50 protein-coding genes, 1 tRNA gene and 2 pseudogenes are annotated in these 49,297 nt (G+C 35.2%); 6 read left to right on the top strand and 47 right to left on the bottom strand.

Annotated elements, in window-relative coordinates; all coding sequences use genetic code 11:
• Positions 1 to 7: 7 nt before the first annotated feature.
• Positions 8 to 166 carry a transposase gene (locus tag T513_RS11975; RefSeq protein ID WP_080703116.1) on the top strand — a complete coding sequence of 53 codons (159 nt, stop codon included), beginning with the start codon at positions 8 to 10 and terminating at the stop codon, positions 164 to 166.
• A 196-nt stretch (positions 167 to 362) separates the two neighbouring features.
• Here the strand turns inward: T513_RS11975 and T513_RS0105265 are convergent, their stop codons facing one another.
• From T513_RS0105265 to T513_RS0105225, 9 genes are all read right to left on the bottom strand, one after another.
• Positions 363 to 1,091, bottom strand: a complete 729-nt coding sequence (locus T513_RS0105265; protein ID WP_031589279.1) for a MurR/RpiR family transcriptional regulator — start codon at positions 1,089 to 1,091, stop codon at positions 363 to 365.
• A 46-nt stretch (positions 1,092 to 1,137) separates the two neighbouring features.
• Positions 1,138 to 1,716, bottom strand: coding sequence for an RDD family protein (locus T513_RS0105260; protein WP_031589278.1), 579 nt, complete (start codon positions 1,714 to 1,716; stop codon positions 1,138 to 1,140).
• A 28-nt stretch (positions 1,717 to 1,744) separates the two neighbouring features.
• Positions 1,745 to 3,160 (bottom strand): 6-phospho-beta-glucosidase, encoded by a 1,416-nt coding sequence (locus T513_RS0105255; protein ID WP_031589275.1) that lies wholly within the window; start codon positions 3,158 to 3,160, stop codon positions 1,745 to 1,747.
• Positions 3,161 to 3,162: 2 nt separating this feature from the next.
• Positions 3,163 to 4,503, bottom strand: coding sequence for a PTS sugar transporter subunit IIC (locus T513_RS0105250; RefSeq protein ID WP_031589274.1), 1,341 nt, complete (start codon positions 4,501 to 4,503; stop codon positions 3,163 to 3,165).
• A 132-nt stretch (positions 4,504 to 4,635) separates the two neighbouring features.
• Positions 4,636 to 5,355 (bottom strand): MurR/RpiR family transcriptional regulator, encoded by a 720-nt coding sequence (locus T513_RS0105245; RefSeq protein WP_031589272.1) that lies wholly within the window; start codon positions 5,353 to 5,355, stop codon positions 4,636 to 4,638.
• A 136-nt stretch (positions 5,356 to 5,491) separates the two neighbouring features.
• Positions 5,492 to 5,755: a metal-sensing transcriptional repressor gene (locus tag T513_RS0105240; RefSeq protein WP_031589271.1), complete on the bottom strand. Its 264-nt coding sequence runs from the start codon at positions 5,753 to 5,755 to the stop codon at positions 5,492 to 5,494.
• A gap of 8 nt (positions 5,756 to 5,763) precedes the next feature.
• Positions 5,764 to 8,553 (bottom strand): heavy metal translocating P-type ATPase, encoded by a 2,790-nt coding sequence (locus tag T513_RS0105235; protein ID WP_035876717.1) that lies wholly within the window; start codon positions 8,551 to 8,553, stop codon positions 5,764 to 5,766.
• A 71-nt stretch (positions 8,554 to 8,624) separates the two neighbouring features.
• Entirely contained in the window at positions 8,625 to 9,176 is a 552-nt protein-coding gene (locus T513_RS0105230) for an NUDIX hydrolase (protein ID WP_031589268.1), read from the bottom strand.
• Positions 9,176 to 9,580: a C-GCAxxG-C-C family protein gene (locus tag T513_RS0105225; protein ID WP_031589267.1), complete on the bottom strand. Its 405-nt coding sequence runs from the start codon at positions 9,578 to 9,580 to the stop codon at positions 9,176 to 9,178. The genes T513_RS0105230 and T513_RS0105225 overlap by 1 nt, the downstream gene beginning before the upstream one ends.
• A 139-nt stretch (positions 9,581 to 9,719) precedes the next feature.
• Here T513_RS0105225 and T513_RS0105220 point away from each other — a divergent pair, with 139 nt between their 5' ends.
• Positions 9,720 to 9,935, top strand: coding sequence for a DUF6465 family protein (locus tag T513_RS0105220; RefSeq protein ID WP_029071220.1), 216 nt, complete (start codon positions 9,720 to 9,722; stop codon positions 9,933 to 9,935).
• Between the two features lie 110 nt (positions 9,936 to 10,045).
• On the opposite strand, the gene T513_RS12170 is transcribed toward T513_RS0105220, so the two are convergent.
• Entirely contained in the window at positions 10,046 to 10,555 is a 510-nt protein-coding gene (locus T513_RS12170) for a hypothetical protein (protein WP_029071219.1), read from the bottom strand.
• A 68-nt stretch (positions 10,556 to 10,623) separates the two neighbouring features.
• Positions 10,624 to 12,387 (bottom strand): 1,4-alpha-glucan branching protein GlgB, encoded by a 1,764-nt coding sequence (glgB, locus tag T513_RS0105210; protein ID WP_031589266.1) that lies wholly within the window; start codon positions 12,385 to 12,387, stop codon positions 10,624 to 10,626.
• 128 nt (positions 12,388 to 12,515) lie between these two features.
• Here glgB and T513_RS0105205 point away from each other — a divergent pair, with 128 nt between their 5' ends.
• Positions 12,516 to 13,025, top strand: a complete 510-nt coding sequence (locus T513_RS0105205) for a TetR/AcrR family transcriptional regulator (RefSeq protein WP_051551186.1) — start codon at positions 12,516 to 12,518, stop codon at positions 13,023 to 13,025.
• A 309-nt stretch (positions 13,026 to 13,334) separates the two neighbouring features.
• Here T513_RS0105205 and T513_RS12655 read toward each other — a convergent pair whose 3' ends face one another.
• The 14 genes from T513_RS12655 to T513_RS0105135 all read right to left on the bottom strand — a co-directional run bounded on the left by T513_RS12655 (position 13,335) and on the right by T513_RS0105135 (position 26,674).
• Positions 13,335 to 13,469, bottom strand: coding sequence for a DUF4256 domain-containing protein (locus tag T513_RS12655; RefSeq protein ID WP_201783592.1), 135 nt, complete (start codon positions 13,467 to 13,469; stop codon positions 13,335 to 13,337).
• Complete coding sequence (locus tag T513_RS12420; RefSeq protein ID WP_029073206.1) at positions 13,466 to 13,666, bottom strand: DUF4256 domain-containing protein; 201 nt, start codon at positions 13,664 to 13,666, stop codon at positions 13,466 to 13,468. The genes T513_RS12655 and T513_RS12420 overlap by 4 nt, the downstream gene beginning before the upstream one ends.
• Positions 13,667 to 13,989: 323 nt before the next feature.
• Positions 13,990 to 14,811: a Cof-type HAD-IIB family hydrolase gene (locus T513_RS0105190; protein ID WP_029070560.1), complete on the bottom strand. Its 822-nt coding sequence runs from the start codon at positions 14,809 to 14,811 to the stop codon at positions 13,990 to 13,992.
• On the bottom strand, positions 14,801 to 15,589 hold the full coding sequence (locus T513_RS0105185) for a Cof-type HAD-IIB family hydrolase (RefSeq protein WP_035876714.1): 789 nt from the start codon (positions 15,587 to 15,589) through the stop codon (positions 14,801 to 14,803). The genes T513_RS0105190 and T513_RS0105185 overlap by 11 nt, the downstream gene beginning before the upstream one ends.
• A 71-nt stretch (positions 15,590 to 15,660) precedes the next feature.
• Positions 15,661 to 16,968, bottom strand: coding sequence for a replication-associated recombination protein A (locus T513_RS0105180; protein WP_173438712.1), 1,308 nt, complete (start codon positions 16,966 to 16,968; stop codon positions 15,661 to 15,663).
• 39 nt (positions 16,969 to 17,007) lie between these two features.
• A complete protein-coding gene (gene trpA / locus T513_RS0105175) occupies positions 17,008 to 17,757 on the bottom strand; it encodes a tryptophan synthase subunit alpha (protein WP_031589261.1) in 750 nt (249 codons plus the stop codon).
• A complete protein-coding gene (trpB, locus tag T513_RS0105170) occupies positions 17,750 to 18,934 on the bottom strand; it encodes a tryptophan synthase subunit beta (protein ID WP_029070556.1) in 1,185 nt (394 codons plus the stop codon). Before trpB ends, trpA begins: the two co-directional genes overlap by 8 nt.
• The gene (locus T513_RS0105165) at positions 18,925 to 19,497 is read right to left on the bottom strand and encodes a phosphoribosylanthranilate isomerase (RefSeq protein ID WP_029070555.1); all 573 of its coding nucleotides are present in this window, start codon (positions 19,495 to 19,497) and stop codon (positions 18,925 to 18,927) included. The genes trpB and T513_RS0105165 overlap by 10 nt, the downstream gene beginning before the upstream one ends.
• The gene (gene trpC / locus T513_RS0105160) at positions 19,487 to 20,266 is read right to left on the bottom strand and encodes an indole-3-glycerol phosphate synthase TrpC (protein WP_031589260.1); all 780 of its coding nucleotides are present in this window, start codon (positions 20,264 to 20,266) and stop codon (positions 19,487 to 19,489) included. The genes T513_RS0105165 and trpC overlap by 11 nt, the downstream gene beginning before the upstream one ends.
• Entirely contained in the window at positions 20,263 to 21,297 is a 1,035-nt protein-coding gene (trpD, locus tag T513_RS0105155) for an anthranilate phosphoribosyltransferase (protein ID WP_029073216.1), read from the bottom strand. The genes trpC and trpD overlap by 4 nt, the downstream gene beginning before the upstream one ends.
• Positions 21,294 to 21,860 (bottom strand): anthranilate synthase component II, encoded by a 567-nt coding sequence (locus T513_RS0105150; RefSeq protein ID WP_031589259.1) that lies wholly within the window; start codon positions 21,858 to 21,860, stop codon positions 21,294 to 21,296. The genes trpD and T513_RS0105150 overlap by 4 nt, the downstream gene beginning before the upstream one ends.
• Positions 21,860 to 23,320, bottom strand: a complete 1,461-nt coding sequence (locus T513_RS0105145; RefSeq protein ID WP_029073217.1) for an anthranilate synthase component I family protein — start codon at positions 23,318 to 23,320, stop codon at positions 21,860 to 21,862. The genes T513_RS0105150 and T513_RS0105145 overlap by 1 nt, the downstream gene beginning before the upstream one ends.
• A 415-nt stretch (positions 23,321 to 23,735) precedes the next feature.
• A complete protein-coding gene (locus T513_RS0105140; protein WP_031589257.1) occupies positions 23,736 to 25,157 on the bottom strand; it encodes a GH25 family lysozyme in 1,422 nt (473 codons plus the stop codon).
• Positions 25,158 to 25,330: 173 nt separating this feature from the next.
• Positions 25,331 to 26,674: a GH25 family lysozyme gene (locus T513_RS0105135; protein WP_031589255.1), complete on the bottom strand. Its 1,344-nt coding sequence runs from the start codon at positions 26,672 to 26,674 to the stop codon at positions 25,331 to 25,333.
• 137 nt (positions 26,675 to 26,811) lie between these two features.
• Between T513_RS0105135 and T513_RS0105130 the strand changes: the two genes are divergently transcribed.
• On the top strand, positions 26,812 to 27,744 hold the full coding sequence (locus tag T513_RS0105130; protein ID WP_031589253.1) for a hypothetical protein: 933 nt from the start codon (positions 26,812 to 26,814) through the stop codon (positions 27,742 to 27,744).
• 8 nt (positions 27,745 to 27,752) lie between these two features.
• On the opposite strand, the gene T513_RS0105125 is transcribed toward T513_RS0105130, so the two are convergent.
• The 3 genes from T513_RS0105125 to T513_RS11715 all read right to left on the bottom strand — a co-directional run bounded on the left by T513_RS0105125 (position 27,753) and on the right by T513_RS11715 (position 30,652).
• Positions 27,753 to 28,952, bottom strand: coding sequence for a sensor histidine kinase (locus T513_RS0105125; RefSeq protein WP_031589252.1), 1,200 nt, complete (start codon positions 28,950 to 28,952; stop codon positions 27,753 to 27,755).
• Positions 28,945 to 29,622: a response regulator transcription factor gene (locus tag T513_RS0105120; protein ID WP_029070546.1), complete on the bottom strand. Its 678-nt coding sequence runs from the start codon at positions 29,620 to 29,622 to the stop codon at positions 28,945 to 28,947. Before T513_RS0105120 ends, T513_RS0105125 begins: the two co-directional genes overlap by 8 nt.
• Positions 29,623 to 29,698: 76 nt before the next feature.
• Positions 29,699 to 30,652: a L,D-transpeptidase gene (locus tag T513_RS11715; protein WP_051654401.1), complete on the bottom strand. Its 954-nt coding sequence runs from the start codon at positions 30,650 to 30,652 to the stop codon at positions 29,699 to 29,701.
• Positions 30,653 to 30,865: 213 nt separating this feature from the next.
• Between T513_RS11715 and T513_RS0105110 the strand changes: the two genes are divergently transcribed.
• Positions 30,866 to 30,943 (top strand) — tRNA-Asp (locus T513_RS0105110).
• Positions 30,944 to 30,992: 49 nt separating this feature from the next.
• Here the strand turns inward: T513_RS0105110 and T513_RS12485 are convergent.
• From T513_RS12485 to pyrF, 13 genes and pseudogenes are all read right to left on the bottom strand, one after another.
• Positions 30,993 to 31,157, bottom strand: a pseudogene (locus tag T513_RS12485) (IS30-like element ISEnfa364 family transposase); the annotation flags it as partial.
• Positions 31,158 to 31,166: 9 nt separating this feature from the next.
• A pseudogene (locus T513_RS12560) lies at positions 31,167 to 31,280 on the bottom strand (helix-turn-helix domain-containing protein); the annotation flags it as partial.
• Between the two features lie 129 nt (positions 31,281 to 31,409).
• Complete coding sequence (locus T513_RS0105100) at positions 31,410 to 32,159, bottom strand: CPBP family intramembrane glutamic endopeptidase (protein ID WP_051654400.1); 750 nt, start codon at positions 32,157 to 32,159, stop codon at positions 31,410 to 31,412.
• A 66-nt stretch (positions 32,160 to 32,225) separates the two neighbouring features.
• Positions 32,226 to 33,353 carry a CDP-glycerol glycerophosphotransferase family protein gene (locus tag T513_RS0105095; protein ID WP_031589249.1) on the bottom strand — a complete coding sequence of 376 codons (1,128 nt, stop codon included), beginning with the start codon at positions 33,351 to 33,353 and terminating at the stop codon, positions 32,226 to 32,228.
• Entirely contained in the window at positions 33,350 to 34,462 is a 1,113-nt protein-coding gene (locus T513_RS0105090) for a CDP-glycerol glycerophosphotransferase family protein (protein WP_051550763.1), read from the bottom strand. The genes T513_RS0105095 and T513_RS0105090 overlap by 4 nt, the downstream gene beginning before the upstream one ends.
• An 85-nt stretch (positions 34,463 to 34,547) precedes the next feature.
• On the bottom strand, positions 34,548 to 35,564 hold the full coding sequence (locus T513_RS0105085; protein WP_029070542.1) for a zinc-binding dehydrogenase: 1,017 nt from the start codon (positions 35,562 to 35,564) through the stop codon (positions 34,548 to 34,550).
• Positions 35,565 to 36,275 carry an IspD/TarI family cytidylyltransferase gene (locus tag T513_RS0105080; RefSeq protein ID WP_029073224.1) on the bottom strand — a complete coding sequence of 237 codons (711 nt, stop codon included), beginning with the start codon at positions 36,273 to 36,275 and terminating at the stop codon, positions 35,565 to 35,567.
• Positions 36,276 to 36,332: 57 nt separating this feature from the next.
• The gene (locus T513_RS0105075) at positions 36,333 to 37,322 is read right to left on the bottom strand and encodes a glycerophosphodiester phosphodiesterase (RefSeq protein WP_031589247.1); all 990 of its coding nucleotides are present in this window, start codon (positions 37,320 to 37,322) and stop codon (positions 36,333 to 36,335) included.
• Between the two features lie 49 nt (positions 37,323 to 37,371).
• Complete coding sequence (locus T513_RS0105070; RefSeq protein ID WP_031589245.1) at positions 37,372 to 38,994, bottom strand: CDP-glycerol glycerophosphotransferase family protein; 1,623 nt, start codon at positions 38,992 to 38,994, stop codon at positions 37,372 to 37,374.
• A gap of 12 nt (positions 38,995 to 39,006) precedes the next feature.
• A complete protein-coding gene (locus T513_RS0105065; RefSeq protein WP_029070539.1) occupies positions 39,007 to 39,828 on the bottom strand; it encodes an ABC transporter ATP-binding protein in 822 nt (273 codons plus the stop codon).
• A gap of 10 nt (positions 39,829 to 39,838) precedes the next feature.
• Positions 39,839 to 40,642 (bottom strand): ABC transporter permease, encoded by an 804-nt coding sequence (locus T513_RS0105060; RefSeq protein WP_029070538.1) that lies wholly within the window; start codon positions 40,640 to 40,642, stop codon positions 39,839 to 39,841.
• Between the two features lie 42 nt (positions 40,643 to 40,684).
• Positions 40,685 to 41,323, bottom strand: coding sequence for an orotate phosphoribosyltransferase (gene pyrE, locus T513_RS0105055; RefSeq protein WP_029073226.1), 639 nt, complete (start codon positions 41,321 to 41,323; stop codon positions 40,685 to 40,687).
• Position 41,324: 1 nt separating this feature from the next.
• Positions 41,325 to 42,038: an orotidine-5'-phosphate decarboxylase gene (pyrF, locus tag T513_RS0105050; protein ID WP_031589243.1), complete on the bottom strand. Its 714-nt coding sequence runs from the start codon at positions 42,036 to 42,038 to the stop codon at positions 41,325 to 41,327.
• A 199-nt stretch (positions 42,039 to 42,237) separates the two neighbouring features.
• On the opposite strand from pyrF, the gene T513_RS0105045 reads away from it, so the two are divergent.
• Complete coding sequence (locus T513_RS0105045; protein WP_031589242.1) at positions 42,238 to 43,869, top strand: putative polysaccharide biosynthesis protein; 1,632 nt, start codon at positions 42,238 to 42,240, stop codon at positions 43,867 to 43,869.
• A 435-nt stretch (positions 43,870 to 44,304) separates the two neighbouring features.
• On the opposite strand, the gene T513_RS12165 is transcribed toward T513_RS0105045, so the two are convergent.
• The 6 genes from T513_RS12165 to proS form a co-directional block, all read right to left on the bottom strand.
• Positions 44,305 to 44,475 (bottom strand): hypothetical protein, encoded by a 171-nt coding sequence (locus tag T513_RS12165; protein ID WP_155266072.1) that lies wholly within the window; start codon positions 44,473 to 44,475, stop codon positions 44,305 to 44,307.
• 105 nt (positions 44,476 to 44,580) lie between these two features.
• Positions 44,581 to 46,194 carry a hydroxylamine reductase gene (gene hcp / locus T513_RS0105035; RefSeq protein WP_031589241.1) on the bottom strand — a complete coding sequence of 538 codons (1,614 nt, stop codon included), beginning with the start codon at positions 46,192 to 46,194 and terminating at the stop codon, positions 44,581 to 44,583.
• Between the two features lie 90 nt (positions 46,195 to 46,284).
• Entirely contained in the window at positions 46,285 to 46,509 is a 225-nt protein-coding gene (locus T513_RS0105030) for an acyl carrier protein (RefSeq protein ID WP_029070531.1), read from the bottom strand.
• A 46-nt stretch (positions 46,510 to 46,555) separates the two neighbouring features.
• Positions 46,556 to 46,891 (bottom strand): hypothetical protein, encoded by a 336-nt coding sequence (locus T513_RS0105025; RefSeq protein ID WP_029070530.1) that lies wholly within the window; start codon positions 46,889 to 46,891, stop codon positions 46,556 to 46,558.
• A 46-nt stretch (positions 46,892 to 46,937) separates the two neighbouring features.
• Positions 46,938 to 47,672 carry a tyrosine-protein phosphatase gene (locus T513_RS0105020; RefSeq protein ID WP_029070529.1) on the bottom strand — a complete coding sequence of 245 codons (735 nt, stop codon included), beginning with the start codon at positions 47,670 to 47,672 and terminating at the stop codon, positions 46,938 to 46,940.
• A 77-nt stretch (positions 47,673 to 47,749) separates the two neighbouring features.
• Positions 47,750 to 49,189 carry a proline--tRNA ligase gene (gene proS, locus T513_RS0105015; RefSeq protein WP_029070528.1) on the bottom strand — a complete coding sequence of 480 codons (1,440 nt, stop codon included), beginning with the start codon at positions 49,187 to 49,189 and terminating at the stop codon, positions 47,750 to 47,752.
• Positions 49,190 to 49,297: the final 108 nt, after the last annotated feature.

Genomic DNA, 49,297 nt, shown 5'->3' with positions numbered 1-49,297 from the left:
ATTCGGAATCATCAAGCAGGACTACGGATATGACAGATTACGACGAAGAGGCAATTCCAATGTATCTTTTGAGATATTCATGGTCGCAATCGGATTCAATATCAGGAAATATCACAATATGATTCGTAAAAGAAAGCCGAGCGAAGAAAGCATGAAGTGCTGCTAGAACAGTTATTCACATACTGAAAAACGTTATTCACAGCTATATAGGGATATTGCGCCCAAAAATGGGTGTTTTTTTATGTCTGAATGCCCGTAAACAGATTTTATCTGGCTGTAGGGAGTCAAAGAAAGAAAAAAAGAGCTGGTCCAGCTCAGTGATTATCCATAAATCACTTTACTGGGTCAGCCCCTTTTGACAATCAGATAACGCCAAAGTTTTTTAATTCATTGGCAATTGATTCAATAATATAAGTAACAGGAACTTGAGTAGCCGTAGAAACATGGTCATCTCGACGATAATTGGGAATATAATAACAGATAGAAATATCCGCAAGCTTGGCAACTAAAGAAGTATTGACATTCGTGATGGCGATGATCTTTACCCCCTGTTGCTTTAAGAATGTCATCACCTGAATGGTTTCGGGCGTTTCTCCTGAAACAGATAAAATCACCCCAACTTCTTTTCCAGTATAAATGCCATCCGAGCGATTAGAAAATTCTGTAATACAATAAGCTTTCTTGCCACAGCGATTTAAGACAAGCGCACCCATATTAGCAATTGCACCTGAAATACCTAAACCATAAAAGACAGCTTCACTTGATTGAGCAATCATTTTTGCGGCTGAACGGATCATATCATCATATTCGCTTGAATCTATACGATTAAAGAAATCGAAAATGTAGGTTAAGCTAGTTTCATTAGGTTTGACATAGACGCCTTCATCTGTCTTTAGAACAACTTTCCATTCCGCAAATCCATCATAGCCTAGTTTCTTGGCCACACGGGTAATCATGGCTGGAGAGACATGAATGGCTTCTGAAATATCTTTAAGTTTCATGCTGATGACCTGTGATCGGTGAGCAATTATATATTGGTATATTTCTAATTCTAAATCACTAAGATATTTCATTTTTTCTAAAGTCTTCATAAATCTCTAATTGGAAATCACTTTAATGATTTCATAGTTCCTTTCTTTACTCTTGAGATGCAGATACAACCATTGTATGAGCAACGAGATCATGCAATGCCTGATGCGAATTTGTGATAATAAGAAGAATAATTGTAACAATGCTAATACATAATCCAAATCTGCTGATTATTGAAACATATTTAATATTAATTATAGAGGAAAGCATCTGATGAATTGTTGTTGTGGATGTAAAGAGCGACCCTTCTACTAATGTCATCATAATAATCTGTCTGACAAATAGCTGTACAGGTGTAACTTCACTGCCATCATAGTCTACAACCTTAATACGTGTTATCTTTTTTCCTAATGTCTGAGTGTGCCAAAATAAAGGAAGCAGGTAGTAATAACCAAAGGCTACAGCAAGACAGAGAATTCCTACTATAATATTTGTTGGGAAAGAAAATAACGATAGCTGATTAGGAATCTTTTTAGCCTGTGGATGTAGCATCAAATAAATAATCATCAACGGTAATGATGAAATGACACTTCCAAGATACCAGTCAATTGCATAGGCGATAAATCGTCGTATCAGGCTTGTTTTATTGGGCTTACGATTACGTAAACTTAAAAGTAATTTGTTCATCTTAAACTCTCCTCATTATGAATAATTTCTACAGATCTTCACCATTAGAAGAAATAACTTGTTTATACCAGTAAAAAGAATCTTTCTTAAATCGTCTTAGTGAACCTGTTCCATCATTGTTCTTATCAACATATATGAGTCCATAACGCTTCTTCATTTCCCCTGTTGAAAATGAAACACAATCAATACATCCCCAGATTGTATAGCCAATCACATTGACTCCATCTATTTCAATAGCATCTTTCATAGATTGAATATGCATTCTAAGATAATCAATACGTGATTGATCATGGACTGTTCCATTTTCTAGAAGATCCACTGTCCCAAATCCATTTTCAACAATGAAAATAGGAAGATGATAAAGATCCTCAATTCTATTCAAGGCGTAACGCAATCCATCAGGATCAATGGGCCACCCCCATTTTGTAGAAGAAAGATAAGGATTATCACATAGATCATTGGATTCATCATAATCAAGATTAACATCAGAATCGCCTTTCAAAACGAATGACATATAATAACTAATGCCGATATAATCAACACAGCCATTCTTAATGATTTCTAAATCCTCATCTGTTATATCTAAATGAAAATCTTTTCTTTTAAAGAATGTTTTCATATATGCAGGATAAACTCCACGTGTCTGAACATCCATATACCAAAAGCGCTTATGCGCTGCTCCTAATGATTTAAGCATATCAGAAGGAGCACAGGAATAAGGATAAATGGGTGTCATAGCAATCATGCAGCCAATTTTAAGACTTGGATCTATTTGATGGGCAATGGCAACTGCTTTGGCACTAGCGACAAGCTCATAGTGACTTGCCTGATAAACAATGCGTTCACGATCTTCACCTTCTTCAAAAATAATACCGCTGTTTGTAAAAACTGCACCATCAGAATTATAGTTTGTCTGATTGTTGATTTCATTAAAAGTCATCCAGTACTTTACTTTTTCATGATAGCGTTCTAAACATGTACGAACAAAATTTTCAAAGAAAGTGATCAATTTTCGATTGCGCCATCCGCCATATTTTTCACATAAGGCAAAAGGCATTTCAAAATGGGATAATGTTACAATAGGCTGTATTCCATTTTTTAATAGTTCATCAAAGAGATTATCATAGAAGATAAGCCCTTCTTCATTGGGTGTCTTTTCATCCCCTTTGGGAAAGATACGTGCCCATGAAATTGATGTTCTAAAACATTTAAATCCTATTTCATGAAATAAAGCGATATCTTCTTTATAATGATGATAAAAATCAATGGCCTCATGGTTAGGATAATAACAATGTGCATCAATTTTTCGTGTAATAATTCGTGGTGAATTAACACTACCAGCACTCATCATATCTGCGAGATTAAGTCCCTTGCCACCTTCCCTATAGGCACCTTCTACCTGATGGGCGGCAACAGCTCCTCCCCATAAGAAATCCTGATTCATTTTTAGCTCTCGCTTTCCTTAGCACCTTTCATTAAGGCTGCCTTGTTGCTGGCCATGACGAATGGCAAATAAATAAGTACTGACACACCAAGACAGAGCACGCCAACAACTAGGGACATAAAGTTATTGGCTCCTGAACCTAAGAATGGCGTAAGCACTTCAGGTGTTGTCCAGGCTACTGAATAAGCAATCGGCGGAATAATCTTTACAATCGCGACAGCAAAGTATCCGATCATATCACAAGCAATTGGAGTCAAGATAAATGGAATCAGATACATTGGATTCATGACAATAGGAAGACCAAAAATAATTGGTTCATTAATATTAAAAATCCCTGGAAGAAGTGACATTTTAGCAATAGAATATTGTGTCTTATTTCTACGTCCTACAATAAAGATTGCAATAATCAATCCTAAAGTTGCACCAGATCCACCACCATTGCCAAAGGCATCATTGATAGATGTGAAGTTTACAGGATAAGGACAACCCCAAGCTGAACCATGATGAGCAACATAGACTAAGTTGGCATTTCCTTGTTCTGCCCAAATAACTGAACGTAAAGCACTTAATGTATTTGGACCATGAATACCTAATACCCATAAGAACTGCTGAACCACAACAAACACAAGAATTGTACCCATTGAGTTACCTAACGAAGTCATTGGTGACTGGATAGCGTTATAAATAATAACTTGAATACCATCAGTAGTAACATGTGAGAATACAAAGTTAACAACTCCAGATAAAGCCATAACAATCATGATAGGAATCAATAAATTAAATGACTGCGCTACTGCAGGTGGTACCATATCCGGCATCTTAATTCTTAATTTTTCACAGCGTCCTAATCGACATAAAATTTCAGCAGTGATTAATCCAAAGATCAATGCTACGAATAATCCCTGAGCACCAAAATATGTAGTAGATAGACCTGAACCAGATTTATCTGCAAAATCCTTTGCACCAGGATATAAGATGAAATATACAGCAAGTGAAGTAATACCACATAACACTGAATCACCCTTCATTTCCTGTGCTAGCTGATAAGCAACAAGGAAAGCAATAATCAATGCGATAATATTTGTTGTACCATTAATAACCGAAGATAAAATAGACTGATAACTTGCTAAATTGGGAATCAGTTTATCTAGATGTAATAATGAAGCAACAAATCCGCTTGGATCAAGAAAAACGTAATTGATAAGTAAAACAATTGAACCTGCCATTGTAAGTGGGAAGGTTAATGTGAAAGCATCCCTAACTGCTGCAACATGACGTTGACCGTTAATGACAGCAGCTAAAGGAACAAAATATTTTTCCATGAAATTCTGCATTTTATCCATGAATGTGACATCTCCTTTTCCTTTTTGAAAACGTTTTCTTTTTTATCGACATATTTATCATAATAAATAATCCACAAAAAAGAAAGATGTTCAAACCTTCATTAATCAGCATTCATTCTCTTAAATTTGTAACTATTTTATTACATTTTGTGACATCTCATGCAAATGAAAAGCGAGCTTTTCAATAATAGCCATGTTTACAATTTGAGAAGATTTATTAATAAGATCACGAAGATTCATTTTTAAAGGATAAGCAATAGCATAATCACACATATGTACTAATGTCGAATTCATATTAGCTGTAATACATAAAGACACTGAATCAGGATATTCACTCTTGCAGACATTCAGGATATCAACAAGTTCAATTGTTTCTCCGGAAATGGAAATAAACAGATTCACCCGATGACCTTTAAGAGAATGATTATAATAAAATGGATCATTGGTCGCCCAGGCAATCTTGCCCGCATCTATAAAACGACGAGACGCATACTTAGCGACATAGCCACTATAGCCAATGCCATAAATCATAATAAAATCAGCTTCATATAAAATAGAAGCCATCTCATCAAGTTTATCCGCATAGTAATCTTCTTCTAAACCATTTAAACAAGAAATAATCTCATGACTGTCATAGGACATATCAACAATTGTTTTCTGTTTAAGCGAATGTTTAAAAGCCACAAAATTCATATAGCCCAATTTATGCGCCATGCGATTGATCGTAGCTGTTGATACATGACTTTGATGAGCAAGTTCTCGCATACTCATATAAAGCACTTCTTTTTTATGTTTTAAAATATAATCAAGGGCATCTCTCTCTTTATCACTTAATAAACTATAATCCTCCATCTCTTCCTCCTATTAATATTTTAATAGCATACCTTTTCTAAATATTCAATTATCTTCCCATTATTGAAAACGAGGTCTATATATAACAAATTATTATCTATATATTCCAAAAAAGAGACTGCATTTTTTGCAGTCTCTATTTAACAAGTTTATCAATGACTTTAATCATCTCTTCAATTTTCTCTTCACGCACATCTTCCTGTGTTGCTTCATTCACACAATGACGCATATGTTCAGACAGTATTTCCTTATTGGCTCTATTCAATAATCCCTGTGTCGCCATAAGCTGTGTAGAAATATCAATACAATAGCGATCATCTTCAATCATTTTCATGATGCCATCAATCTGTCCTCTTGCGGTCTTTAGATAACGCAATACTTTCTTTGCATCTGCCTGCATACAATCACCTATGCTTTCTCAATTGATAAGACTTTATAGTCTTCATCTTCAATAGCTTTCTTTAATACTTCATCATCAACTACACTTTGAAGCTTAACATAAGCCTTGCCTTCAAACAATGAAACATCTGCTTCTACACCGTCAAGTTTATTCAAGGCTTTATTGACATGCTTTTCACACATCTTGCACATCATACCTTCAATTATAATGACTTTATCATAATCACTCTGATCATATTTGTGATTGATGCAAATACCCTTAAATTCATATCCTGCTTCTTCAATCGCATTCTTGATCATTTCATCAGTTACAGTATGATTAAAGACTTGAAGATATGCTTCATTGTTTTCTAGTGAAACATGTGCTTCTACATGTTCAATAGCATTCAATGCATTAGATACATGCTTAACACATTTTTCACACATCATACCTTCGATCTTAACGATCTTATCACAGTTTTCTTTATTCATTGTCTTATCCTTCTTTCCTAGAGATTTCTTATCAATTACAGAAACATCTGTATTTATAACATGTTCATTTCTTTTTACACTTTCCTTTTTCACCTTGAACCATCTTAGTCTTAATGCATTCGACACCACAAAAACTGAAGAGAAACTCATAGCTAGTGCTCCAAGCATTGGTGAAAGTTTCCATCCCCATAAAGGATAGAACACACCGCATGCGACAGGTATACAGATTGCATTATAAAATAAAGCCCAGAAAAGGTTCTCTTTAATATTCGTCATTGTCGCATGTGAAAGATCAAGGGCATTAACTAAATCAATCATATCATTTTTCATGAGTACAAGATCTGCAGATTCGATTGCAATATCTAATCCACTAGTGAAAGATACACCAACATGTGCTTTCATCAAGGCTGGCGCATCATTGATGCCATCACCGACCATTGCGACAATGTGGCCTTCATCTTGAAGAGAAGAAATGACTTTCTCTTTATCAGCAGGCAATACTTCTGCCTTGTAATCAATATTAAGCTTAGAAGCTAAAGCTTTAGCTGTTCGATCATTATCCCCTGTTAACATCAAGGATTGAATATGTCTATTCTTAAGTTCAACGATCACATCGCTGACTTCTTCTTTTAATTCATCCTGTAAGGCAAATAGTCCAGCATACTTTCCATCAATACCAAAATAAATGACAGTCTTGCCTTCACTAGAATAGTCTTTTTCTTCATGAACAAGTATACCATGGGATTCCATCATTTTCTTATTGCCACCAATGACCATTACATCATTGATTATTCCTGTAATACCCCCACCAGGTACTTCTGCATACTCATTAACATTAAAGAGTTCTTCATCATGGTAATGAACAATAGCTTCTGCCAATGGATGGGATGAATGAGATTCAAGAGAATAAGCATAAGATAAAAAACGTTCATCGTAGATTTCTACATCAGAGACATGAGGTGTTCCTCTTGTCAATGTACCAGTCTTATCAAAGACAATGGTATCAATCTTGCTTAAGGTTTCTAATGCAACTGCATCCTTTACAAGCAAGCCAAGTTTAGCTGCTCTACCTGTTCCCACCATAATGGCTGTTGGTGTAGCTAACCCTAATGCACAAGGACAAGAGATCACAAGGACAGAGATAGCCATTGTCAATGCGAAATGGAAACTTTCTCCTAGCATCATCCAAGTAATGCATGTCACTATTGCTATAGCGATAACGACTGGAACAAAGTATCCTGAAATAACATCAGCCATTCTGGCAATAGGTGCTTTAGAGTTTCCTGCTTCTTCTACCAAGGCAATAATCTGTGACAAGGTTGACTGATCATTTGTTTTTAATGTTTCAACAACAATACGCCCACTCTTATTGATAGTAGATCCAATAACAAGATCTCCTTCTTTTTTATCAACGGGAATTGATTCACCAGTAATCATGGATTCATCAACGCTTGCATGACCTTCAATGATTCTGCCATCTACTGCGATACTTTCTCCACTCTTTACAACGATATGATCATTGATATTGATATCTTCAATAGAAACAACTGTTTCTTCTCCATTTCTTAGCACCACCGCATTTTCTGGTGCAAGCTCCACCAAGGCATTGATTGCATCACTTGTCCTCTTTTTGCTTCTGGCTTCGAAATATTTGCCTAGCCCAATAAGAGTAAGAATCATTGCGGCTGATTCAAAATAGAGATTCATATGATAATCATGAGCTGCTTCTAAATTAAATCGTCCCATATGATATGCCATCATATAAACTGAATATAATGAATAAACAATTGAAGCAGAAGAGCCAATCGCTATCAAGGAATCCATATTAGGTGCTCCATGAAGAAGTGATTGAAATCCTCCTATAAATCTTTTTCTATGAATAAATACAATCGGAATAAGCAATAGGATTTCAGTTAATGCGAAGATCATCATATTCTCATGACCTAAGAATATCGAAGGAATACCAGGCCAATGCATCATTGATCCCATTGAAAGATAAAACAGTGGAATCATAAATAAAAATGATAGAATCAGATCTTTAAATTGCTTACGCAACTCTTCATCCTTTTTCGCATTTCTTTTTTCAATAGAAGTTCTCATATCCTGATGAATCTCTTCATCTTGTAAACGGGCATCATACCCACCTTTTCTTACAGCTTGAATAATATCTTCAGAAGAAATCTTTGATTCATCATAATTGACTTCCATGTTTTCTGATAGAAGATTAACCTGACAATCAAGAACTCCATCAACGTTCTTTACGCTCTTTGTGACATGTGCTTCACAGGCAGCGCAGGTCATTCCCATAACATCGAATTTCTTTTTCATCTTTACCTCCTACACCCCCTATGGGTATCTTCATTATAACAAATGAACTTTAAAAGTAAAGAAAAAGGCGCTTATGCGCCTTTTAATTGATCATTAAGTTTTCTATAAATATTTTTCTTAAACCATTCTTCACGTGATTTTTCAATAGCTTCTTCCCGATCAAACCAGGCTACTGCCTCGTTTTCATCTGGTTTATTTCTAATTGGAAGCTTATCATCACCTTCTAGAAGATAAGTAACATTAAAATGTAAATGTGAAGACACATATTGTCCATTTTTAATATGTCCATCAACACAAAGAATCTCTACTGAATAAATATCTTCGCTTACTGGTTTGACATCTAGTCCGCTTTCTTCTTTAACTTCCTTGATAGCCACTTTCAGAAGATCATGTTCACCATCCGCATGACCACCAAGCCAAGCCCATGAATCATAGATGTTATGATAAGCCATCAATACCTTTTTACGACCAGGTGAAACAACCCAGGCAGAAGCAGTAAAATGAGCAGACACATTATCACGAAGAAATAGTTCTTCCCCATTCTCTAAACGTCTGATCATCTCTTTTACATCTTTTTCTTCCTGTTCATTATATGGCTTATACTTTCTTAACTTTTCAATCATTACAGTTTGCCTTTTTCTTTAAGAATAGCTTCTACTACTTCAATAGCTTCATAAACCATTCCATCACAATGTGGTTTCTTTTCTTCACCACGTTCTCTGCTTGCTTTTAATAGATCTACACAATTTAAGCAATTGTTATGTTCTTCTTTAAAATGACGATAATAAGCACCAATATTTCTTGGATCATCTACACCAAATAATCCTAAAACCATTAATCCACCTGTGATAGCACCACAGACGCTCCCCATTTTCATTCCACCACCAAAGTTTCTTGAAAAATCATAGGCTGCTTCTTCAGTTAATCCTGCATCCCTAGCAAAAGGAACAAGGACAGCCTGTGCACAATTGTAATGTGGTTCTACAATTGCTCTTAAAGTTTTTGCATGTTCTAAATACTTACTCATAATACACTCCTTATTTTTTACTATTTTATACTAAGAATACTCAATTTTCAATTTCGTTGATGATTCATTTCATTATTATTATGAAAGCCCATTGCAAAAAGTATTATTTTTGCTATTATAAATAAAAGGGGGAATTGCTATGGTACCAAACATTCAGATACAAACAAATTCATTTATTGCCAATGTGCAAGACATTAAAAAAATTATTAAATTACATTTAAAAGCCTCAGATATTACATTAAAATCTATTGATTCATTAGAAATTTACATCTTACCGGAAGATGGTTCACTTTACTATGTAGCAACTACCACCGATCATAGAATTTTCAAAAATGAACAACCTTTATTTGTATGAAAGTAAAAAGAAGAATTAAGAAAGTCTACAGGACTTTGTTAATTCTTCTTTTTTTATTTATTAATCTATAGCTTATAGTTCTTAATAATGTCCATATAAAAAGCAGGAAACTAATCCTGCTTTTCTTCATTCATATTGTTTTCATTGTTCATTTGCACATTGTTTTCATGGTATGGCTGATAATAATTTGCATCAGTATTTACAAACTGATAGTTTTCTTTTTGAGGATCATTTTTAAATTTAAGATATAGATACATTAATGTGGATCCAGTAAAGAATGTGATGCATAAATCTCTTAATAATTCCACAAAACGTGTTCCTACACTGCCTCCACCAACAGCTGTGGAAACTGTCGTAGTTTCAGCAGTTACAGTAGTGGTTGTGTTACCTGAAGAATTATTTGAGGAATTGTTTGAAGAATTATCATTAGAATTGTTAGAATTGCTGTTATTCTGATTGTCTCCATTGCCTGGCAACGTGTTTGGCATATTGCCGCCATTCATATGCATATGTTCAACTGTCTTATTGCCAGATGGCATAATGGCTGTTGTTAATACGCTGCCGGTCCCTCCTACAATCATGATTGCGATAAGAATGTGCATTAATTTGTTTTGTCTCATGTTATTCATCTCACTTTCTATTATCTAGAATAGTGAAGAATTATCGAATAAAAATGTGATTGATTTTGTTAATCTTGTAATTGATAGACCATTCCTGTATATGCTGGAATAGTGATATTATCGCCTGTTTCAATATGATCAATACGATCTCCTTGTCCACTATAGATATGATCATTTGTATTCAACAAGCAAGTGAGCTTTCCTTTTTCTTCATAAAGATAATCTTGAGGTGCATCAGAAAAATTGAAGAAGAAGATCAATGTTTCCTCACTGCATCTTTTAAAGACATAAAGACTCTGTTCTTCTTTTTGACAATCTATCCAGGCAAAACCTTTTTCATTAAAGTCATTCTGATAGAATGCATCATGTTCATTATACAAGCGAATAAGATCTTTATGGAACTGATGGAATGACTGATGCATTGGATAATGCAACAATGTCCAATCCTGTTCACGATATTCATGCCATTCTCTTAACTGTCCAAATTCATTTCCCATAAAGTTAAGTTTCTTTCCAGGATGAGCATACATATAAAGATATAGAGCTCTTGCCTGTGCAAACTTTTCTTCATAAGAACCATACATCTTATCTACGATGGTCTTTTTTCCATGAACAACTTCATCATGAGAAAATGGCAAGATAAAATGTTCATTGTAGAAATACATCATCGAGAAAGTAAGCTTATGATAATGTTCCTTTCTTTCTTCAGGAGTCTTCTTGAAGAAATCCAAAGTATCATTCATCCAGCCTAGATCCCATTTATAATCAAAGCCTAATCCACCCTGTTCAATAGGTGCAGTAACACCCTGATAGCTTGAAGAATCTTCCGCAAACAACAAACAATGAGGAATACGTTCTTTAAGTCCCCTATTTAATGTCTGAAGGAATTTCATCGCTTCTCTGTTCTCTCCTCTTTGAGAATTACCCTGCCAGTAGATAAGATTACCAACTGCATCCAATCTTAATCCATCAAAATGGAATTCATTCAGCCAGTAATAAGCAGAAGAATTTAAGAATGAACACACGTCACCACGTGAATGCTGGAAGTTACATGTCCCCCATTCACTTTTTCCTACTGCATCATTTGGATAATTATAAAGAGGTGTTCCATCAAAGTTATTTAATGCAAAACCATCAATAGCGAAATGTACTGGTACAAAATCAAGAATAACTCCGACATGATTTAAATGACACTGTTCAATAAAATAACGTAGATCATCAGGCTTGCCATAACGTGATGTAGGTGCAAAAAAGCCTGTTGGCTGATATCCCCATGATAAATCATTAGGATATTCATTAAGTGGCATAATCTCAATATAGTTATAAGCCATCTCCTTAACATAAGGAATCAAGAGATCAGCCATTTCTCTATAAGAGTACCAATCTGTTTCTTCAAGCCCCTTCTTTTTCCAAGATCCAAAATGAAGTTCATAGATATTCAACTTTTCATTCTGTAGATCATGACGTGATGCACACCATTCATTATCATGAAAAACATAGTTCTTATTATTATAAACAATAGAAGCATTGGCTGGTCTTACTTCTGCTAAGTAACCATAAGGATCACAATGATCCACAAAAGATCCTCCATGATGAACACGATACTTATACATATGTCCTACTGCCGCATCTTTGACATATACTTCCCAGAATTGTCCATTGCCGACTCTTTCCATTGGAATTTCACGCCAATCTGTAAATTCACCGATGACACTTACACGATGTGCTGAAGGTGCATAGGTTCTAAAGATAACACCACGATCTTGAGTATGTGCCCCAAGATAGCGATAAGCTTCAAATTCCTGACCATTATAAAATGCATTAAAATCCATAATAACCTCCTATTATAGACAACTGTCTATTTTCATTTTATACTATATATTAAAGGAGATGAAAGCGACACCACCAATTATTTTTAAACGTCTAAAAATAGACAAAAATAGAAATGTGTCGGATTTATATGAAAAATCCCAAAAGTAAGCAGGCCATTATTGATACCTATATCGACATGAGAAAAACCACTCCCATTGAAAAAATGACAGTGGTTTCTTTATGCAAAAACGCAAATATCAATAAATCAACTTTCTATGTCTACTATCAGGACATCTTTGATCTTTGTGAACAGGTAGAAGACATCATTGTCGAAAAGATCACCAAATCTATTCGACATCCTGAATTAGCTATCGATCACACTGATATATTTACAGAAGAAGTTTTCAAATCCTATCAGGAATACAATGAATTGATTCATACCCTCTTCTCCGGAAGTCGTCGTAGTGCTCTTCCTGATAAGATTCATCAATCATTGACAGAACTCTTTTTCTCACTAAGACCAGAATATCAGAATAATCCTGAAAAACATATCATGTTTTCCTACATGATCTATGGCAGCTATTATGCCTACATGGAAAATGCAGACTATAATTCCCAATATGTCATTTCAGTGATTAGTGCATTAACAAAAATATAATCAGTGTTTCTTCCTGGTTATAAAAACCACTAACGATAAAAAAGGAGGAAGGCACAATATCAAAAAGATTAAAATAAACATTAAGATAGATAAATTCGTCATAAAAGATGTACTTAGTGTAATTACAAGAAGATAACCAGCATAAGCAACAGCTAACAGAAAAGCAAGAACAATCAGTAAGACTGCTTTTCTATAGCTGTTATTTTTGATGAAATAATCAGTCAATAGCACCATCAAAAAGGAATAAGCAACACTTATTAACAAAAGGTAAATAATAAACACCTCAGATACTATAACCATATATCCTCCTTAAAGTTCAACTATGCAGCGAAAGCCACGTGAACTATAGTGGCTATCAGCTACATTATGAAATGTAAAAACTTCATTGTACCTACGTTCACAAAAAATAGCACCACCAAGACAACGAATTCTTTCAGGTGTCACAACCCAGTTAGATGTAATGTCTGAAGATAACGATATTCTTCTTCATTCATAAGACGAACCCCCATCTTTTCCGCTTCTTCCATCATTGTAAGTGAATGCAATATTTTAGGAGTAAGCTTCTTTTCTACTTCTTCAAATGAAATACCTAAATGTCTTTCCTTGTTTTCAGTAAATCTCTTTTTCAATATATCTATCATAATTATTCTTCTTTCCCATTTTACTATATCTTAAATGCGTTTATGAGGAAGTACTTCATCATGATAGATTCTGATTATCCCCTTAGCTGTCTCATATTAAGACAGTCTATTAGAAAAATGTTCACCAGAATAAATGCCAATATGCTTTTTGTGGCCATAAAATGAATAATATTTCCTCCTTTCCAAAATATAGGCATCTGCCAGCTGCTTCAATCACTTCATGAATAGCTTGTCTTATTTCTTCTAGTCTTTAACGAGCTCTTTCATAATGATTCTATTCCATTATCAACAATAATACCTAGAATCAAAAAAGATCGTGAAACTCACGGTCTTTTCAAGTATAAATCAAAGATATCCTTGATTCCATCATGATCATTATCTCTTGTAATAATATCAGAAATCTCTTTGATCTCTGTACAGGCATTCTCCATAGCGACAGATAACCCTGCTTTCTTGAGTATGCCTTCATCATTGTAAGAATCACCAATCGCAATAGTTTCTTCAATAGGCAGATCAATGAGCTCACAAAGCTTCAGTAATCCATTTCCTTTATCAGTATCCAACGGTGATATTTCAATTGATGTTTCATCTGAATAAGCTAAAGTAAGTGGATAATCTTTTAACTGATTATAAGTCATTTCTCTTTCTTTATCGTTAATATGATAAATACAAATCTTCATGACTTCCCCTTGATGATATCTAATACATTCTTTCATATCTTCAACAGGGACAGATACACGATCAAATAGATCCTGATAAGCACCCATACGATAATATGAAATATCTTTAAGATGAGAACCATAAACAAAAGTATCATCTTTAGTAAGAAGCTGTATCAATACATCCTTCTTAGTAGCCATAGAGATGATTTCATTTACAAGTTCATCTTCCATGCTTCTTAAATAAATATAATCATTCTTCTTGAAATCATAAAGACATCCCCCACTTAAGAGTATGCCATAGCTCAATGTCTCAAGTTCTTCCTGATAATCATTCAATTCCTTAAGACCTCTTCCAGTAGAAAGACAAACATAGACGCCTTGTTCATCAGCTTTCTTCATTGCCTTGTAAGAAGAAGGCAGAATATCTTTATGAGAGTCAAGCAATGTACCATCCATATCCATTGCAATAAGTTTATAATTCATCCTTGATCCACCCAAAATGTACACAAGCATTGTAGATTCCATCATGATCACATGATGTTGTGACATAGCTTGCCCTTTCCTTTAGTTCATCAATCGCATTTCCCATTGCAATAGAAGTCCATTCATTCTTAAACATTGATAAGTCATTCTTTTCATCACCAAAGACAACAACATCTTCAATGTTGCCATGAAGGTGCTCAACCATCTTTCTTATTCCTTTTGCTTTATCGCTAGGTTCGACAAAGATATATTCTTTGTGGAACCTGACCCACGGTACAAGATTCAAAGTCTTCAGCTTATTCTCATCTTCCTTCTCAATAGCGATATAGACCTTATAGATTTGATCATAATCACGGGGATTAAGATGTTCTACACGTTTCGTTTTCATATAAAAATCATGAGTTGCTTCATAAAAACGATCGTCAGGTGCTAATCGTCTGACTTTATTATCTGGAGAAAAAGCCCAGGGAATATTCTTTTCCTGACATTCTTCAATTAAGGCTACACAGTCTTCAAAGTTTAATGGTTCAATGCCTATCAGCTGATCTTCAATGGTAATACCATTCCCCCCATCACTGACCATGTTATGGAAATGCATATTTTCCATCATCTCTTTAGCCATCGCATAGCTTCTTCCTGTTGCAATAGCCACAAAATGTCCTGCTTCTTTTAATTTCTCTAATGTATATTTAGTAGATTCAGGAATATATTGTCTTCCTGGTTGCCCTACTGCCAATGTCCCATCAATATCAAAGAAAAAGTATTTTCTTTTCATCATTGCCTCACTCCTTCAAAAACTATCATACCTCAACATTTCTAAAACAGTGGTGTCTTTTCAAATAAAGAAAGCTATTTACGATGAGCTTTCTTCCATTCCTTAATACGCTTAAGTCGTTCACCGTACTGACTTTCAAATCCCTGCTTGGTAGGTTCATAGTAGACACGATCTTTTAAGCTGTCGGGAAGACACTGCATAGCGGTCATCTTTTCTTCATAATCATGTGCATACTGGTAGCCTTCTCCATAATGAAGTTCTTTCATCAGTTTTGTAGGAGCATTACGAATAGTAAGCGGCACTGGTTCTGCGACCGTCTTTAAGGCATCCTTCTTGGCTTTTTCATAAGCTTTATATAAAGCATTGCTTTTTGGCGTTAGTGAACAATAAACAACAGCTTCACTTAAGTGAACTGAACATTCTGGCATGCCTATAAAATGACACGCCTGATAAGCGGCTACGCATATTTCTAATGCCTTAGGATCAGCCATTCCAATATCTTCACTCGCAAAGCGTGTCACTCTTCTAGCGATATAGAGCGGATCTTCTCCAGCTTCAAGCATACGGGCCAGCCAGTATATGGCGGCATCAGGATCAGAGTTCCTCATTGACTTATGCAAAGCAGAAATCAGATTGTAGTGTTCTTCACCTTTCTTATCATAAAGCAAAGCTTTTTTATTAGTAACCTGTTCAACAATCTCATCAGAGATGACAAGTACACCATCCTTTTCTTCACTGTTAAGAATACACATTTCTAATGTAGATAAGGCACTTCTTGCATCTCCATTAGAAAAAGTCGCAATCGCATAAAGGTACTTCTCATCGAGCTCAATCTTTTGATTATTGAATCCCTTAGGTGAATGCAAGGCATTCTTTAATAGTGTCACGATATCTTCATTAGATAAAGGATGTAGAACAAAAACCTTGCAGCGAGATAATAACGCTCCGTTCACTTCAAATGAAGGATTTTCTGTCGTTGCCCCGATTAGAACAATGCTGCCTTTTTCAACAAAAGGCAAAAAGGCATCCTGCTGTGCTTTATTGAAACGATGAATTTCATCTACAAAGACAATGGTACGTACACCATATTTACAATTTTCATCTGCTTCCTTCATGACTTTACGAATATCCTTGATACCACTTGTGACCGCTGAAAAAGTAATAAATTCAGAATGTGTCTGGTTAGCAATTATTCTTGCCAAAGTCGTCTTGCCCACCCCTGGTGGTCCCCAGAAGATCATAGATGTTATACGGTCATTCTCTATCAAAGAAGAAAGCACCTTATTTTTGCCAATAAGATGCTTCTGTCCAACAAAGTCATCCAATGTTAATGGACGCAACCTTTCTGCAAGAGGCTGCATCATATCAAAGTGTTCATTCATTTTCATCACCACTTCTATTTTAACATAGAATACTATTTATTATGCAGTTTTAATCGCGTCCTTTAATGATTTCACATAATCATAAAGTGGTTCATGTTTACCAATTCGCTTAACAATAGCACTTCCTACGATAATGCCATCAGAAATAGCAGCCATTGCTTTAGCCTGTGATGGTTCATGTATACCAAAACCAATAGCAACTGGTACATCAGTTACACTTCTGATATCACCGATGATGTCTTTCAAGTTATCAGAGAACTGATCTCTTTCACCAGTTACGCCTAATGAAGAGACGAGATAGATGAAGCCTTCGGCTTCTTTAGCAATCATCTTGACTCTATCTCTAGATGTTGGCGCAATCATTGAAATGATATTCACATCATAATCACGTGCTGCTTCTTTTAATTCTTTTTCTTCAAATGGCATATCAGGAATGATTAATCCATTAATGCCTACTTCATCACATCTTTTTAAGAAGGCATCATAGCCATAATGGAACAATACGTTCGCATATGTCATAAAACATAGAGGAACAGAAACGTCTTCTCTTAGTTCTTTAACCATTTCAAAGATTTCATTCACCTTAACACCATGAGTCAAAGCTCTTAAGCTTGCTTCCTGGATAATTGGTCCTTCTGCTATAGGATCACTAAAAGGAATACCAATTTCTACAAGTGTAGCACCTGCATCCACAATTTCTTTAATATTCTCTTTAGTCTTTTCTAATGTAGGATCTCCTGCAGTTACAAAGGCAATAAGTGCCTTATCCTGAAATGCGTCTTTAATCATGAAGATCTACCCCCTTATATCTAGCAATTGCGGCTACATCCTTATCTCCTCTACCAGAAAGACAAATAATGACAATATCATCTTTATTCATATGAGGTACAATCTTTAATGCATGTGCCACAGCATGAGCACTTTCGATAGCACAGATGATTCCTTCTTCTTTAGCAAGGTATTCAAAAGCACCAACGGCTTCATCATCAGTAACTGGTACATAACTTGCACGCCCTGTTTCATATAGGTTCGCATGTTCAGGACCAATGCCAGGATAATCCAAACCAGCAGAAATAGAATACACTGGAGCAATCTGTCCATCTTCATCCTGACAGAACAATGATTTCATGCCATGGAAAATACCAACTTCCCCTTTCGCAATCGTAGCTGCATGCAGTGCTGTTTCAACACCTTTACCAGCAGCTTCACAGCCAATAAGCTGGACAGAGGGTTCATCAATAAAGTTTCTGAACATTCCCATTGCGTTAGATCCACCACCAACACAGGCCATAACAGCTGTTGGCAAGCGTCCTTCTTTTTCTAGGATCTGTTCTTTTGCTTCTTTAGAAATGATACTTTGGAAATCACCGACCATCATAGGGAAAGGATGAGGACCCATAACTGATCCAAGAACATAAAGTGTATCATCCACTCTCTTCGTCCACTGTCTCATCGCTTCATTGACCGCATCCTTTAAAGTCATTGTCCCAGTTGTAACCGGATGAACCTTAGCTCCCAACAGTTCCATACGATATACATTAAGAGCCTGACGATCAGTATCTTCCTTACCCATATAGATTTCACACTCTAATCCAAGCAAAGCAGCCGCTGTTGCGGTCGCAACACCGTGCTGACCGGCTCCAGTCTCCGCAATGACTCTTGTCTTGCCCATTTTCTTAGCCATCAGACACTGACCAAGAACATTGTTGATTTTATGTGACCCAGTGTGGTTTAAGTCTTCTCTTTTAAGATAGACCTTAGCTCCACCAAGATTTTCTGTCATCTTCTTGGCATAATATAATAGCGAAGGTCTTCCGGCATATTCTTTAAGAAGTGTGTTTAATTCATCATTGAATGCCTTATCGTTCTTATAAAACTCATACGCTTCTTCTATTTTATGTATTTCATGCATTAATGTTTCAGGAATATACTGTCCCCCAAAACGTCCATATCTTCCTACTTGCATCTTACTCTCCTTACAATATCTATAATTTTTTCTCTATCTTTTTTTCCATCTGTTTCTACTGATGATGAAAGATCTATTCCTACAATTGGTAAATGTGATAGTTCTTCAATATCGTCAATGCCTATCCCCCCCGCAAGAAATGTGGGTTTATTGACTTTTATCAATGACCAATCGAACTTCTGTCCGCTACCTGGATTGATGTTATCAATAAGATCAAAATCACAATCATAGTGTGTTGAATCATCCACATGTCTTGCTTTTATAATGGGCACGCGACATGTCTTTTTATAATACTCAATATCATCCTGGCTCTCATGTCCATGAAGCTGAATGATATCGATAATGCCTTCTTTTACAAGGTTGACAATATGTTCTCTTGGCTCATCTATAAAGACACCAACACTTTTAATATGCGTATCAAGTAGTGATTTAAGCTTTTTTGCCTGTTTATCAGAAACCTGTCTTCTGCTTTTTGCAAAAACAAATCCGACTAGGTCAGGTTTGGCTTCATTGACATAAGCGATATCTTCTTCTCTTGATAAGCCACATATCTTAATTTTCATTTTCTTTACCCTTTAGCATATTTAATGTCTTTTGTTTATCAGACGATCTCATCATTGTTTCTCCAATCAATAAAGCATTCGCTCTTTCATATTGAAGAACCTGTTCACGAGTTGATATGCCACTTTCACTCACGATGATCTTATCATCAGGAATCAATGAAGACATTGTCATAAAGCGCTGATCTACCGTAAAGTCCTTGAGGTTTCTGTTATTGATGCCAATAATATCTGCTCCTGCTTCAACCGCAATCTTGATTTCCTCTTCGTCATGAGCTTCTACGAGAACATCAAGTGATAAATCATGGGCATATTTTATATAATCCTTTAACTGTTTATTTGAAAGAATCGCCACAATAAGCAAGATGGCACTCGCACCATTAGCTCTTGCTTCATCAATCATATAAGGATCAATAATGAAATCCTTTCTTAATAAAGGAATATACACTTCCTCAGAGATATCTTTAAGATAGTTGATGTCGCCTAAAAAGAAATCTGGTTCAGTTAATACTGAAATAGCATCTGCACCAATGGCTTCATACTCCTTGGCAATAGCCTTGTAAGGAAAGTCTGGGGCAATGAGTCCTTTGCTTGGTGAGGCTTTCTTCACTTCTAAAATGAAGGATAAATCTTCTTTAGCAAGAGCATCCTTGAATGATGCTTTTGGCAATGGTGAAGATAATGCGTTCTTTCTCATTGTCTCTTCATCAATATGAGATTTACTCTTTTCTAATCTTACTTTTGTTTTTTCTACAATATCATCTAAGATCATGCATCCACCTTCTCATTGGATAATGTGATATATCTTTCCAATTCAGCTGTGGCTTTTCCAGTATCAATCATTTCTGCAGCCATCTTGATACCTTCTTCTAGACTATCAGCTTTTCCACCTACGTAAATAGCAGCTCCGGCATTCATTAAGACTGCATCTCTTTTTGGACCTTGCACCATTCCATTAAGGATATCTCTTGTATATTGTGCATTGACCTTGGCGTCGCCACCTTTTAGATCTTCTTTATTGCCACGAGATAAGCCGAACTGTTCTGGAGTGATTGTATAAGAATTTAATGTGCCATCTTTAAGTTCACAGACACTCGTTGGTGCCGCAATTGAGATTTCATCAAGTTTATCTTGACCATAGACAACCAACGCTCTTTTTGCGCCTAGCTGTTTTAATACTGCAGCAATTGGTTCTACCAAGTATTGATCATAGACACCTAATACATAGTAATCAGGCTTAGCAGGATTAGTAAGTGGCCCTAAAATATTAAAGACAGTTCTAAATCCTAGTTCTTTTCTGATTGCTCCTACATATTTCATAGCACTGTGATAGCATTGTGCAAATAAGAAACACATATTGGCCTGATCTAACAGTTTCACTGCTAATTCTGGGGACTGTTCAATATTGACACCTAATGCTTCCTGACAATCTGCAGTACCAGATAATGAAGAGGCAGCACGATTGCCGTGTTTAGCAACCTTGATGCCAGCTGCTGCTGCCACAAGTGCACTTGTAGTGGAAATATTGATACTCATCGACTGGTCTCCACCAGTTCCAACAATTTCAAGAACATTATCAAAATTATGATTGAGGGCTGTCGCATGTTCTCTCATAGCCATAGCACAACCAGAAATTTCTTCAATTGTTTCTGCTCTTGCAGATTTAGTAGACAATGCGGCTAAGAATGCCGCATTTTGTGTAGGCGTTGTATCACCGTTCATGATTTCATTCATAACGCCATAGGCTTCTTCGTAAGTTAAATCTTCTTTATTTACAATCTTAATAATCGCTTCTTTAATCATTTTGATATCTCCTTTAAGAAGTTTTGTATAATTACCTTTCCACCCTCACTCATAATAGATTCAGGATGGAACTGTAAACCATAGACTGGATATTTTTTATGCTTTATAGCCATAACTTCACCCTCTTCGCTTAATGCGATCACATCCAATGTTTCTGGAATATCTTTTCCTACTAGACTGTGATAACGGGCTACGTTCAATGTTGAAGGAAGTCCTTCAAATAATGGATTTTCATGAAGAATAATAGTTGAAGTCTTGCCATGCATGCACTTTAATGCATGAACAATCTTCCCACCAAAAGTTTCAATGATAGCCTGATGTCCTAAACAGATTCCCAGCATTGGCACTTTATCATGGAATTCTTCAATGACATCTTCAATTACTCCTGCATCATGTGGCCTGCCTGGTCCTGGTGAAAGGACAATGGCTTTGGGATTAAGTTTCTTGATGTCTTCTACGCTCATTTCATTATTTCTGATGACTTTAATGTCATCGTAATATACACCAATAAGATGGTAAAGATTATAAACAAAGCTATCGTAATTATCGATCAGTAGTATCATTAGTCGATTCCTCCACTCGCAATTTGTAAAGCTTCCACAATCGCTGATGCCTTTTGCTGACATTCACGATATTCATTTTCAGGTACACTATCATAGACAATACCTGCACCTGAGCATACATACACCTTATTTGATTTCTTGTAAGCTAATCGAATACCGATGCATGTATCCATATTGCCATTAAAATCAAGATATCCAATAGCACCACCGTAGATTCCACGTTTCACTGTTTCTAGTTCATTAATAATCTCACAGGCTCTAATCTTTGGGGCTCCTGATAATGTGCCAGCCGGCAACAATGCACCAATAACATCAATAGCATCATTGCCTTCTTTAAGTTTTCCTTCTACAACTGAGGCCATATGAATGACCTTTGAGAACTTTAGGATTTTCTTGTAATCAATGACTTCAACACTTCCCATCTTGGCCACTCTTCCTAAATCATTTCTTCCTAAATCGACGAGCATATTATGTTCAGATAGTTCTTTTTCATCATGAAGAAGATCTTCACTTAACACTTTATCTTCCTTAGCATCTTTTCCTCTTTTTCTTGTACCAGCAATTGGGAATGTATAAAGCTCATCTTCAGTTAGCTTTACTAATGTTTCTGGTGATGAACCAGCCACTTCCATAGAATCTGAATAGAAGTAGAACATATAAGGAGAAGGATTAGTCGTTCTTAAGACACGATATGTATCAAGAAGACTTCCTGAACATGTTGCTTCTAATCTGTTTGCTAATACAACCTGAAAGATGTCTCCATCTCTTATGTACTGTTTACACTTTTCTACACATTGACAATATTCTTCTTTAGTGAACATTGAAGTAAATTCACTCTTTAATCTTAATGGCTCTTCAAAGTCTATATATTCCTTCTTGATCAAATGTTCAATTTCTTCAATATGACGACAAGCCTTGTCGTAATCTTCATCTATGTTATGGGCATCAATCTGTGTGATGATCATCAATGTCTGACGATAATGATCAAAACAGATAATATCCGAGAATAGCATCAAGTCCACATCCTTGAAATGTGAAGCCTGCTTCTTAGGCCATTCAATAGAAGGTTCCTGATATTTCATATAATCAAAAGCAAAGAATCCTACAAGTCCTCCAGTTAAAGTAGGAAATCCTTCAAGCTTATAAGATTTATTTTCTTTAAGAATCTTTCTTATTGCTTCATTGGGATTTTGTCTTCCCTTATCTTTTCCATCTACAAATAGACGACTGTTATTACATGTGATTTCATGTTTAGGATTGCATCCAATAAATGAATATCTTCCCCATTTATTCTGATCCTCATGACTTTCTAGAATAAAGCAGTGATCTGAAACAGATTTTAACTTTTTTAATACGCTAATTGGTGAGAAAAGATCAGCGTAGATTTCTTTCTTAATAGGGATGTAATTTTCATCTGTTATTGGCAATGCCTTCATTTCTTCTAGTGTGGGTGTAAACATAACTTCCTCCTTCTTATACAAAAAACCGTCCTGAAAGAATACTCTTTCAAGGACGGTTACTCTCAAACCGCGGTGCCACCTTGATTCACTAAACAGTGCGCTTATGTGGTTCCATCAAACCACTTTCTCTTTACGCGAGAATCACGTCAAAGAATACTCGGTCAACCCTTTCACTTTGCCCTCTGTGGTCCATTTAATAGATGACTACGATCTGCTTCCACCATGCGAGACTCTCTGTGCGCGTCTTTTCTATTTTTATCTCCACGTCATCGGTTTTGTTGTAAACATAATAATATAAGAACTGTAAGGCGTCAAGAAAAAACAGTAAAAAAATAGTCGTTCCCAAAACAAAATAATATTATTTGTATTTATCCTAATTTCTATAATAAAAATAACAACCGTCATATGACGGTTGTTATAAATAGCGATAATTCATGTCTATAGCTTTGCTGCCATTAAATGATACCTTAAAGTTTTCCCCTGTCTGCCAAATATCTGGATAATATGTTTTATTATTATATTTAAATGTAGGAATCATCGTAGAATTATTGGCAGAATCAAATTGATAATTAGCTAACCATCTAGAAGCAAACTGATTAACGAAATATTCATCCTGAAGATAGTCATTATACCAAGAACGTGATGCATAAATACCAATGTTATTGTAGCCTCGTTTTAATAATACATTAATAAAAGCCTGACAGATTTTCTTCTGGAAAGCAGCATTCTCTTTCATTTCCTTTGAGTCATTGCCTTCACTTACAAGTAAAGCAGAATGTTGTTCAAGATCCAAATAAATTGGAAGCTTAAAGAGCTTCATAGAAGACTTGTATCTATCAAGTGCATCAGCCATCGCTGTAGCCTGCATCTCAGCATGTTCTTCAGTCATCTTTCCACTTCCACTATTTGATTGAAGATACCAATAGAAACCATATTTAAGTCCAGCTGCTTCACAGCCATCAATATTCTTCTTTAAGTTAAGATCAACACCTTTAGCATTCGTAGTCGTACGTTTCTTGTAGCCATTTCCTCCACGAATCACAACGAAATCAATCCCATTGCTTTTTGCAGATTTATAATTGACTGTCTCATTATGATATGAAACATCAATACCTACCTCTACATTTTTAGAATCTTTAACAATAATGTCCTTACTCTTATTAGACTTAGTATTCGTAATTTTAGCTTTCCCTTCACCAATTGGCATGACTAGACCTGTAGATGTATCAACCAACGCTACGCTTGACTTACTTGATACATAGGCCCCATTTCCACCAAGTTCTTTACCTAGTTTGACTGTCTGTCCAACATACATGGTATTAGTAGTGGAACATTTCGCTGTATAGCTAGTCTTTGGCTTTGAAGTTATTAAATTACTTGGAGAAGCTTTCTTGCTTGTCGTTGAAGTACTTCCAACGACAACCTTGCAATCATAATTCTTGTTCCGATAGACAACACGTACGGATGCATTTCCGTTCTTCTTTGCTTTAATAGAAAACGTATTTTTTACTTTACTTACTTTTTTGACTGTATAAGTACGCCAAACATTCTTTTTTACATATTTCTTTTTGACCTTCTTATAGATAATCACTTTCTTTTTCTTTTTTACATACTTTGTTTTTGTTTTTTGTGTAACAGATACTATTTTAGTGTTAGTAGATCTTGCAACATGAGAAGCAGAATGATTAATCTTAAAAGTAAAAGATTGCCCCACCTTCATTGTCTTCTTAGTAACACTTAATGAGATTCCGGCAGCTTGTACATTTTGTACACCTACGATAGTAAGTGCCATTAAAAGGCTCAAACATACACTTAGACATCGTTTAAAACTATTCACGGCTATCCCTCCTCTATTACACTTATTAAATCATAAAGTCGATTTTTTTAAAATAAAAAGTCTATATATACGACAATTTTATCACTTTTATTGAGGTTCACTTAAGTTAATTTGTTTTTATACAAATTAATATTAAGGATAAAAGAAAAGATACACTTTCGTGTATCTTCTTTTTATTGATAAAGATAGTTCATATCTACATAAGTAGAACCTATACCAGAGATACGGAAACGACTTCCTGTCTGCCAGATATCTGGTGTAATTAGTCTACCATTATAGTAGAACTGTGGTGTTTGTGCTCCTTCTTTTGAAGCGTAGTTATAATGTGCAAGCCAATGACTTGTGATTCCTTCTTCTCCTACGTCCACTTTGTTCATGAAATAATCATTTTTTAAATAATCCTTATACCAGCTAGTAGAGGCGTAGATTCCAATATTCGTAAATCCTTTTTCTCTTAGTTTTGCTTCAAAGATCTGACACATCTCTTTCTGGAATTCTGCTTTTGTGTTTTTTGAACCAGACTTTAATAACGCTGAATGCTCTTCTAAATCAATATAGATTGGTGTATTCTTTTCAATATCAAGACTCAATAGTCTGTCAGCAAATCGTTCTCCTTGTAGCTTTGCATCACCGCTAGACATCAATCCATTGGTACTGCTGTTTAAATACCAATATAATCCAATTTCCATGCCCGCAGCTTTGGCGCCTTCAATATTTCTCTTTAAATTTAAATCAATAGAACTTTTGTCAGTTGTACCGTATTTACGACAGCCATTGCCACCTCTGATAATCGCAAAATTAATATTATTCTTCTTTAATGTATTGAAATTGACAATCCCGTTATGTCTTGAAACATCTACACCAACCTTTACATCACCACTTGATTTTACATTAATTTTAATCTGGCTCTTTACCTTATTATTAACTTTACGATAAATAATACAAGATCCAGAATGAATTGGCATAAGTAGACCGCTATACTCATCTACTAAAGCAACAGCCTGATTACTTGTCCAATATCTAGAATCAGATGTATGAGATAGTCTAGATGCCAAATTATAAGTATATCCCACAACAGTATTTAACTGTGGCTGATAAACTGCAACATGACAAACAATCTTATTCTTTCCATATGTTACACTTACATCAGCACTTCCTGCTCTTTTTCCTGCTAAGTAGAAGCTGTTCTTTACAGTTACTTTTTTCTTCACTGTAACCTTGCGCCAAACTTTTTTCTTTTTCCATTTACCGCGTACTTTCACTTTAACAGTAACACGTTTTCTCACTTTGACCTTTTTCGTCTTTTTAACTGCGGACACTTTGACAGCACTAGAAGAACTTTTAGCATGTCCTTTCTTGCTTGTCCCTTTTAGTTTTAATGTATACCCGCTGCCTACATAAATTGTCTTAGAAGTTGCACTTAATTTCACTGCTGCATTGACATCATTTACAGGAATAAATCCTACGACCATAAGTACACTTAATAATGATATGCATAATTTCCCTAATAATTTCATCACATCATCCCCTTTTACTAGTATCTTACTCTTAGTTACTTAAATGAACTTAAAATATTATCATGAATAGAATTTTATATTTAGACAAGCTTTCCTTTTTAAATCTATGTTATAATGAATCACAAAAGGAGATTATCATGAATAAAATTATCATATACGCTAAAACAAACCATAAGATATTTGATTTATATCTTGATGATGATACCATTATCATCAATTGTCTATTAACAGATTATTCTTCTATTCAACAAGAAATGCAAAGACTATTTCCTGATTATCATTACATGCATTATGTAGATTATACTGGAAGTGTCGTTTCATCTTTCTACAGTGCAAATGCTGCTGAATATTCTTTTAATAACGATTCATCTTTCAATGATTATTCTTTTGATGAAATATACACTCCCTCAAAAGAAACAGATAATCATGAAAGAGAAAAACTCTATTATCGAATCAAGGAAGATATCAGACAAATAAAAAAACCACAAGCTAAACCTCACAAGAAGAGATTATCTGCTTATGGAATAGTTCTCATTATGACCATACTGCTCTTAATTGGATCACAATCATTAGTCATGATTTCTACATCTCATTTAAAAGCTCTTGATAAATATCATATTTATCATGTATTCAATGGCTATATGTTCAAGGAATACTTCAAGATAGGAGTAGAGCCTAGACAAATACCTGATGAGCTTATCGCAAAATATAAGCTTGATATTAACAAGAATTTATATGTTGGATTAGATGAAAAGTTAAATATTATAGATTTGTCCTATAAGTCAAATTTAGATCATTACTATTCAGTTACATTTCTACAGAACAATCATCGTTACTTCTATGCACCTAAAACAATAAAATGCCCAAAGGATTTCCCTTCCAATGAACATTTTGCCTACGTCAATAACAAGTCAGAAATCTTTTCTAGCAGTCAACTCAGTAAGCTAAGAGCTGACTCTTCAAAGAAAGTTACATTCTACTCAACAATTAGAAAATATCTATTGTTCATAGTTTTATTCTTGATGATTTCACATTCTAATATTACTATTACAAATAAAAAAGCAGCCTAGGCTGCTTTTTAAATTCTATTTGGCAAGATAACAATCATAACCAGTGATTTCTCATCTGATGTAGTCGCATTGATTTTTCCTTTATGTGCTTCAACTACACTTTTAGCAACAGAAAGCCCAATACCATACCCTCCTGTTTCAGAGTTTCTTGATTGATCAGAACGATAGAAACGATCAAAGAGCTTAGGCAATTCTTCTTTGCTGATATGATCGACTGTATTATAAACAGTCAACACGATAAACTTCTTTTGTCTTTCTAAAGAGACATCGATTTTTCCATGATCAGAAGAATACTTGACCGCATTATCCAATAGAATATTAACCAATCTTTCCATGTTCTTCTGATTACCTTTAAAACTGAGATGTGGTTCAATGGTAATTGTCATTTCTTTCTTCTGTGTTTTAGCTACACTCTCAAATGATTGACATATTTCAGTAATAACATCTGATAACGGGAACTCAATCATTTCATAATCAGGATTTTCATCTAGCTTAGATAAGTAGATAAGATCTTCTGTCAATTGCTTTAATCTTGAAGACTGAAGGAAGATATCATTCAAGAATTCATTATCATCTCCAAATTTCATCTTTAAGACTTCCGCATCAGCTTCAATAACGGTAATAGGTGTCTTTAAATCATGACCAGCATCCGCAATAAAGTTACGCTGATTTTCATAGTTGTCTACAAAAGGCTTAATCACTTTTCCTGATAAGATCACAATAAGGAAAATAAAGAGAACGACCCCTAATACTACAAAGATTATTGATAAATTGACAATGTCAAAGAAATCTTCAAGTGAATTCTCTACATCCAAGAAAATAATATAAGTAGAATCCCCTCTCTTTGATTTTGTATAACGATAATGACCAATAAAATCTCTCTTCTTTTTACTATGATAAGCCTTTAATCCATATTGTTCGGCTTTATTGTTAACAATTGTTCTTACTCTTGCGGTATTGATTTCTACAAGTTGACCTTCATTATCATAGACAACAACAAAATATCGTGATGCATAAGGAATTTCACTATTATCTACAGCAGACATTTCATCCTTGTAATACTTTTCAAGAATGTTCAATGTTCTCACTTGTTTTCTATCCATTTGAAGATAGTTTAATCCATCCAGAATACCAACAAACAAGATAACAATAAGAAGGAGTGCACTGATGGCACTCAAAATAAACTTTCTTCTTAATCTGTTAATCATCGCAAGGCTCCAAAGAATAGCCTGTATTACGATAGGCCTTAATCTTCACATCCGCATGTAGCACTTTTAGTTTCTTTCTTAAATAAGAAACATAAGTCCATACAAGATTCTGTTCTGCATCACTTTCATATCCCCATATTTTTTCAATAAAGAAATCAATGGAATAGACACGTTTAGGATGTGACATAAACTGTTCCATCATCTGGAATTCTTTATTGGCCAAATGGAAATTACCTGCTGTTGAAGACAACTCATGAGTGGACTTATCAAGAATTATATTTCCCACTCTTAGTGTTGTATCAGGTTCTGCAAGCTTGACTCGTGACATAGCACGAATACGGGCAAGCAGTTCCTTTGGTGAAAATGGTTTTGTAAGATAATCATTGGCACCAAGATCTAATCCTTTTACACGATCATCCACCCTTGAACGTGCACTTAAAATAAGAACTGGTATCATGTTTCCTGATTTTCTAATGCTTTCTAATACTTCAAATCCATCCTTCTTAGGAATCATGACATCCAAGATAATCCCATCATATATTTCACTATTTGCAAAAGCAATGGCATCTTCTCCATCATAGACTGGATCAACACTGTATCCATTGTCTTCAAGAATACTGCATAACGCTCTTGAAAGTGATTTTTCATCTTCTACTAATAACAGTCGCATAAGAAACCTCCCTGTTAATATAAGTATAACAATTTTACAAAAAAAGAAAAGTGCATCTCAAGAGATGCACAATCTATTAATTGTAAATAACACAAGTTGTCTTCTTAGTGATATGGTCATGAATCCATTTTGCATTGTTTAATTTCAAACGTACACAACCATGTGATACACCTACACCAACTCTGCCATCCATAACACGAGCAGGTGTTGATGATGGATAATATAATACAGAATGGAATAAATATCCGCCTGTAATACGTGTTGGCCACCAGCATCTAGCAGGTGCTGAATCAAAATATCTAGCCTTGAAGTAACGTCCTTTTGTAGTACCCATCTTGAAAGTACCAGTTACAGTAGGTGTCGATGCTTTACCATTACCACATAAGAAACTCTTCTTTAATTTCCAGCTTCCTTTTTTGCCATGGTATACATAAACCTTATGAGCAGAACGGTCTACAAGAATCAACCATTTAGTATCACTCTTATATCCCTGAACATTTTTGCTTTTATCTTCTTTAAGACGTTTACCAATAACACCTAATTTACCAGTTGTCTTAAATAGATATCTCTTATTACCTACATTCTGCCATCCAGTCATTAATTTCCCTTTACTATTAAAAAGGAAATAAGATTTCTTGATTTTCTTCTGTCCTGTTACAACAGCATGTTTTTTATTGAAATAGTAGATCTTCTTATTGATCTTTTTCCATCCTTTATAGTTAAGACGCTTATTGTTCTTATAGAAATAGATCTTTCCACTTTCATTAATAAAACCATTCTTTACAACAGGCTTAGCAGCAGGCTTCGATTCTTCCTTTGGCGTTTCGGGAGTTGTTTTTGGTTCTTCCGTATTCCCTGTCTGATTACCATTTTCACCCTGAGTAGTACTTCCATTATCCCCTGTAGTCTCAGTTGTATTCTGAGTATCATTAGATGAAGTAGTACCTTCTGCGTGAACATCTGCCATCACTGGCATAATCATACATAAAGAAAGACCAAAAACAAGCATAAACTTCTTTACTTGTTTCATATTTTCCTCCTAAAGAGACACACTCTTTAATACGCATATTATAATACATTCTACAAGATATGCAATAAGCTTACAAAATAAATAAATTCCATCTCATGAAAATATCATCTATTTATCAATATAATTTCATTTATACGACAATTTTGTTAGATTTTTCAAAAAAGTTGTTGACCTGTTCTTAATAATATGATAAATTATTCATGCAGTCGAAATGGTCTGGTAGTTCAGTTGGTTTAGAATGCCGCCCTGTCACGGCGGAGGTCGCGGGTTCGAGCCCCGTCCAGACCGCCATTTTGATAGCTAGCCTCTCAATTGAGAGGTTTTTTTATTTCTTGAATTTTCAAGTTAAATGCAACACTTTATTATAATGTACTTCATAAGGTGTTTTCCATCCTAAACATTTACGAGGTCGTTTGTTTAGTTTGTCTATGAAATCATTGATATATTCATCAGTGACAGAATCCATCTCTTTTCCCTTTGGAAGATATTCTTCACTGATACTGTTTCTATGTAATTCACGTGATACGGTAGATTTATCTCTATTTAAAATATTGGCTATTTCAGTAACAGTAAGACCTTTTGAGCAATAATACATTATACATTCACGTTCAATTAGTGTAAGACTCATAGAATAATCCTCCTTTATGATTTGTATTCCCAAGCACATTATAAAACGGATTTTCTATGAGTTACTTTTTTTGTTGCACTTAGATTATAAATTCAAGTTATAAAAAAACATCCTTTCGGATGTTTTCATTTAAAATAGAATCAATAGCATTGCAATAAAATTTGATGTAGCATGGGTAAGAATAGAAGCAACGATATTATCGTTTGATTCATAGATATACGCAAAGACTAGCCCCATTCCTACATAAGGAATCATCTGAATGAATTCTGAAAGATTCCCTCCCATTACAGCAGACATGACGTGGACAAAGCCAAACATGAAGGCTGAGATCACATATGCTAAGATACGATTATATTTTCTAAAGAATGTGAACAAGAATCCTCTAAAAAGCAATTCTTCTGCTAATGGTGCAAAGACCACTGTCATAAGCAACATGATGACAGGATTGTATTTAGCAAGTGAGACAACAGCTTCCTGATTAGCACTTGTAGATTTCGCCGTCAGCATTCTTACAAGAAGAGCTGTGATCATGCTCATCACAAAACAAAGCAGATAACCTATGACTACCCCATTAATGATAATTTTCTTTTTTCTCTTCATAAAATCATTAATCTGTCTGACAATAAAATCTTTAAGACAGAAAACTGAAATGAGAATCATCAATAAATCTGTCATCACATTCAACACAAGATTCAGGCGAGAGTAGCTGATACTCATATTGCCAATAAGCAGCACTGATTTAATAAGAGCACTTACTATAACAGAATTACAGATCAAGAATGCCGGCATCATAATAAGGAATCCCAATGCGCCCTGATCTCCTGTAAGTCTACGTGTAAATGTATTTCTATACTCTTTTACAATATGTATTCTTTCCATAATAACTCCTTTACGTAATATGATACCATGCCTTCCCTTTAAGTTCAAATAAGAAAAAGCAGAGACCTAGTCTCTGCTTAACTGCTTTAATAAGAAAGAAGTAAAATCTCTCGTATAGCTTTCCTTGCAAGGTGCTACCATTTCTTTTCGAAAAGCCTCTACCCTCTTTAGATCACATGTATTCATCTCAATCGCATTCATCAATGACTCACTTGTTTCACATAAAGGACCAGGCATATCTGTCTTGTAGTCAAGATAGAAAGAACGATTTCGCATATATGTATCATAATCAAAATCATAAAAATAGATAGGCTTATTCATCATACAGGCTTCAAATAATGCTGCTGAATAATCTGTGACAATAATATCAGCTCTATGGAAGAATTCCTGTGTGCTGAACTTATGATCTACTATGATACGCTGATCATCAAATGTACGTTCAATAAGGGGATGAAGCTTTAAAACAAGATGATATTTAGAATGATCAATTTCATTGATCAATGATAAAATAGCGTCTCTTAAATGATCATCACTTTTTCTAAATGTCGGTGCATATACAATAACTTTCTTGTCATGATCTTGTAATTGAGGATAAGCCTCTTCAATTCTCTCGATAACACCTTCTCCTTCTTTTATAAGAAGATCAGTACGAGGAAGTGGCAAGACAACCATCTTTTCTTTTTCTACATTGAAAGCTTCCGCAAAAAAAGGCAATGCCGTGTGACTTGAAGTTAATACGTAGCTATAATGATAATGCATCTTCATCAGCTGTGCTATGCGACTAGAAGAGCCTTCCTTTTGATCAAGAATGGAATACGCAAACTTCTTAAAAGCGCCTAATGCATGCCACATCTGAATAACCACCAGGGACTGTCTTTGTTTAAGAATACTGATAGGAATACAGTATGTATCAAGCAGTACTGCTTCACTTGTGGCAATATGATACATCTGTACAAAAACATGAAACGCATATTTTATTTTCCCCATCATATGATTGGGGATTCGTTTAGCAAGAATCACATGCTTATACTCTGGCGCTTGTTTTTTTATATCTTCTTTTACAAGTTCAAAGTCAATCGGTGTCTTATTGCTTTGTCTTGATATATAAGTGATTTTCTTTTGTACTGGAAGCAGCTTCATAAAAAAGAAGATACCATTTAATATTGCGATTGCTAATTTTATGATTATGCTCATATATCAATCCTCATTAATGTTTCTACAAAGCGTTTAGATGAATATCCATCACACGCGTTAATAAAATAGTCTACAAATTCTTTTTTCTTTTCTTCATTCACTGCTCCATATAAGATCGCATCTATCATTTCTTCTTGTGTAAATGCGACAGGACCATAGGTATACTTTTCAAACGGATAGAAGAAATCTCTATCTGCAATATAGTTCTCTAGATCATAAATAAAGAATATTGTCTTAATTGGCAGCAATGCGGCTTCAAAGATGACTGATGAATAATCAGTAATAAGAATATCTGTAATCATCAATAGATCATTAATATCTCTTTGACTTGATAAGTCAATATAGAAAGATGGATCAAGATCTTCAGGTACACCCTGTGAAATAAATGGATGCATCTTAACAATACAGGCATATTCATCACCTAATGCCATCTGCAGTTTTTTAAAGTTGATCTTCGAATAATCATAGTAGGCATTATGAATATTGCCACCTCTAAATGTAGGAGCAAACAGAATGACCTTCTTCCCCTTTAGCCAAGGGTATTCTCGATAAAGAGAAAAGCGAATGCTTGCTTTTTTTCTTTCATTAAAGAAAATATCAGTTCTAGGAATACCGATAGGATGTACATCTTTTTCATTCATCCGAAATGCTTTCGCATAATCTTTAACAATGGATGCACTTGAAACGATCGTATCATCATAGTTTCTATGTGTCATTGAAAAACGATCATGATTGCGTGATCTTGCAAAACCAATTGTCTTGAATGCCCCCAAGGCATGCCATACCTGAATAAGGTGTGTTCCCTTTCTAAGGGGAATAGGATAAATAATTGGTGTAAAGTCATCAACTAGAATATAATGAGACATCGCAAATGTCTTTGCGAGTTCTTTACGTTCTCCTATATGATCTCCCAAGGCTGTCTTTACGAGATAATCAGCTTTTATTTCATTATAGATAAACTCGAAGTTACCTGTTAATTCATTTCTTGTCTGAGAAAGAAAAAGCACTTGATTATTAATAATATTATATTTCCATCTATAGAAGATGTAATAGACAATAAGATCCAATTGTCTAGCGATCTGTAAGATCATTTTTATAAAGCTGGCCATAATCTATTCCTTTTCTTAAATATATCTCATTTTATAACAAACATATGAAAAACGCAATAAAACCAGTCCGTTATAGGACTGGTTATTAGATTTCCCATTTCATGACTGTTTTGAAGTCATTGTATGTATCATCTTCAAATGCTCTAATCATATCATCAATAGTGTTAACAACAACCATCTCTGAAACAATTGTAGAAAGATATTCTCTGACATCTTTATTATTAGCCATCATATCTACTGATTTCTTGAAATCATCATAGTTAGAACGAGAGTTTCCTAAAAGCTGTAAACCTTTTTCCAATACCATTCTTGTATTGATTGGCACAGGATTCTCAGATACACCCATAAGGTTGATTGTTCCCTGTGGTTTAATATAATCAATAATCTGAGAAATAGCAGCTTCCGAACCTCTTCCACCTACACATTCAAAAGCGTGATCTAACTGAAGATCTTCTGGAATATCATTGATGATGAATGTATCATCCGCAAATGAGAAATATCTGTTCTTGTGTTCTTCAACACCGAACACATAGATCTTTGCATCTGGAAATTCTTTTCTTAAGATCAATGCTGTTACGAAACCGACATTTCCATTTCCCCAGATTCCAATAGCATCCTTACGATCATGAGCATGTTTCTTGAATGTACTAACCGCATTCATACCAACGCTCATTAATTCAAGAAGCACACCTACTTCTGGTTCATAATCAAATGGAATAACGAGATCTCTTCTCATAGAAACAACATTTTGCATAAAGCCATCAAAACCTGATGCTCTAAACTGAGACGATCTTAAATAGTTTTCTTTGATAATATCATCTTTTTCATTTGGTGTGTTAGGAATCATGACAACATGAGTTCCTACAGGAAGTTCACCTTTTGGATCATAGACAACTTCACCAACTGCTTCATGAATAAGTGCCATTGGAAGCTTCTGCTTCATGACAACTCTTCCTCTTGATCCCGTATAATATCTCTGATCAGCAGCACAGATAGAAAGATATGTTGGTCTGATAATAATTCTTTCTTCATCTAGCTTAAGATCAACGAAATCAGCACGAATTGATTTAGGTGCAATTAATCTATAGACAGTATTGATCATTTAGATTTTCTGCCCTTCTACCAGACCATTAGCAACCTTAAGATCGTACTGAGTTGTAATCTTCATATTATAGCTTTCGCCTCTTACAAGATGTACATCATGTCCCTTAATGACAAGTGCTTTACATGCATCAGTAAGAATTTCTTTTTCATCATCAGTCAAGTTTTCAAAGAATTCTTTTAAAAGCTTAATATTAAAAGACTGAGGTGTCTGCCCCTGGAACATTTCACTTCTTACTGGAATATCAGTAATAATCTTTCCATCTACTGAATGTACAATTGTATCAAATGCTTCTACAACAGTATCAGTTGCACCATGTTTAATAGCACCTTCAATATTGTCATCAATGATTCTCTGAGTTAAGAATGGTCTTACTGCATCATGTGTCAAGATGACATCATCATCATTTAAGCCATATGTTTCTTCAATAAACTTAATACCATTCATGATAGTATCATTTCTTGTAGCACCACCTGCTACAATCTGAATTCTTGATAAATCTTTAATATATTTCTTTAAAGTATCTCTAGTATGTGCAATCCAGACTTCAGGAGTACAGATAATAATTTCATCAATTCTTGTGTTCATTAAGAACTGTTCTACAGTATGAACAAAGATTGGTTTTCCTCCTAACATCAAGAATTGTTTAGGCATAGCAGTATTACCCATTCTTGTACCTTTACCGCCTGCCAAAATTTCCGCATAGATCATTTTATATAACCTCCGTTTGATAAGCGTATAATATCACACTTAACATTAAATATCTACCTATTTGACTGCTTCATCCATAATCACAACATCGCTTGTCATAGATGTAATTGGCCAATCAAGAAAGTCTTTTGCTTCCTTTTTATCATTGATAATCCATACATCAGTCTTTAATCCAGCATCATGTACCTGCTTAACAAAATCTTTTTTGCAGGCATTCTTTTTAACTGAATAATTCCACTGATGTGCTTTTAATAGTTCAATATCATCAAGTGGATCTTCCACAATGATCCATAGTTCATGATTCTTATTGATCTTCTCATAAGCAAACAGGTTATCCATATTAGCAGAAGTAATTCTTACATGATCACTAAAGCCATGTGCATCTACTTTATCTCTAATCTGAATCAGTAGTTCTTCATGATCTTTAAGTTGAGGATCCTTAAGCTCAATCATTGGATAAGAAGATGTTGTTTCCATAAAATCAAGATATTCATCTAGAGTTGGAACACTGACATCAGGATAATCTTCTAGATGATTACCAGCTGTAAACTTTACCTTCTTGACTTCTTCTAAAGTTAAATCATTGACTGGTCTTTCTTCTTCAGTCAGTCTTTTCATTGATTTGACATCATGGAAAAGAACCAGCTGATGATCTTTTGTGATTGCGATATCAGTTTCAATAAAGTCTACATGATGCTTTGCAGCAAGCTTAAAGGAAGGCATCGTATTTTCAACTGCTAATCCTCTTAAGCCACGATGTCCTGTCACCTGCTTTATACCAGAAGGTACATTGGCGACATGGAGAGGCAATCTTGCTAATTTGCCACAGGCAAATGCGAGAATTTCACCATATCCTTCTTTTAATCCTGTTACATTTCCTTCCTGATCAACTGAAAGAATATCACTCATATCACTTTTATAATGAATGTCTGCTTCCATCTCACCTTCAGGTCCCCTGATCAAGGGCTTGATATTAATAGTTTCTCCTACCCCTAAAGATTTAATCTTAATATTCTTGAAGGTAGGATGAGGAAATACTTTCTTCATATATTTTGCCTCCTTGACAAAGAAAGTGGATATAATATATCCACTCTTTTTACTTATTCTTTAAAATCAATTGATCGATAATACGATCAGTTGATTTTCCATCTGTATAACTGAAGTTCTTCTTTACAAAAGGTGCCACCTTTTCATATTCAAAATCACGTGCTTCTAATGAAGCGATAAGATCTTCTGACGTTCTGACAATCTTGCCAGGCACCATTTTAGCATATGGTTCATAGAACCCACGATCTGCTTCGTATTTCATACGATCAAATGCATAGAAGAGCATTGGCTTATTAAAGAGTGAGAACTCATAGATAACTGATGAATAGTCAGTAATCAATAAATCAGTTACAAAGAGCATGTTATTGATTTCTCTATAAGAAGATGCATCAATGATGCGATCTTTGTATTTTTCTGGAATAGGAAGTGGTTCTCTTACAAATGGATGCATCTTAATAAGCATGACGCTATTATGTTTTTCTAAATATTCACCAAAGCCATCAAAGTCAATCATATCCATTGGGAAATAGGCATAACGCGCATTGATTCCTCTAAATGTTGGTGCATACATAATAACCTCATCAGCATTCTCAATTTGTGGGAATGCTGCTTTAACCTTAGGAATAATCTCTTTCTTGTATTCTTCATCAAAGAAGATATCAGTACGAGGTACTCCTAAAGATACAATCTTTGATTCATCGATACCAAATGCTTCAGCATAATGTGCTGCAGCCAATGGTGAAGATACAGTCATTGCGGTATAGCACTTATGAACATTAGTATCAAATGCTGGTGCTCCTGGTTTTCCCATACGTTCAAGACCAACTGTCTTGAATGCACCACAGGCATGCCATAATTGAATGATTTCTACCCCATCAGCATATTCTACATGATAGAGTTCAGGCTGATAATCATCACAGATGATGATATTAGCCATAGCAAGCTTTCTTGTAAAAGAGAACTTATTCAATAATCCTCTTCGATCTTTGATATTAGCCTTATAAGAAAAATCAATCTTAAACTGCTGATCTACTCCTCTTTCCTTCATGCGATTGTAGACATACAATTGATTGCCGCCAATCTCACTTCTTGAAGAAGATGTAAATAACAATCTGTTGCCATTTGGCTTATTGAACTTCTTAAAAAAGTTAAAAGTTTTAACAAAGCCCCACACAGAAAGATTATGCATATGCTTTTTATAAGCTTTCTTTCTTTTTTGCATAAAAGTCAAAGGTTGACTAGGAACAGCATATTCTATCTTTAAGAAGTAAGACTGATTATCTTCATCAATCTTGCTTTCAGCATAGTAATAATTCTTTTGACTCTTATCAAAATAAGCATTGTACTTATTGGAAATGTTAAACATTCTTTCTTTCATTCCCTTAATCAATTCTTCAACAGGATAGCATTCATGGTTCTTATTATTTTTATCAATACCAATGAGATACCAATCTCCAGATTCAATCGGATGCTCATGATTTAAAGACATCAGATTAAATGAGAGATGAAAAGCTGCCCCTTCCCATTTGACTGAATGAAGATCCAATACCGTATTAGTAATAGAATCTTTTAATACAAGCTTCTTTAAAGGAATCAAAGATTCACCATCAATTCTTACAACAATACGATTGATTGATAAATCTTTGATAATAATATTTTGTGTACTTCTCATAAATCCTCCAGGTTACCTTGTCTTCAAGGCAGCAAAGAGCTTATCAAAAAACGACTGCTTAGAGTTTTTGATGATACGTTTCGCAAACTTGCGATCACGCTCTTTCTTTTTATCTTTACCAGATAGATTATTATAATAATCCACATATTGTGCATAGCGATCACACACTTCATCGATATCACCATATTCTCTTAGCATTCCGCCTTCAATCCACATGGCAGTATCACAGAAGTCTCGCACTTGCTTTAAGTTATGTGAAATAAAGATGATTGTCTTACCTTCATCACGTAATTCTTTCATCTTATTGATACATTTCTGAGCAAAGCCTTTATCACCGACACTCAATGCTTCATCGACAATCATGATTTCAGGATCTAGACATAAGTTAATAGAGAACCCTAATCGGGATTTCATACCACTTGAATATGTCTTAACTGGCTGATAAAGGAAATCTCCGATTTCCGCAAACTCAATAACCCCTGCCTTGATCTTTTCTATCTTGCTTCTAGTAAGACCAAGCAAAGCACCCTTAAGTTCGATATTTTCCATACCAGTCAACTGCTGATTTAAACCAGTGTTAATCGCAATCAGCGCCTGAGAACCATTGACCTTGATTTCCCCTTCATCAGGATCACAGATTCCTGCAAGAATAATGGAAATCGTTGATTTCCCAGACCCGTTTGTTCCTAGAACACCAACAACTTCCCCTTTCTGAACAGAAAAGTTCAAATCCTTTAACGCATAGAATTTCTGACCCTGTTCCCCTTTTTGTTTTCCTCTTAATTCATAGATCTTAGAAGCATGTCTTGCTTCTATTGCAATATTAGAATCCATAACATACCTCCTAAATAAAGTCTACGAATTTCGCCTTGAATTTATACATCATTGTACTACCAAAAACAAATAATACAATGGTAATAATCCAAAACGTTGTCATTGAATATTTATAATACATAAATCCTTTATGATAGAAGAAACAATCACGATATCCTTCTACAATATAATAAACAGGATTTGTCAACATGATTCTTTGAAGAATCGCAGGCAATCTCTTAATATCCCATAAGATTGGTGTCATATACAATAACAATCTCATCAACGCAAGAATAAGCTTACGTACATCTCTAGCAAGCATATTCAATACTGAAGTGGTCATAGATAAAGAGATTGTAAAAACAATCGCACAAAAACAATAGTAAGCTAATCCAAACCAATGCAATGATGGATAATAGCCTCCTAATGCAAGTAGAATTGTTAATATGATCATCAGACAGAAATGATCAAACAGCTTAGAGAAAATAACTGTTGCCGGCAAGACACTTACCGGGAATTTCATTTTTGTGATGATATTGATTCTCTTAAAGATCGCATTACATCCATCAGTGATACAAGGCGAAATAAAGAACCAGCAGACCATTCCACCTAGCATCCACCAGATGTAGGTAATGCCATCAACGGCCTTACGGTCGAATACAAGTCCAAATACAAACCAGTAAGTTAAACACTGAATAACCGGATTTGCAAAGTTCCAAAACAGTCCTAGCTTAGAATCTCTCATATCTGCAAGAACCTGGTATTTCGCTATTGAATAGATACGAAAGACATTTGAGAAGTTCTCTTTTAGAACATATTTAACAGCTTCGATCATACAGTACCTCCTTTAAATCGTATACAAGGACCTCAGAACGACTTATTTTTCCATCCAAGATTCATCCTGAGGATCTTGTTTCCAAGCTTTTAATTTTTCTAAAGCCGCTTCTTCAATATAATGATTTTCCATCGCTACAGGCAATAATGCATCATAAGATGAAAGTGTTACATACTTACAATTCATTTCTTCAAAGTTCTTTGTAGCAGCTGGTAAACCATAAGTAAAGATTGCAACTAAACCAAGTACTTCACATCCAGCATCTCTTAAAGCCTGAACAACTTCTAATGAAGATCCACCAGTAGAAATTAAATCTTCTACTACAACAACCTTCATCCCCTTCTTAACTACACCTTCAATCTTATTCTGACGACCGTGAGTCTTGTTAGAGCCTCTTACATACCCCATAGGTAACCCTAAAATATCAGCAGTTAATGCGGCATGTGCAATACCAGCTGTTGAAGTCCCTTCAAGACATTCTACATCTGGGAAGTTTGTTCTGATAAGTTCAGCTAACCCTTCTTCTACATCTTTTCTAACTTCTGGATAAGATAAAGTTAATCTATTATCACAATAGATAGGTGACTTAATACCTGATGCCCAAGTAAAAGGCTGATCTGGCTTTAAAAACACCGCCTTGATATCTAATAAATCCTTTGCAATTTTCTTAGCTGTTTCCATATTACTCTTCCCCCTGAAACTGTCTTACAACTTCTTTATATGCTGCAACTGGATCAGTTGCTGCAGTAATTGATCGTCCTACAACGATGTAGCTTGATGTTAATTCTCTAGCCATTGCTGGTGTCGTAACACGCTTTTGATCATTAACGCTATCAGTAGCTAAGCGGATACCTGGTGTTACTGTCAAGAATGATGTACCAAGCTTTTCATGAATTGGCTTTGATTCCAATGGTGAGCAAACTACACCATCAAGACCAGCCGCTTTGGCATTGCTTGCCCAATGGACAACAACATCTTCTAATGAATCATGAATCAATAACTCCTGATCAAGAACATCCTGATCTAAAGATGTCAAGCAAGTAACCGCAATACATAACGGTCTCTTTTCCCCAGTCTTGCCTTCCTCTAAACCAGAAATAGCTTCTTCCATCATCTTCTTGCTGCCAGAAGCATGTACATTGACAATATCCACATCCAATCTTGCCAACTGTTTCATCGCCTGATGAACAGTATGTGGGATATCATGCAATTTAAGATCCAAGAAGATCTTATGTCCCTTTTCTTTTATCATCCTAATAATATCAGGACCTTCTCCATAAAAAAGTTCCATCCCTACTTTGACATAGAGAGTCTCTTCTTTAAATTGATCTAAAAACATCGAAACATGTTCTTTGTCCTTAAAATCTAAAGCAATAATGACTTTATTGTTTTTCATATATTCCTCCACATATTCATTTGTACCATTATAGCATACTTCATACCGTTTTCGTACACAACTTCACAAAACAAAGAAAACCCTTCTATATAAGTTAATATTTTGTTTTTTTATTGTATAATTTTCTTATTCTGATTTGCATTCATCCTCAATTTGGTGTACATTCGAGATGATATGACAATTAAATAGGAGTGAAAAAATGAATAAATCAAAGACTGTCGTTAAACAAGCCGGAATCCTGGCTTTAGCAGGTATCGTTGTCCGTATTATCGGGGTTCTTTATCGAAGCCCACTGACACGTATGATTGGCGATTTAGGAAATGGCTACTATTCCACAGCCTATAATGTCTATGCCATGATTCTTCTGCTTTCTTCTTACAGTATTCCGACCGCAATCTCTAAGCTGATCAGCGAAAAGATTGCTCTTGAAGAATATGGCAATGCACGCAAGATCTTTAAATGTGCATTGATCTATATTTCAATCATTGGTTCTGTGGTCGCAACCATCACATTCATCGCTGCACCTTTCGCCCTTAGCGCAAAAGGCGCTGCAATGACATTGCAGGTACTTTGTCCAACTATCTTCTTCTCCGGATTAGTCGGTGTCATGAGAGGATACTTCCAGGCACATAATACAACAAAGTACACTTCAATCTCACAGATTGTTGAACAGCTTCTTAACGCCATTGTTTCTGTTGGTGCAGCCTACCTCTTTATTAAAGGATTAGGAGCCAACAGCTCACATGTCGCAAAAGCAAGCCTTGGCTCTGCCGGAAGTGCCCTTGGTACTGGAGCCGGCGTTCTTATTGCCTTGATTTATCTTGTCTACAAGTATTTCAATGATCACGGTGATTTTGAAGAATCAAAGAATGTCAATGAAAACGAGAGAATCGCAACTACAAAAGAAATTTTCAAGTCAATTTTGACAATTGTGACACCAATCATTATTGCAACTTGTGTCTATAACCTTGTTACAATTATCGATATGTCACTTTACTACATGATCATGAACTTCAGAGGCTTAGGACATGACGCCGCTACTTCTCTATATGGGGTCTATGCTGGTAAATACACTGTCCTTATGAATGTCCCTGTTGCCCTTGCATCCGCAATGTCAACAGCATCCATTCCTGCCATCTCTTCAAGTTACGCCTTAGATAATTTGAAAGATGTACGTGCCAATATTGAAAACAGCATCTCTGTTGCCATGCTTGTCATTATTCCATGTGCAGTAGGACTTGCCGTATTATCTTATCCAATCATGGGTGTGCTCTTCCCTCAGAAGGCCACACTTTCACTTGCAGCTACAACACTGACAATTGGATCATGTGCTACAATCTTCTATGGGCTATCAACTATTTCCAATGGTATTCTTCAGGCTATCAGCCATCCTAACATTCCATTGAAGAATGCTGCCGTTGCCTTAGTAACACATTTAATTATTCTTGCTGCATTGCTTTTATTGATTCCTAGCGCAAACTTACATGAATTCTCATTATATTCGCTAGCTATCGGTTCTGCACTTTATGCATTGCAGATGTGCATTACCAACCAGCGTGCACTTGTTAAGCTTGTGCATTTCAAGTATAAGTGGAAACGCATCTTCATCTTACCGCTTATTGCTGCAGTCATCATGGGCGTAGTCGCATATGGAAGCTATACTGTGCTATTTATGTTTACACATCGTGTACTTATTCCATTGGTAGTAGCAATTGGACTTGCCATAATTGTTTATTTTGTAGTGATTCTTTATCTTTATAAAGATCATCCCGATACAATCTACAATATTCCTTATATGGATAAAATCGCAAATCGATTCTATAAAAAATAGTTCCTGGAATTCCAGGAACTTTTTTATGGCTTGAATTTATAATCTAAGTGCAACAAAAAAAGTAACTCATAGAAAATCCGTTTTATAATGTGCTTGGGAATACAAATCATAAAGGAGGATTATTCTATGAGCCACCATAAACATCTTACACTAATTGAACGTGAATGTATAGCTCAAAAGGTCTTACTGTTACTGAAATAGCCGAAAAAGAATTCGAAATTTGACCACTGTTTAGCTCTACTGCCATCAAGAATGTCAAATTGCCAAAGCGAATGTGAGGGAACACTTGTTTCTGCCTTAGCACTCTCACTGTCCATGCCAATCATCTTCAAATGTTTTCGTAGTTATCAAACTCATGACTTTTATTAGCTGAATGATACACAACTCGATCTTGTCGTGAAATGGCAATGTCTTGCATAGAAGTTCATCGATTGATCATTTTCCAATATGTATCTTGCTTTTTTCTGTCTCTAAGCTCCAGTACGGTTCGTATTCATCATGCCCACACATAAGATCAAAATGTTCCTTCTCAAATTTCATAAGTGTTTGTGTTTTAAGAATGCTTACCACTTCGCTGTTTTCAATTGATTTGTTCATGTTTTTCATTTTTCAATCCTTCTTGCTTACTTATTCTACCACTCTACCTTTTTAAAGCGTTTTCGCACGGTGGGTCAAAAAAGAAAAAATGCACTCTTTTAAAAGAGTACATTTTTACATCATCACTTTGATATCTACATCTACATTGCTGATGGATTGAATATTGAATGAGTTGACCAGTACATCAAGAACATTTGGTGAAATAAAAGCTGGCAATGTTGGTCCTAGATGAATATTCTTTACGCCAAGTGATAAAAGTGCCAATAAAACAATGACAGCCTTTTGTTCATACCAGGCGATATTATAAACGATTGAGAGATCATTGATATCTTCAAGATTAAAGATTTCCTTAAGTTTTAAGGCGATAAGTACCAACGAGTAAGAATCATTACACTGTCCTGCATCCAAGACGCGAGGAATACCGTTGATATCTCCTAATGGAAGCTTATTGTATTTATATTTTGCACATCCTGCAGTAAGTATCATGCAATCATGAGGCAAGGCTTTCGCAAATTCAGTATAGTATGATCGACTGGCATGACGACCATCGCATCCAGCCATGACGACAAATTTTCTGATGGCACCTGACTTGACAGCTTCAACGACTTGATCCGTAAGCTTGAAGATCTGTTCATGCGCAAAGCCACCTACGATGCTGCCACTTTCTAATGGTGTAGGTGCAGGACATGATTTTGCCTGATTGATGATTTCACTGAAATCTTTCTTTTCATCAATATGACGACATCCAGGATAGCCTGCTGCTCCAGTTGTCCATAATCTATTCTTATAGCTATCTTTAGGTGGAACAATACAGTTTGTGGTCATAAGAATAGGACCATTGAATGCTTCAAACTCTTCCTTCTGCTTCCACCATGCATTGCCGTAATTGCCAATGAAATGAGGATACTTCTTGAAGAATGGGTAATAGTGACCTGCCAGCATTTCTGAATGCGTATAGACATCCACCCCACTATCTTTGCTTTGTTCTAGCAATAATTCAAGATCCTTTAGATCATGTCCAGAAATAAGAATTCCTGGTCTTGTTCCTGCCTCTATGGAAACATTGCTTACCTGAGGATGACCATAGGCCTCAGTATTGGCTCTATCAAGCATCGCCATTCCCTTGATGCCATATTCACCAGTCTTTAATGTAAGTGCAATAAGATCATCAACATTTAACTGATCATCCAAGGTAGCTGCCAATCCTTCCTGAATAAATGCATCAATACTTTCATCTTCTCTTAAAAGTACATTCGCATGTTTTGTATAGGCAGAAAGTCCTTTTAGACCATAGGTAATAAGTTCACGTAAAGAACGGATATCTTCATCTTCACATGAAAGCACCCCTACCTGTAATGCATATGAGATAAAGTCTTTTCTTTCACCATCCCATAAAGCTGCTTGAACAACGTCCCCTTTCACTTTCTTTAAAAGAAGCTTCTTTACTTCAAGGGTCTTCTCTATTCTTTCAATAATGGCTTCTTCATTAAAATTCGCATTGGTAATTGTTGTAAAAAGATTCGTAGTGACAAGATGATTGATTTCCTGATCAATAGCTGTTCCTTCTTTTCTAAGCTGCATACAGACAGCTGACAAAGCTTTTGTGACATAAATCAAAAGATCCTGCATCGCTGATAATGAAGGTGACTTGCCGCATACTCCAAATTGTGTACATCCTTTACAATTCAATGTTTCCTGACATTGGAAACAAAACATTTTATTTTCCATACTTTTCCTCCTTCATGATTATTATGAAGGAAGCAACACATAAAATAAGTTGTCTCAAGAACAAAAAAACGCTTGTGCAATGCACAGGCGTTATTTTGTCTTTTCATCAATTAAATTTAATAAATCTTTAACTGTCTTAATGCTTAATAATTCTTCATCTTCAAATTCAGTACCGATTTCTTCTTCTAATGCGAATACTAAATCTACTAAGTCTAAAGAATCGATTCCTAAGTCTCTAAAAGAAGAATCTAATGTCAATTCTTTCCCATTAAGTTTATCACTTAAGGCTTCTTTGATTTTATCAAAATAATCCATTATTATTTCACCTCACAAAATAATTATACAAGAAAAAAATGAAAACTCAATCATAATACCTTTTCATGTAATTTAAAAAATGATCTTCTGCCAATCTTCTCTTTCGATAATAGGTACTTTGCGAGGTATAATAATGAACACGATGATAATAATCATCTTCAAGAATACGATAATCTTCCTGATACTCAGATTTAAAAGAATCAATATAGGAAACATATTTCTTTAAATACGCTTCCTTATCCATAAGTCTATTCAAGTAATAGCTTCCTGGACTAACTTCACTGTGCTTCTGTGAAGGATAATAGTTACGTCCATATATTTCTTCAAGACACCTCTTTGATTGAAGATAGCGATCAAAGTAAAGCATTGTTTCTACTTGCATAAAAAGAACCTCCTATCCTTGTATTCACAAATAGGAGGTTCTTTTCTTAAATAATAAAGCTATCTTTAATATCATTGATTTCATCTTCAGTAAGACCAATATCCAATAAGTAGCTATAGGCACTGCCATAATGTTCACGAAGGAAATCTATCATGATCATCATGTAACGTGGAGATGAATTTAAATAAGCTCTTGTCGCTTCATCCATGTTTTCTTCAAGCTGTTCAATAATTTCCATATTGTTGGAGTAAGACTCACTGTAATCTTTGACGATATCGTAGTCATGACATCCTGCTAAATCCAACAATAAGGCAGAGATGATACCTGTTCTATCTTTTCCTGCTGAGCAGTGGAATAGAACACAATCATAAAGATGATTAAGGAAGACATCAAATACCTCTTTGATCTGTTGCTTATGTGCTTCTAATGCATAAATATAGACACCGCCAAGATCTTTGTATTCCTTGACTTCTTCTGGTACTACCTTGACGACTTCAGTATCTAGAAGATTGATTTCAATGTTTTCAAAGCGGTCATCTTCACTAAAGCGAGAAGCCATTGCTTTTTTCTCAAAATCACTTCGTAAGTCGATGGTTACACGTACTCCATAATCATAGAGTTTATCTAAATCATGATCACTACATTCATAAGGACCTGATGCACGAACAAAGTGATGAGCCTTTGTATAATGACCATCCTGTGTTTCATAGCCACCTAAATCTCTTGTATTGGGCATATGATCTAATGAAATATAACGTTCTTCTCTTGTCATGTATAACATACTTTTACCTCTTTCTATAAAATTGTAACACATTCTTTTAAAAAATGTAGAAAAAAGAACTTAGAATAATCTAAGTTCTAATAAGCTCTTGCATAGTAGATGATATGTTTAGCTTTCTTGCCACAGCAAGGACAAACAGCATCTTCTTTAGCTTCATCAGGACGGTAGCATCTGCTTGTTGCCTGATATTCATCTTTCACTTTCATTTCACAATCTAGATCGCCACACCAGTATGTTTCAATATAGCCACCTTTATTGTCAAGAATATCTCCAAATTCATTGAAGTCTTCTGAATGTGTGATATGTGCTTGAAGATGTTCTTCTGCTTTCTTATACATTTCATCATGAATTGTATTCATCAGATTGATAACATAATCACCTAAATGTTCATCAAGTGCCACTGTTTCTTTCTTGCCATCATTACGTTTAGCAACAATGCACTGACCATTTTCGATATCTCTTGGACCCACTTCAATACGTACTGGAATACCACGCATTTCAGCTTCAGAGAATTTCCATCCTGGTGATTTATCAGAATCATCAACTTTAACTCTGATTCCCTGTTTCTTAAGCTGTTCAGCCATTTCATAAGCTTTATCCAATACACCTTCTTTTTTCTGCATGATTGGTACAATAACAACCTGAGTAGGTGCGACTCTTGGAGGTAACACTAAACCATTGTCATCACCATGTACCATGATGATTGCACCTAATAGACGTGTAGATACACCCCATGAAGTCTGATGAACAAATTTCTGTTTATTATCCTTATCTAAGAACTGAATACCGAATGCTTCCGCAAATCCCTGTCCAAAATAGTGAGAAGTACCAGACTGAAGAACTTTTCCATCATGCATCAATGCTTCAATTGTATAAGTTTCTTCAGCACCTGCAAATTTTTCTTTGTCTGTCTTTCTCCCTGTCAACATTGGAATCGCAAGAACATCCTTAGCTGTTTCAAGATAGATATCTCTCATCTGTAAAGTTTCTTTTCTTGCTTCTTCTTCAGTGGCATGAACTGTATGACCTTCCTGCCATAAGAATTCAGATCCTCTTAAAAATGGTCTTGTGGTTTTTTCCCAACGTACAACAGAGCACCACTGATTATATTTCTTTGGAAGATCACGATATGATTTTACGATTTTAGCATAATGTTCACTAAATAATGTTTCAGAAGTTGGTCTAATAATAAGATTTTCTTCTAATTCATTCACACCACCTCTAGTGACAACAGCACATTCAGGTGCGAACCCTTCTACGTGATCCTTTTCTTTCTGTAATAATGATTCAGGGATGACTAAAGGCATATAGACATTCTCATGTCCTGTCTCCTTAAATCTTTTGTCCATATAATTCTGAATCTGTTCCCACATCGCATAACCATATGGTCTATAGATGATAAAGCCCTTTACACTTGAATAATCCATTAGCTCAGCTTTACGACATACATCTGTATACCACTGGGCGAAGTTTTCATCTCTTGATGTAATGGCATCGTTTTTAATATTTTTTGCCATGTTTATTCCCCTTTCGTATTCTTTGATATTATATAAGAAAAATATTGAAAGGAAAAGAGTAAAATCAAGAATACATAAGGTTTTTCTTTAATAATGGACATAAAGCGA

The sequence above is a fragment of the Kandleria vitulina DSM 20405 genome, assembly GCF_000702065.1.
Taxonomy (GTDB): Bacteria; Bacillota_I; Bacilli_A; order Erysipelotrichales; family Coprobacillaceae; genus Kandleria; species Kandleria vitulina.
This window is presented reverse-complemented; position numbering and strand designations above follow the sequence as displayed.

What these genes read in the sequence shown, in the direction of transcription:
- T513_RS0105265 (WP_031589279.1), bottom strand. Translation starts at nt 1,091, where the DNA reads ATGAAGACTTTAGAAAAAATGAAATATCTTAGTGATTTAGAATTAGAA.
- T513_RS0105260 (WP_031589278.1), bottom strand. Translation starts at nt 1,716, where the DNA reads ATGAACAAATTACTTTTAAGTTTACGTAATCGTAAGCCCAATAAAACA.
- T513_RS0105255 (WP_031589275.1), bottom strand. Translation starts at nt 3,160, where the DNA reads ATGAATCAGGATTTCTTATGGGGAGGAGCTGTTGCCGCCCATCAGGTA.
- T513_RS0105250 (WP_031589274.1), bottom strand. Translation starts at nt 4,503, where the DNA reads ATGGATAAAATGCAGAATTTCATGGAAAAATATTTTGTTCCTTTAGCT.
- T513_RS0105245 (WP_031589272.1), bottom strand. Translation starts at nt 5,355, where the DNA reads ATGGAGGATTATAGTTTATTAAGTGATAAAGAGAGAGATGCCCTTGAT.
- T513_RS0105240 (WP_031589271.1), bottom strand. Translation starts at nt 5,755, where the DNA reads ATGCAGGCAGATGCAAAGAAAGTATTGCGTTATCTAAAGACCGCAAGA.
- T513_RS0105235 (WP_035876717.1), bottom strand. Translation starts at nt 8,553, where the DNA reads ATGAAAAAGAAATTCGATGTTATGGGAATGACCTGCGCTGCCTGTGAA.
- T513_RS0105230 (WP_031589268.1), bottom strand. Translation starts at nt 9,176, where the DNA reads ATGATTGAAAAGTTAAGAAAGTATAAGCCATATAATGAACAGGAAGAA.
- T513_RS0105225 (WP_031589267.1), bottom strand. Translation starts at nt 9,580, where the DNA reads ATGAGTAAGTATTTAGAACATGCAAAAACTTTAAGAGCAATTGTAGAA.
- T513_RS0105220 (WP_029071220.1), top strand. Translation starts at nt 9,720, where the DNA reads ATGGTACCAAACATTCAGATACAAACAAATTCATTTATTGCCAATGTG.
- T513_RS12170 (WP_029071219.1), bottom strand. Translation starts at nt 10,555, where the DNA reads ATGAGACAAAACAAATTAATGCACATTCTTATCGCAATCATGATTGTA.
- glgB (WP_031589266.1), bottom strand. Translation starts at nt 12,387, where the DNA reads ATGGATTTTAATGCATTTTATAATGGTCAGGAATTTGAAGCTTATCGC.
- T513_RS0105205 (WP_051551186.1), top strand. Translation starts at nt 12,516, where the DNA reads ATGAAAAATCCCAAAAGTAAGCAGGCCATTATTGATACCTATATCGAC.
- T513_RS12420 (WP_029073206.1), bottom strand. Translation starts at nt 13,666, where the DNA reads ATGATAGATATATTGAAAAAGAGATTTACTGAAAACAAGGAAAGACAT.
- T513_RS0105190 (WP_029070560.1), bottom strand. Translation starts at nt 14,811, where the DNA reads ATGAATTATAAACTTATTGCAATGGATATGGATGGTACATTGCTTGAC.
- T513_RS0105185 (WP_035876714.1), bottom strand. Translation starts at nt 15,589, where the DNA reads ATGATGAAAAGAAAATACTTTTTCTTTGATATTGATGGGACATTGGCA.
- T513_RS0105180 (WP_173438712.1), bottom strand. Translation starts at nt 16,968, where the DNA reads ATGAATGAACACTTTGATATGATGCAGCCTCTTGCAGAAAGGTTGCGT.
- trpA (WP_031589261.1), bottom strand. Translation starts at nt 17,757, where the DNA reads ATGATTAAAGACGCATTTCAGGATAAGGCACTTATTGCCTTTGTAACT.
- trpB (WP_029070556.1), bottom strand. Translation starts at nt 18,934, where the DNA reads ATGCAAGTAGGAAGATATGGACGTTTTGGGGGACAGTATATTCCTGAA.
- T513_RS0105165 (WP_029070555.1), bottom strand. Translation starts at nt 19,497, where the DNA reads ATGAAAATTAAGATATGTGGCTTATCAAGAGAAGAAGATATCGCTTAT.
- trpC (WP_031589260.1), bottom strand. Translation starts at nt 20,266, where the DNA reads ATGATCTTAGATGATATTGTAGAAAAAACAAAAGTAAGATTAGAAAAG.
- trpD (WP_029073216.1), bottom strand. Translation starts at nt 21,297, where the DNA reads ATGATTAAAGAAGCGATTATTAAGATTGTAAATAAAGAAGATTTAACT.
- T513_RS0105150 (WP_031589259.1), bottom strand. Translation starts at nt 21,860, where the DNA reads ATGATACTACTGATCGATAATTACGATAGCTTTGTTTATAATCTTTAC.
- T513_RS0105145 (WP_029073217.1), bottom strand. Translation starts at nt 23,320, where the DNA reads ATGTTTACACCCACACTAGAAGAAATGAAGGCATTGCCAATAACAGAT.
- T513_RS0105135 (WP_031589255.1), bottom strand. Translation starts at nt 26,674, where the DNA reads ATGAAATTATTAGGGAAATTATGCATATCATTATTAAGTGTACTTATG.
- T513_RS0105130 (WP_031589253.1), top strand. Translation starts at nt 26,812, where the DNA reads ATGAATAAAATTATCATATACGCTAAAACAAACCATAAGATATTTGAT.
- T513_RS0105125 (WP_031589252.1), bottom strand. Translation starts at nt 28,952, where the DNA reads ATGATTAACAGATTAAGAAGAAAGTTTATTTTGAGTGCCATCAGTGCA.
- T513_RS0105120 (WP_029070546.1), bottom strand. Translation starts at nt 29,622, where the DNA reads ATGCGACTGTTATTAGTAGAAGATGAAAAATCACTTTCAAGAGCGTTA.
- T513_RS11715 (WP_051654401.1), bottom strand. Translation starts at nt 30,652, where the DNA reads ATGAAACAAGTAAAGAAGTTTATGCTTGTTTTTGGTCTTTCTTTATGT.
- T513_RS0105100 (WP_051654400.1), bottom strand. Translation starts at nt 32,159, where the DNA reads ATGGAAAGAATACATATTGTAAAAGAGTATAGAAATACATTTACACGT.
- T513_RS0105095 (WP_031589249.1), bottom strand. Translation starts at nt 33,353, where the DNA reads ATGAGCATAATCATAAAATTAGCAATCGCAATATTAAATGGTATCTTC.
- T513_RS0105090 (WP_051550763.1), bottom strand. Translation starts at nt 34,462, where the DNA reads ATGGCCAGCTTTATAAAAATGATCTTACAGATCGCTAGACAATTGGAT.
- T513_RS0105085 (WP_029070542.1), bottom strand. Translation starts at nt 35,564, where the DNA reads ATGATCAATACTGTCTATAGATTAATTGCACCTAAATCAATTCGTGCT.
- T513_RS0105080 (WP_029073224.1), bottom strand. Translation starts at nt 36,275, where the DNA reads ATGATCTATGCGGAAATTTTGGCAGGCGGTAAAGGTACAAGAATGGGT.
- T513_RS0105075 (WP_031589247.1), bottom strand. Translation starts at nt 37,322, where the DNA reads ATGAAGAAAGTATTTCCTCATCCTACCTTCAAGAATATTAAGATTAAA.
- T513_RS0105070 (WP_031589245.1), bottom strand. Translation starts at nt 38,994, where the DNA reads ATGAGAAGTACACAAAATATTATTATCAAAGATTTATCAATCAATCGT.
- T513_RS0105065 (WP_029070539.1), bottom strand. Translation starts at nt 39,828, where the DNA reads ATGGATTCTAATATTGCAATAGAAGCAAGACATGCTTCTAAGATCTAT.
- T513_RS0105060 (WP_029070538.1), bottom strand. Translation starts at nt 40,642, where the DNA reads ATGATCGAAGCTGTTAAATATGTTCTAAAAGAGAACTTCTCAAATGTC.
- pyrE (WP_029073226.1), bottom strand. Translation starts at nt 41,323, where the DNA reads ATGGAAACAGCTAAGAAAATTGCAAAGGATTTATTAGATATCAAGGCG.
- pyrF (WP_031589243.1), bottom strand. Translation starts at nt 42,038, where the DNA reads ATGAAAAACAATAAAGTCATTATTGCTTTAGATTTTAAGGACAAAGAA.
- T513_RS0105045 (WP_031589242.1), top strand. Translation starts at nt 42,238, where the DNA reads ATGAATAAATCAAAGACTGTCGTTAAACAAGCCGGAATCCTGGCTTTA.
- T513_RS12165 (WP_155266072.1), bottom strand. Translation starts at nt 44,475, where the DNA reads ATGAAAAACATGAACAAATCAATTGAAAACAGCGAAGTGGTAAGCATT.
- hcp (WP_031589241.1), bottom strand. Translation starts at nt 46,194, where the DNA reads ATGGAAAATAAAATGTTTTGTTTCCAATGTCAGGAAACATTGAATTGT.
- T513_RS0105030 (WP_029070531.1), bottom strand. Translation starts at nt 46,509, where the DNA reads ATGGATTATTTTGATAAAATCAAAGAAGCCTTAAGTGATAAACTTAAT.
- T513_RS0105025 (WP_029070530.1), bottom strand. Translation starts at nt 46,891, where the DNA reads ATGCAAGTAGAAACAATGCTTTACTTTGATCGCTATCTTCAATCAAAG.
- T513_RS0105020 (WP_029070529.1), bottom strand. Translation starts at nt 47,672, where the DNA reads ATGTTATACATGACAAGAGAAGAACGTTATATTTCATTAGATCATATG.
- proS (WP_029070528.1), bottom strand. Translation starts at nt 49,189, where the DNA reads ATGGCAAAAAATATTAAAAACGATGCCATTACATCAAGAGATGAAAAC.